This is a genomic window from Streptomyces sp. NPDC104761 (genome assembly GCF_055583445.1).
In genome coordinates this window covers 228,518-286,188 of sequence record NZ_JBVJNZ010000002.1, presented here as the reverse complement: position 1 = coordinate 286,188, position 57,671 = coordinate 228,518, and the positions used below count along the sequence as shown (strand labels likewise).

The 57,671-nt window shown below is 70.3% G+C and carries 46 protein-coding genes and 1 tRNA gene (2 of these 47 running past the window's edge); 23 read left to right on the top strand and 24 right to left on the bottom strand.

Annotated elements, in window-relative coordinates:
- Positions 1-1,023, top strand: partial view of a DUF262 domain-containing protein gene (locus tag ACZ63F_RS07810; protein ID WP_469709627.1) — the 3' portion only. The gene continues 651 nt to the left of window position 1, outside the view; 1,023 of the gene's 1,674 nt are visible here — the last part of the coding sequence; its start codon lies off the left edge, out of view; it ends in the stop codon at positions 1,021-1,023.
- Between the two features lie 152 nt (positions 1,024-1,175).
- Here the strand turns inward: ACZ63F_RS07810 and ACZ63F_RS07805 are convergent, their stop codons facing one another.
- Together ACZ63F_RS07805 and ACZ63F_RS07800 are read right to left on the bottom strand one after the other, a co-directional pair.
- Positions 1,176-2,762 carry a serine/threonine-protein kinase gene (locus ACZ63F_RS07805; RefSeq protein WP_469709626.1) on the bottom strand — a complete coding sequence of 529 codons (1,587 nt, stop codon included), beginning with the start codon at positions 2,760-2,762 and terminating at the stop codon, positions 1,176-1,178.
- Positions 2,763-2,871: 109 nt separating this feature from the next.
- Positions 2,872-3,357: an ATP-binding protein gene (locus tag ACZ63F_RS07800; protein ID WP_469709625.1), complete on the bottom strand. Its 486-nt coding sequence runs from the start codon at positions 3,355-3,357 to the stop codon at positions 2,872-2,874.
- 162 nt (positions 3,358-3,519) lie between these two features.
- On the opposite strand from ACZ63F_RS07800, the gene ACZ63F_RS07795 reads away from it, so the two are divergent.
- The gene (locus tag ACZ63F_RS07795) at positions 3,520-4,392 is read left to right on the top strand and encodes a helix-turn-helix domain-containing protein (RefSeq protein WP_469709951.1); all 873 of its coding nucleotides are present in this window, start codon (positions 3,520-3,522) and stop codon (positions 4,390-4,392) included.
- Positions 4,393-4,400: 8 nt separating this feature from the next.
- Entirely contained in the window at positions 4,401-4,601 is a 201-nt protein-coding gene (locus ACZ63F_RS07790) for a DUF397 domain-containing protein (protein ID WP_469709624.1), read from the top strand.
- Between the two features lie 305 nt (positions 4,602-4,906).
- Here ACZ63F_RS07790 and ACZ63F_RS07785 read toward each other — a convergent pair whose 3' ends face one another.
- From ACZ63F_RS07785 to ACZ63F_RS07765, 5 genes are all read right to left on the bottom strand, one after another.
- Positions 4,907-6,214 carry a hypothetical protein gene (locus ACZ63F_RS07785; protein ID WP_469709623.1) on the bottom strand — a complete coding sequence of 436 codons (1,308 nt, stop codon included), beginning with the start codon at positions 6,212-6,214 and terminating at the stop codon, positions 4,907-4,909.
- Positions 6,215-6,417: 203 nt separating this feature from the next.
- Positions 6,418-9,615: a type I restriction endonuclease subunit R gene (locus ACZ63F_RS07780; protein WP_469709622.1), complete on the bottom strand. Its 3,198-nt coding sequence runs from the start codon at positions 9,613-9,615 to the stop codon at positions 6,418-6,420.
- Between the two features lie 2 nt (positions 9,616-9,617).
- Positions 9,618-10,451, bottom strand: a complete 834-nt coding sequence (locus tag ACZ63F_RS07775) for a restriction endonuclease subunit S (RefSeq protein WP_469709621.1) — start codon at positions 10,449-10,451, stop codon at positions 9,618-9,620.
- A 431-nt stretch (positions 10,452-10,882) separates the two neighbouring features.
- The gene (locus ACZ63F_RS07770; RefSeq protein WP_469709620.1) at positions 10,883-12,892 is read right to left on the bottom strand and encodes a type I restriction-modification system subunit M; all 2,010 of its coding nucleotides are present in this window, start codon (positions 12,890-12,892) and stop codon (positions 10,883-10,885) included.
- 90 nt (positions 12,893-12,982) lie between these two features.
- On the bottom strand, positions 12,983-15,136 hold the full coding sequence (locus ACZ63F_RS07765; RefSeq protein ID WP_469709619.1) for an N-6 DNA methylase: 2,154 nt from the start codon (positions 15,134-15,136) through the stop codon (positions 12,983-12,985).
- Positions 15,137-15,345: 209 nt separating this feature from the next.
- Between ACZ63F_RS07765 and ACZ63F_RS07760 the strand changes: the two genes are divergently transcribed.
- The 7 genes from ACZ63F_RS07760 (at position 15,346) to ACZ63F_RS07730 (ending at position 26,902) form a co-directional block, all read left to right on the top strand.
- Entirely contained in the window at positions 15,346-15,984 is a 639-nt protein-coding gene (locus ACZ63F_RS07760; RefSeq protein ID WP_469709618.1) for a hypothetical protein, read from the top strand.
- Between the two features lie 63 nt (positions 15,985-16,047).
- Positions 16,048-16,641 carry a hypothetical protein gene (locus ACZ63F_RS07755; protein ID WP_469709617.1) on the top strand — a complete coding sequence of 198 codons (594 nt, stop codon included), beginning with the start codon at positions 16,048-16,050 and terminating at the stop codon, positions 16,639-16,641.
- Between the two features lie 209 nt (positions 16,642-16,850).
- Positions 16,851-17,285 (top strand): hypothetical protein, encoded by a 435-nt coding sequence (locus ACZ63F_RS07750; protein ID WP_469709616.1) that lies wholly within the window; start codon positions 16,851-16,853, stop codon positions 17,283-17,285.
- Between the two features lie 300 nt (positions 17,286-17,585).
- Positions 17,586-20,048, top strand: coding sequence for an AAA family ATPase (locus tag ACZ63F_RS07745; RefSeq protein WP_469709615.1), 2,463 nt, complete (start codon positions 17,586-17,588; stop codon positions 20,046-20,048).
- A 143-nt stretch (positions 20,049-20,191) separates the two neighbouring features.
- Complete coding sequence (locus tag ACZ63F_RS07740) at positions 20,192-20,458, top strand: hypothetical protein (RefSeq protein ID WP_469709614.1); 267 nt, start codon at positions 20,192-20,194, stop codon at positions 20,456-20,458.
- Positions 20,459-20,614: 156 nt separating this feature from the next.
- Positions 20,615-26,248: a DUF4011 domain-containing protein gene (locus ACZ63F_RS07735; protein WP_469709613.1), complete on the top strand. Its 5,634-nt coding sequence runs from the start codon at positions 20,615-20,617 to the stop codon at positions 26,246-26,248.
- 579 nt (positions 26,249-26,827) lie between these two features.
- Entirely contained in the window at positions 26,828-26,902 is a 75-nt protein-coding gene (locus ACZ63F_RS07730; protein WP_099504217.1) for a 50S ribosomal protein bL37, read from the top strand.
- 380 nt (positions 26,903-27,282) lie between these two features.
- Here the strand turns inward: ACZ63F_RS07730 and ACZ63F_RS07725 are convergent, their stop codons facing one another.
- A complete protein-coding gene (locus tag ACZ63F_RS07725) occupies positions 27,283-27,645 on the bottom strand; it encodes a DUF5335 family protein (protein WP_469709612.1) in 363 nt (120 codons plus the stop codon).
- Positions 27,646-28,583: 938 nt separating this feature from the next.
- Between ACZ63F_RS07725 and ACZ63F_RS07720 the strand changes: the two genes are divergently transcribed.
- Positions 28,584-29,483 carry a tyrosine-type recombinase/integrase gene (locus tag ACZ63F_RS07720; protein WP_469709611.1) on the top strand — a complete coding sequence of 300 codons (900 nt, stop codon included), beginning with the start codon at positions 28,584-28,586 and terminating at the stop codon, positions 29,481-29,483.
- 270 nt (positions 29,484-29,753) lie between these two features.
- On the opposite strand, the gene ACZ63F_RS07715 is transcribed toward ACZ63F_RS07720, so the two are convergent.
- Positions 29,754-30,482 carry a hypothetical protein gene (locus ACZ63F_RS07715; RefSeq protein ID WP_469709610.1) on the bottom strand — a complete coding sequence of 243 codons (729 nt, stop codon included), beginning with the start codon at positions 30,480-30,482 and terminating at the stop codon, positions 29,754-29,756.
- Between the two features lie 141 nt (positions 30,483-30,623).
- Between ACZ63F_RS07715 and ACZ63F_RS07710 the strand changes: the two genes are divergently transcribed.
- Entirely contained in the window at positions 30,624-31,022 is a 399-nt protein-coding gene (locus ACZ63F_RS07710) for a cyclic-phosphate processing receiver domain-containing protein (protein WP_469709950.1), read from the top strand.
- A gap of 223 nt (positions 31,023-31,245) precedes the next feature.
- On the opposite strand, the gene ACZ63F_RS07705 is transcribed toward ACZ63F_RS07710, so the two are convergent.
- From ACZ63F_RS07705 to ACZ63F_RS07685, 5 genes are all read right to left on the bottom strand, one after another.
- Positions 31,246-31,318, bottom strand: a tRNA-Arg gene (locus ACZ63F_RS07705).
- 185 nt (positions 31,319-31,503) lie between these two features.
- A complete protein-coding gene (locus ACZ63F_RS07700) occupies positions 31,504-32,598 on the bottom strand; it encodes a CU044_5270 family protein (protein WP_469709609.1) in 1,095 nt (364 codons plus the stop codon).
- Positions 32,595-33,251, bottom strand: coding sequence for an RNA polymerase sigma factor (locus ACZ63F_RS07695; RefSeq protein WP_469709608.1), 657 nt, complete (start codon positions 33,249-33,251; stop codon positions 32,595-32,597). The genes ACZ63F_RS07700 and ACZ63F_RS07695 overlap by 4 nt, the downstream gene beginning before the upstream one ends.
- 46 nt (positions 33,252-33,297) lie before the next feature.
- Positions 33,298-34,890 (bottom strand): IclR family transcriptional regulator domain-containing protein, encoded by a 1,593-nt coding sequence (locus tag ACZ63F_RS07690; protein WP_469709607.1) that lies wholly within the window; start codon positions 34,888-34,890, stop codon positions 33,298-33,300.
- Positions 34,891-35,047: 157 nt separating this feature from the next.
- Positions 35,048-36,274 (bottom strand): M6 family metalloprotease domain-containing protein, encoded by a 1,227-nt coding sequence (locus ACZ63F_RS07685; protein ID WP_469709606.1) that lies wholly within the window; start codon positions 36,272-36,274, stop codon positions 35,048-35,050.
- Positions 36,275-36,738: 464 nt separating this feature from the next.
- Here ACZ63F_RS07685 and ACZ63F_RS07680 point away from each other — a divergent pair, with 464 nt between their 5' ends.
- Both ACZ63F_RS07680 and ACZ63F_RS07675 read left to right on the top strand, forming a co-directional pair.
- Positions 36,739-37,389 (top strand): TetR/AcrR family transcriptional regulator, encoded by a 651-nt coding sequence (locus ACZ63F_RS07680; RefSeq protein ID WP_469709949.1) that lies wholly within the window; start codon positions 36,739-36,741, stop codon positions 37,387-37,389.
- A 230-nt stretch (positions 37,390-37,619) separates the two neighbouring features.
- Positions 37,620-39,158 (top strand): MFS transporter, encoded by a 1,539-nt coding sequence (locus ACZ63F_RS07675; protein ID WP_469709605.1) that lies wholly within the window; start codon positions 37,620-37,622, stop codon positions 39,156-39,158.
- Between the two features lie 63 nt (positions 39,159-39,221).
- Here ACZ63F_RS07675 and ACZ63F_RS07670 read toward each other — a convergent pair whose 3' ends face one another.
- Positions 39,222-39,734: a MarR family winged helix-turn-helix transcriptional regulator gene (locus tag ACZ63F_RS07670; protein ID WP_352356803.1), complete on the bottom strand. Its 513-nt coding sequence runs from the start codon at positions 39,732-39,734 to the stop codon at positions 39,222-39,224.
- Positions 39,735-39,905: 171 nt separating this feature from the next.
- On the opposite strand from ACZ63F_RS07670, the gene ACZ63F_RS07665 reads away from it, so the two are divergent.
- Positions 39,906-40,697, top strand: a complete 792-nt coding sequence (locus ACZ63F_RS07665) for a dioxygenase family protein (protein WP_457695584.1) — start codon at positions 39,906-39,908, stop codon at positions 40,695-40,697.
- Between the two features lie 40 nt (positions 40,698-40,737).
- Here ACZ63F_RS07665 and ACZ63F_RS07660 read toward each other — a convergent pair whose 3' ends face one another.
- On the bottom strand, positions 40,738-41,256 hold the full coding sequence (locus ACZ63F_RS07660; protein ID WP_469709604.1) for a GNAT family N-acetyltransferase: 519 nt from the start codon (positions 41,254-41,256) through the stop codon (positions 40,738-40,740).
- Positions 41,257-41,495: 239 nt separating this feature from the next.
- Here ACZ63F_RS07660 and ACZ63F_RS07655 point away from each other — a divergent pair, with 239 nt between their 5' ends.
- Both ACZ63F_RS07655 and ACZ63F_RS07650 read left to right on the top strand, forming a co-directional pair.
- Positions 41,496-42,512 carry a sigma-70 family RNA polymerase sigma factor gene (locus tag ACZ63F_RS07655; RefSeq protein WP_469709603.1) on the top strand — a complete coding sequence of 339 codons (1,017 nt, stop codon included), beginning with the start codon at positions 41,496-41,498 and terminating at the stop codon, positions 42,510-42,512.
- Between the two features lie 611 nt (positions 42,513-43,123).
- Complete coding sequence (locus ACZ63F_RS07650) at positions 43,124-43,723, top strand: TetR/AcrR family transcriptional regulator (protein WP_469709948.1); 600 nt, start codon at positions 43,124-43,126, stop codon at positions 43,721-43,723.
- 117 nt (positions 43,724-43,840) lie between these two features.
- Here the strand turns inward: ACZ63F_RS07650 and ACZ63F_RS07645 are convergent, their stop codons facing one another.
- A complete protein-coding gene (locus ACZ63F_RS07645; RefSeq protein WP_469709602.1) occupies positions 43,841-44,824 on the bottom strand; it encodes a helix-turn-helix transcriptional regulator in 984 nt (327 codons plus the stop codon).
- Positions 44,825-44,886: 62 nt separating this feature from the next.
- Here ACZ63F_RS07645 and ACZ63F_RS07640 point away from each other — a divergent pair, with 62 nt between their 5' ends.
- From ACZ63F_RS07640 to ACZ63F_RS07620, 5 genes are all read left to right on the top strand, one after another.
- Positions 44,887-46,461, top strand: a complete 1,575-nt coding sequence (locus ACZ63F_RS07640) for an MFS transporter (protein WP_469709601.1) — start codon at positions 44,887-44,889, stop codon at positions 46,459-46,461.
- Positions 46,462-46,727: 266 nt separating this feature from the next.
- On the top strand, positions 46,728-47,489 hold the full coding sequence (locus tag ACZ63F_RS07635; RefSeq protein ID WP_351957229.1) for a DeoR/GlpR family DNA-binding transcription regulator: 762 nt from the start codon (positions 46,728-46,730) through the stop codon (positions 47,487-47,489).
- Positions 47,490-47,527: 38 nt separating this feature from the next.
- Positions 47,528-48,475, top strand: coding sequence for a 1-phosphofructokinase (pfkB, locus tag ACZ63F_RS07630; protein ID WP_469709947.1), 948 nt, complete (start codon positions 47,528-47,530; stop codon positions 48,473-48,475).
- 259 nt (positions 48,476-48,734) lie between these two features.
- Positions 48,735-50,801: a PTS fructose transporter subunit IIABC gene (locus ACZ63F_RS07625; RefSeq protein ID WP_469709600.1), complete on the top strand. Its 2,067-nt coding sequence runs from the start codon at positions 48,735-48,737 to the stop codon at positions 50,799-50,801.
- Between the two features lie 116 nt (positions 50,802-50,917).
- A complete protein-coding gene (locus ACZ63F_RS07620) occupies positions 50,918-51,169 on the top strand; it encodes a hypothetical protein (protein ID WP_469709599.1) in 252 nt (83 codons plus the stop codon).
- A gap of 25 nt (positions 51,170-51,194) precedes the next feature.
- Here ACZ63F_RS07620 and ACZ63F_RS07615 read toward each other — a convergent pair whose 3' ends face one another.
- The 4 genes from ACZ63F_RS07615 to ACZ63F_RS07600 all read right to left on the bottom strand — a co-directional run bounded on the left by ACZ63F_RS07615 (position 51,195) and on the right by ACZ63F_RS07600 (position 55,805).
- Positions 51,195-51,941, bottom strand: coding sequence for a DUF6227 family protein (locus ACZ63F_RS07615; RefSeq protein ID WP_469709598.1), 747 nt, complete (start codon positions 51,939-51,941; stop codon positions 51,195-51,197).
- A 157-nt stretch (positions 51,942-52,098) separates the two neighbouring features.
- On the bottom strand, positions 52,099-53,328 hold the full coding sequence (locus ACZ63F_RS07610) for a L,D-transpeptidase (protein WP_469709597.1): 1,230 nt from the start codon (positions 53,326-53,328) through the stop codon (positions 52,099-52,101).
- 175 nt (positions 53,329-53,503) lie between these two features.
- Positions 53,504-54,529: a P1 family peptidase gene (locus ACZ63F_RS07605; protein ID WP_469709596.1), complete on the bottom strand. Its 1,026-nt coding sequence runs from the start codon at positions 54,527-54,529 to the stop codon at positions 53,504-53,506.
- A 40-nt stretch (positions 54,530-54,569) separates the two neighbouring features.
- Positions 54,570-55,805 (bottom strand): low temperature requirement protein A, encoded by a 1,236-nt coding sequence (locus ACZ63F_RS07600; protein WP_469709595.1) that lies wholly within the window; start codon positions 55,803-55,805, stop codon positions 54,570-54,572.
- A 143-nt stretch (positions 55,806-55,948) separates the two neighbouring features.
- Between ACZ63F_RS07600 and ACZ63F_RS07595 the strand changes: the two genes are divergently transcribed.
- Positions 55,949-56,125: a hypothetical protein gene (locus ACZ63F_RS07595; RefSeq protein ID WP_352356785.1), complete on the top strand. Its 177-nt coding sequence runs from the start codon at positions 55,949-55,951 to the stop codon at positions 56,123-56,125.
- 40 nt (positions 56,126-56,165) lie between these two features.
- Here ACZ63F_RS07595 and mscL read toward each other — a convergent pair whose 3' ends face one another.
- From mscL to ACZ63F_RS07580, 3 genes are all read right to left on the bottom strand, one after another.
- Positions 56,166-56,642: a large conductance mechanosensitive channel protein MscL gene (mscL, locus tag ACZ63F_RS07590; RefSeq protein ID WP_469709594.1), complete on the bottom strand. Its 477-nt coding sequence runs from the start codon at positions 56,640-56,642 to the stop codon at positions 56,166-56,168.
- A 138-nt stretch (positions 56,643-56,780) separates the two neighbouring features.
- Positions 56,781-57,368 (bottom strand): hypothetical protein, encoded by a 588-nt coding sequence (locus ACZ63F_RS07585; protein WP_469709593.1) that lies wholly within the window; start codon positions 57,366-57,368, stop codon positions 56,781-56,783.
- 168 nt (positions 57,369-57,536) lie between these two features.
- Positions 57,537-57,671, bottom strand: partial view of an S-methyl-5'-thioadenosine phosphorylase gene (locus ACZ63F_RS07580; protein WP_351957238.1) — the 3' portion only. The gene runs 699 nt beyond the window's last position; the window shows 135 of its 834 coding nt (coding positions 700-834); its start codon lies off the right edge, out of view; its stop codon occupies positions 57,537-57,539.

The window sequence follows — 57,671 nt, the reverse complement described above, 5'->3', positions numbered from 1 at the left end:
ATGGACCTCTCTCCCACGGATATTTTCAAGTCGCACATCATCGGTGCCCTGGACGAGAAGGCCTCGGAGGAGTGCGCTCGCAAGTGGGAAGACGCGGAGGAAGCCCTGGGGCGGGACGACTTCGCCGACCTCTTCCTTCACCTGCGCATGGTGTTCGCCATGAAGCGGGCAGAGCGGGAACTGCTCAAAGAGTTTCCTGAGCAGGTGCTCAACCACTACCTGCCCGGCAAGGCCGAGTCGTTCGTCAATGACGTCGTCGTGCCGTACGCGGACGCCTACGTGCAGATTCGCGACGCCGGCTACGCGGCGGCCTCCGGAGCGGAGCAGGTCAATGCGTGGTTCAAGCGCCTCCAGCAGATCGACAACAACGACTGGCGGCCCGCGGCCCTGTGGGCGCTGCGTAACCACGGTGACGACCCGGCCTGGCTCGACACATTCTTCGGCGCGCTGGAACGGCTGGCGGCCAGCATGTTCATACGGCGCGTCTACACCACTCCCCGCGTCACGCGATACGCGGACCTCCTGCGCGAACTCAATGCCGGCGAAGGCCTTGACGCGACCTCCTTCGCTCTGACGGACACAGAGAAGGCCGAGACTCTTGCGCGTCTGGACGGTGACATCTATCTCGTCACCAAGACTCGCAAGTACGTCCTGCTGCGTCTGGACGAGATGCTGGCCGGAAAGCCCGGGGTGTCGTACGACCACGCCCTGATCACCGTCGAGCACGTGCTACCGCAGAATCCGAAGCAGCAGTCGCAGTGGCTGCGGCACTTCACCGACGCGCAGCGCGTGGAGTGGACGCATCGACTGGGCAACCTCGTCCTGCTCAACCGGACGAAGAACGCCTACGCCCAGAACTACGACTTCACGGAGAAGAAGGCCAAGTACTTCACCGGCAGGCACGGCGTCTCCACTTTCGCCCTGACCAGCCAGGTGTTGCAGCATCAGGAGTGGGCGCCGGAACTGCTGCAGAAGCGGCAGCGACGGCTCGTGGGGCTCCTGGCCGACGAGTGGGACCTGTAAGGAGTCAGGGACAGAAGCCCGCAGGGTCATGCGTCTGCGGGCTGCCGTATGCCGGGAAACTCGGATCAAAGGTGTGGTCACTGGTGCGGCGTTGAGCCGAACTCGGCTGGAGCAGCATGGTTTCGGATGATGCTGCTTGTGGAGGACACGGGTCAGGAAGCCGATCCGTCGAGGCCGAGCCGGATCACGGCGAGTGCCTCGGCGATCTCGACGGTCATCTCGTCGTCAGGGCCGAACACCATGCACATGTCCTCGTGGAGCGGTTCGAGGACTTGCCGGGCTTCGGCGGCCCGGCCCTGGGCGAGCAGCAGCATCCCGATGTTGTGCCGCAGCTCCACGGCTTCCTCGCTCACGTCGCTGTCGACGGCCCGCACGACGTTCAGCACGCCCTGGAGCTCGGCGAGCGCGTCGGTGACCTGGCCGAGTTCGGCGCGGCACCGGGCGGCCTGGGCGCGGCAGGCGCGGGCCTGCTCGCCGGTGGGGCCGGCGATGCGGGCGTACGCGTCGGCGAGGGCGTCGAACTCGGGCAGGGCGGCCCGGTAGTCGCCGCCGAGGAGGCGGACCGCCGCTCGCTGGCGGCGCAGCGCCAGGACCGGCTTGCTCTCGGAGCCGAGGGCGAGGGCCGCGGGTTCGATGACCTCGCCGAGCACCTCGGCTGCCTGCGCGAACCGCTCCTCCTCCAGCAGTGCGTCGGAGTGGGCGTACGCCTCCTTGATGTCCTCGCGCAGCCGGTCGGGGACGGGCACCGGCTGGGCCCCCGGGAGGACGGCTGTCGGCGCCGGGCCCCCGGGTGCGGGGGCCTGGGCGCGGGCGCGGGGCGCGAAAGGGTGACGGAACACGCCCGTCGGGTCGGGTGCGCCGGCCGGCCCGGCATCGGATGTGTCGGGTTCCGCACCCGGCGGCGGGAGGAACGGCAGCAGCCGCGCGTACACCTCCTGTGTGTCGGCGGGCCGCGCCTCGGGCGCCTTGCGCAGGAGGTGCAGGACCAGCTCTTCCAGCGCCTCGGGGACGTCGGGCCGCAGCTGCCGCAGCGGGGTGGGGGCGGCGTTGACGTGCTGGTACATCAGCAGGTACTCGTTGTCCGCCTCGAACACGACGCGCCCGCTGAGCAGTTCGTGCAGCACACAACCCAGCGCGTACAGGTCGGTCTGCGGGGTGATGCGTCCGCCGCGGACCTGCTCGGGTGACATGTACTGGTGGGTGCCGATGGGGCTGCCGGTGGCGGTCAGTTTGGTGACGTCGGTGCGCAGGATCGCCGCGATGCCGAAGTCGAGGACCTTCACGGTGCCGTCGCGTGCGACGAGGATGTTGCCCGGCTTGAGGTCCCGGTGGATGACCGGCACGTCGTGTGCGTACGACAGCACGGTCGCGACCTGCGCGGCGACGGCCGCCGCCCAGCTGACCGGCAGCGGCCGGCCGGGGTTGAGGTAGGCGGACAGCGGCACGCCGTCGACGAGCTCCATCACCAGGAACAGCCGCTCGTACGACGCGTCGAGCACCGCGTCGTACACCTGCGGTACGCCGGGGTGCTGGATGCGCGCGGTGATGCGGGCCTCGCGGCGGAAGCGCTTGGCGAACTCCTCTGCCAGCTGTGGCGAGGTGACCGACGCCTGCCGGATGAGCTTGACGGCGACGGGCCGGTCCAGCACGGCGTCGTAGCCGCGCCACACGTCACCCATGCCGCCGTGGCTGAGCTCCTCCAGGAGTTCGTAACGGTCGGAGATCGCCTCCTGCGGCACCTTGCCCCCGGTGTGCGTGAAGAACGGCCACGGTCAGGGGCAAGTGTGACCGCTGCGCCGATCCGCCGTCCAGCGGTCGCAGCACGACAGGGGCACGGGCGGCGGTGGACTACGGGCAGGAGGGCACGGCGGCCGGTCGGCCTCCCGCTGGCAGGACGTACTCCGCCCAGACCGTCTTGCCGGGGCCGCCGGGGCACGGGTGCCAGCCCCAGCGGTCGGCGAGGTGCTCCACCAGGAGCAGGCCGCGGCCGGCGTCGCCGAGGTCCGTCGGCGCCGCCACGACCGGCAGGCCTTCGGTACGGGTGTCGGTGACCTCGATCCGTACGGCCGTGGTGTCGCAGGCCAACGAGAGGTGGAAGTCCCGGCCGGGGACCCGGCCGTGCCGGACGGCGTTGGCGGCGAGCTCGGCGACGATCAGCGTCAGGGTGTGGTGCGCGTCGCAGTCGTACGGGATGCCCCACGCGTCGATCCGCTGCCCGGCAAGTCGCCGGGCGAGCCGCGCGCCGCGCGGGGTGGAGCTGAACCGCATCGCTAAGTGGCCTGTGGGGCTGGTGGGCCGGGGGACGCGGTCGGGGGGAGCGGTTTCACTGGTCATGCCCTCAAGGCTCCCGGTGGTGGCGTAGCGTGACCAGTGGTGACGCTACGCCGCATGCGGGTTGTACGCGACGGGGCGGGATCTGTACGAGGCGCGCCGCGTGACCGGCTCGTGGCAGGGGCGTTGGGCCGGGGAGCCGGGCCGGGGAGGCGGTGGGTGCCGATGGAGTCGGTGGAGCAGCGCGCGGGCGAGGGTGAGGGCGAGCGGGAGGACGCCGGGCCGCGGCCGGAGGACGAGCCGGGTTCGGGCGTGGTGACTGCGTTCGGGCGGCAGTTGAAGCTGCTGCGGGTACGGGCGGGCCTGGAACGCCCGGAGTTCGGGAAGCTCACGGGTTACGCGGCCCCGTCGATCGCCTCCTTCGAGCAGGGGCGGCGGATCCCCTCGCCCAGGTTCATCGACCGCGCGGACGAGGTGCTGGACGCCGGGGGAGTCCTCAAGGCACTGAAGGAGGAGGTGGGGCGGGCACAGTATCCGGCGTTCTTCCGGGACATGGCGCGGTTGGAGGCGGAGGCGGTGGCTCTCCATGTGTACGCGGCGCAGGCAGTTCCCGGCCTGTTGCAAACCGACGAGTACGCGCGCGCCGTGTTCACCATGCGGCGCCCCCTACTTGACGAAGACACCATCGAGCAGCGAGTGGCAGCCCGCCTTGCCCGACAGGCCATCTTCTCCCGCAGGCCTATGCCCACCTTAAGTTTCGTGATCGAGGAGTCGGTACTTCGACGTCCCATCGGTGGTTGGCCGGTACTGCAGGGGCAGCTTGAGCAGATCATGCTGCACGCGCACCGCCGTAATGTGGAGGTCCAGATCATGCCCAACGAGCGTGTGGAGCACTGCGGTCTGGCCGGACCCTTCACCTTGATCGAGAACCGCGACGGGCGGAGGATGGCCTACGTGGAGGTCCAGCGGGACAGCCGCCTACACAGCGACAGGACGGCCGTCAGGGAGATCGAGGAGCAGTACGGAATCCTCCGGGCTCAGGCGCTGACTCCTCATGAATCGCTGGCCCGTGTCGAGAAACTGCTGGGGGAGAGATGAGTAACCAGATGCCCGAGCCGACTGTGCCGGAGTCAGCCTGGTCCAAGAGCAGCTATAGCAGTGGCGAGGGCGGCGAGTGTGTCGAGGTTGCCGAGGCCGCTGGAACCGTACGGATCCGGGACTCGAAGGCCCGGTCCGGACCGGTTCTGACGGTCACCCCCAAGGCGTGGGCTGGGTTCGTCGGGCTGGCGGCCGACCAGACCATCTGAGCCGTACATTCGAATCTCCCGTGGCTGCCCAGTCGCGCAGGCGGCTGGGCCCACGTTTGGGGTCATACTCGGACACCGCCCGCGTCGCCATGTCCTCGGCGGTACGCAACTCGTCCGTGGCGGAACGGAATGCGGGTCCGTCCTTGCCGGTGGTGCCGTGGATCGCGACGAGAGCACGACTGCGGCGTGCGGAGAGATGCACGGTGGGCGGGGGCGGCAGGTGCGGACACCGGAGTGATGGCGTCCGCACCGAGGTTTTGGGCGACCCCACACCACTCACCGAGTGAGTGGGAGCGCGCCTGCGCCTACACGGGCAGTGCAGGGAACACGACCACCGAGCCGTCCTTGTCGCGGGCGATCTCGATCGCCACGTCTGTCGTACGGCTGTTGACCGTGACGCCGTCGCCCAGGGTGCGAATCCGGTGTGCCGCGCGCATCAGACGATTGACTTCATCGGTCGTGAAGACGGGCATCCACCCTTGCGGGCCTGCCAGCTCCAACGCCGAAAGACGCACCAGGACACCGGCGATGCCCGACTCCAGTTCGTCGAGGCGCTGCTGGTCGCGCTTGAGCTCGCGGGTGAAGTTCTCGAACATGTTGTCGGGGTCGTCCTGCGCATGCTCGACCGCCTGCAGGACGACGACCCGTCGCTTCAGCGCAACGGCCAAGGCGGCGAGTTCGAGGTGGGCGCGGAAGGTGCCGCCTTCATTGTCGACGCCGGGGAACGACTTGGTCAGCTTGCCGACCTCGACGGGCTTGCCGTCGGGCAGCTTGTCGAGTGCGCTCTGCCACTGGGCAAGGCGGCGGTCGGCACGGCCCAGGGCCGTGTTGATGGCGTGCACTGCCGAGTCCAGTCCCAGTGAGACACCGAGCTTGCCCTGGTCGAGCAGAATGGCCGTGGCCTTGTCGATGGCATCCCGGCAGCCGTCGAGTTCGCTGTGCTCCTCTTCGAGTTTCTGTTCGTGCAGTTGCTCCAGCAGTTCCGTGATGTGTTCGATGGCCTGCTGGCGCTTGCGGTCGGCGTGCGCGCTCACCCCCACCGCCACAGCCATGAGCACGAGCGGAGCGGCCACGGTGAGCGCCGCGCTGCCGGCGGCCGCGACGCCGGCTGTCGCACCGGCTCCACCGGCTGCGCCTGCTGCGGCCACTTTGCCGACCGGCACGAACGTCGCATTGGCGGCGATGCCCGTCGAGTTCATGAGCGCGCTGTGGATGCCACCGGCCGCAGCCTTCGACGGCATCGAACGAAGCGCGCCTTGACCCAACTGGGCGGCGACCTTCGCCGGAACCACCATGCGATACAGGTTTTCGCCGGCGGCGGTCGCCTTGGCCGCCGTCAGGGAACTCCGCGTCGATTGCGTGATGAACTGCGACAGGTGCTGCGCCAGGGGACTCGCGGCATCGAGTGGGATACCTCGGCTGCGGTCGAGCTTGTCGGGCAGCGGATGCGCCTCCAGCGTGGCGATCGGCGCGTCGGCCATGACGGCCAGCACACCGCGCAGTTCTGCCAGGCGCCCGGCCGTCATCGATCCTTCTCCGGCCAGTGCGGGCACCTGGACGTCACCGGTTGCCAGTGTCCACACCGGAACGAGTGTCTTGCGGGTTTCAGCCATCGTCTCCCCCTCTTTTCCCACAACAATTTATGGCGTACATCAGGCAAGAACGGCACGAGCCTCGTGTATTCGGGTACGGGCGCTGCCTGTCGGCGAACCGACGATCACCAGGGCAACTCACCGGATCGTCCACGGCCGTCAGGCCGCAGGCGAGTCGAGGCCGAAGGGCGCCCCGGCCGGCGCGTCCGGCCGGGGCGCACGCGTCAGACGTCGTCGTCCAGGCCCTCCTCGCGGCGGATCATCCGCCAGGCGGCCTTGCGGGCACTGCGGTCGAGGCTGGACTTGAAGCCCTTGTCGGGGCCGAAGTACTGGCGGCCCATGCCCGCGATGGTGTCGATGTGGTCGGCCATCTTGTCCGCGAAGACGTTGTCGAAGACGAGGCCGAAGTTGTCCTCGTCGTTGACGACGGCAGCCGCCCGTACCTTGGGGTCGGCTTTGGCCTCCGCGAACGGCCGGATGACGTCCTGTTCGGTGAACTCGGTGCCGAAGCGTTCGTTGAACTTCTCGATCAGCTGCGAGAGCAGCGACTTTTCCGCTTCCTTGGCACCGCCCGAGCCGTCGCCGAAGCCTTGCATCGTCGTCGACCCCTCTGGGGTGAGGGAGACGTCGTACTCGCCGGTCTTCTCCACCCGCATGTGGCTGAGGTCGATCTCGCCTATGTCCACGCCGCCGTCGGCGCGGCGCGGCAGCCGGTTGAGGAGGTAGCGGCCGTAGAGGTGCAGGCGCTCCAGCTCGGCGTCCCGGTAGGGGACGATCTGCGCGAGGAAGCCGTACTTCCTGACGTAGTCGTTGAGGTCGGCGCGGAAGCCCTCCGCGGTCTCCTGGTCGTCCTCGTCGTCGCTTTCGAGCAGGGGCGTGAAGCGGGCGACGGCGGGCGAGAGCAGCCGGTACAGCTCAGCGTGCAGCTTCTCCCACTTGGACTGCGAGCCTGCGGCCTTCTCCTTGGCGGCGAAGTACGCGGCGGCGAACTCGTCCATCTCCTGCCCGGACAGGATCGCCGCCTGCATGACCCGGCTCTGCGCGGTGTAGAGCAGGTTGGGGTCGGAGGGGAGGGTGTTCGCCTCCTCGAAGTACGGGCGGAAGGAGTCCTGGATGTCCTCCGCGTCGTTGACGAAGTCCAGGACCGCGAGGTCCGCCTGCGTCTTGCGGTCGGCGGTCCGGTTCAGCCGGGATAGTGTCTGTACGGCGGAGATGCCGGTCAGTGTCTTGTTGACGTACATCGTCGTAAGCAGCGGCTGGTCGAACCCGGTCTGGTACTTCTCCGCCACGACCAGGATCCGGTACTCGCGCTGCCCTGTACCGCCGGCTCGGGCGGCCTTGTCGTCGGCACGTGTGTACGCGAACGCCTTCGGCAGCGCGCTCTCCGCCAGCCCGCCGTTCTCCTTCGGCTCGGTGGTCTCCTCGCCGTCGACGGTGAGCGAGCCGGAGAAGGCGACGAGGACGCCCAGGTCGGGGTACTTGGTGTCGTAGTCCCGGTCCTTGATGTAGCTCTTGATCGCGCGCGCCATCTGCACGGCGGACTGCCGGGAGGCGGTCACCACCATGGACTTGGCCCGCCCGCCGAGACGGCCCCGGCTGTGCGCCACGAAGTGCTCCACGATCACCTGGGCGTGCTGGGCGACCGTCGAGTCATGGGTGAGCGCGTACCGGGCGAGCAGGGAGTTCGCCTTCGACGGGTCGACCTCCCGCTCGTCAGGGTTCTGGTTCACCAGCTTCCAGTACGTGTTGTACGTGACGTAGTTGCGCAGCGGGTCGAGGATGAAGCCCTCCTCGATCGCCTGGCGCATGGAGTACGTGTGGAAGGGCCGGTAGGTCGCCTTGCCGTCGATGTCCTGGAGCGTGCCGAAGAGTTCGAGGGTCTTGGCCTTCGGCGTGGCGGTGAACGCGAAGTAGGAGAGGTTCGCGGCGCGGGAACGCTGCTCGGCTCTCTTCCTGAGCTGCTCGTCGAGGGTGGTGGCCTCGGCTCTGACCGTGGTCGCGCCTTCGTCGTCCGAGTCGGAGTCCAGGCCGAGGTCGCGCAGGGCGGACCGTACGGCGGTGGCGGCATCGCCGGACTGCGAGGAGTGCGCCTCGTCCACGATGATCGCGAAGCGGCTGCCCTGTATCTCGGTGGGGTTGCGCTGGAGGTAGTCGAGCAGCGCCGGGAAGGAGTGCAGGGTGACGGTGACGATCTTCCCGGTGTCACGGGAGAGCGCCTTGGCGAGCTGCTCGCCCTTCGCCCCGTGCTTCTCGTCGATCTTCACGACGAGGCCCGCGGTTTGCTCGAAACTGCCGACCGTTTCCCGGAGTTGGGCGTCCAGGTTGCGGCGGTCGGTGATGACGATGACCTTGTCGAAGACCGGTACGCCCGGCTTGAGTCCCTTGGCCACGGCCTCGGCATCGAGCTCCGACGGGTCGGGGGAGGTGTGCAGATCGCTGAGGCGGTGGGCGAGCCAGCCGATGGTGTTCGACTTGCCCGAGCCGGCCGAGGCCATTACCAGGTAATCGTGACCGGCGCCGTGGGTGGCGGCGTGCGCGGTCAGCTTCTTGACCACGTCCCACTGGTGGAACCTGGGGAAAATCATCGTCTTGGTGGTGCCGCCGCCGGGCGTCTTGCTCTTGTGCAGGTGCACGAACCGCTGCAGCAGGTCCAGCCAGTTGTCCGGCTGCCAGACCTGCTCCCAGAGGTAGGAGGTCGCGTACGTGCCGTAGACGGTCGGGGCCGGGTTGCCGGCGCCGCCCGGCTGACCAGGGCCGTTGGAGCCGGTGTTGAACGGGAGAAAACGGGTGTTTTTGCCCTTGAGCTGAGTGGCGACGAAGACCAGGTCCGGGTCGACGGCGAAGTTCGCGACGACCCGGCGCGTGAAGATCAGCTCGGTGGGGTCCCGGTCGATGCGGTACTGCTCCTTGGCCTGCTCAACCCCCTGCTTGGTCAGGGGGTTCTTCAACTCGGCCGTGGCGACGGGGATTCCGTTGAGGAAGAGGGTGAGGTCGAGCCGGTTGCCCCAGTCGGCCTGCTTCGTCGCGTACTCGAGTTCGCGGACGACGGTGAGACGGTTGGCCCGGTAGCCGTCCAGCACGGAGTCGTGAGCGACGAGGTTCGGCTTGAAGTACGCGACGCGGAGCAGGACGCCCCGGTCCTTGACGCCGTTCCGGAGGGCATCGAGGAGCCCGTTGGTGGCGATAGCCTGGTCGAGGCGACTGGCGAACCCGCGCTGCGCCTCGTTGGGGTCGCTGCCGTAGACCGTGAGTAGGTCGTTCCACTCATCGGGCTGGGTCGCCCCGATGAAGGTGAACAACTCGTTGGTGTCCAGGCCGAGATCAGCCCGGTAATCCTGCGGGCGCGCCTCACGCCAGCCACGCTCGACCATGGCAGCAACGATGGCGTCACCGAAGGCAGACTCCGTGTGGATGGGGCTCATGGCTACGCGGTGACTCCGTCCGTTACGTTGCGTCCGCTGGCGGTGTAGACATCGAATTGGCCGGTTACGGCGGCAGTGATCAGGGACTGGCGGCGTTCCGTGAGCAAGCTGACCTGACGCTGTGTGGCCTCTTGGATTAGCGCGTGCCTAGCCGCGTGGACGCTGAACTGTTTGGTCACTACGTTCTGCTTCTCCATGGAGACCACGTTGACGTTGATGCGTCGGAGGTCCCAAATGTTGAGCGTGCGGAATGTGGAACCAACGGCTCGTAGGTCGCACTGTTCTCGAACTCGCCGCGTTTGGAGGGCCTGCAGGAGCCACTGTCCGGATACCCCGCGTGCAGGAGCGATCCTCGCCGTTCCTTGTGTTAGGTTCGCCTCGCGCAATTCCGGTGGTACAACGGCCACAGCACCGATAGACGCCCTCATTGCCATCACGATGTCCCCAGGCTGGACGGCGGCCCGTCGATACTGGGCGTGGATCTCTGGGCTTGTCCGGCTGAGGGAATGCGGATGGAGCTTCTTGAGATCTCCAGTTTTGATGTAGGGAACGCCGTCGGGTACTTCCGGGCCCGCTTGGACGATGCCGTAGACGATGGGGCGGTACGGATCCGTCAGGTACATGAGCGGGGTGGCCACTGAATCCGACGAGGGGATCCCGAAGAGATGGTCTCGGATGGAGTCGAGATGCTCATCGAGGAGAGCCATTTGTGAGCGACGCACGGACGTCATCCGGTCGATGCGGGCGGTCTCGGCGTCGAGAAAATCGGCGATGCGGCGCTGCTCCTCCAGCGGGGGAACGAGGAGCGGCATGGGGTGGAAATTTTCCTTCGACACACGTCGATCAAACGTAGTGTCTGCGCGAGTGTAAAGACGGTACTGGTCTCGATATGGAGCGCTCCGCAGCAGGTGATGTACATATTGAGGGTGCAGATCGGGTCCGAGTCGATAGACGCGGTAGTCCGGGCTTACGGCGCCAGTTACAGTGGATACGCCGATACCGCCACCGGTTAGCCACATCGGGTTCACGACCAGGTTTCCCGGGTGTGTAACCCAATACCTCTCGATAGTCGATTCGGAAGGGGCCTGTCGCCCCATTCCGCCTTCTTCTTTGCGAGGCGTAATGATGCCAGTCGAGGCTAGCGAGAGAAGGGGCAGGGAACTCTTGGAGTTCATCTCGTCGACCAGTGATGCGTGCCTTCGAAATGGCTCTACCCGCCAAGTCCGCGGAATGTTGCGGGCCGTAGCCTCGACGGCCAAGTCGAAGGTCATTCCGTAACCTCCCCAAGCAGAGCCTGAATCTCTGCCTCCAGCGACTTCAACTCCGCGTCGATCTCCGCCAGCGGCCTCGGCGGCGTATACACGTAGAAGTGCCGCGTGAACGGGATCTCATACCCGATCTTCGTCTTCGTGTGGTCGATCCACGCGTCTGCCACATGCGGCAGCACCTCGCGCTTCAGGTACTCCTCGACGTCCTCCCCCAGAGGCACGTTCTCGTAGTCCCGCAGGTCCGTGTCCGGCTCCGGTGCCCCCTTGACCTTCTGGACCTCGCCCTCGGGATCGCGGACCCCGATCGTCTCCCGTACCGCCTTCGCGAACGGCGCTCCCGACGGCCAGGTCAGGCCAGCCGCGACCACCGCGTCCTTGAGCGCGATGAACGCCTCGGACTTCGTCGTCCAGGACGAGCCGAGCAACGTGCGCACCGCCGCGACGAACTCCTCGCTCCGCTCCAGCTTGGCCACCGGCTTGGCCTCCGCCAGCGCGGCCAACGTCTCCTCCGTGACCTCGAAGCGCAGCTTCAACGGCCGCTCCACGGTGATGCGCTGGTAGCCGAAGTCCTCGTTGGCGAAGACCTTGACCTTGCCGTGCAGCGGGTGCTCGGGGTCCTTCGCGACCTGCACCGCCTCCGCGTACAGGCGGGTGATGTCGGCGATGTGGTCGGGGCGGCCGTTCGTCCCGTCACCCAGCTCCTTGCGCTTGTCGCCGAGGGACTTGCGCATCTTCTGCCACTGGTCGCGCGCGTCCAGCAAGACGACCTTGCCCTTGTGGTCGGCGTCCTTGCGGTTGGTGAGGATCCAGAAGTACGTGGAGATGCCGGTGTTGTAGAAGAGTTGGTCCGGGAGGGCGACGATCGCCTCCAGCCAGTCGTTCTCCAGGATCCAGCGGCGGATGTTGGACTCGCCCGACTCGGCCGCGCCCGTGAACAGCGGGGAGCCGTTGAAGACGATGGCGATGCGGGAGCCGCCCCCGCCGTTCACGTCCACCGGCTTCATCTTCGAGATCATGTGCTGGAGGAAGAGCAGCGAGCCGTCGTTGATGCGCGGCAGGCCCGCGCCGAAGCGGCCCGCGTCACCGAGCGACTTGTGCTCGTACTCGACCTCCTCCTTGACCTTCTTCCACTCCACACCGAACGGCGGGTTCGCGAGGATGTAGTCGAACCTGCGGCGGGCGTGGCCGTCGTCGGAGAAGGAGTTGCCGAAGCGGATGTTCTCCGGGTCCTGGCCCTTGATCATGAGGTCGGAGCGGCAGATCGCCCAGGACTCGGGGTTGAGTTCCTGCCCGTACACCTCGACCGTCGCGTCCGGGTTGAGGGCCTTGATGCGGTCGTCGGCGGCGCTGAGCATGCCGCCGGTGCCGCAGGCCGGGTCCATGACCGTGCGGACGACACCCGGCACGGTGAGGGCGTCCGCGTCGGGTGCCACCAGCAGGTTGACCATCAGCTTGATGACCTCGCGCGGGGTGAAGTGCTCACCCGCGGTCTCGTTCGACTGCTCGGCGAAGCGGCGGATCAACTCCTCGAAGATGTAGCCCATGTTGTGGTTGGGCACGACATCGGGGTGCAGGTCGAGGTCCGTGAACTTGCCGATGACCTGGTACAGCAGGTTCGCGCCGTCGAGCTTCCTGACCTGCTGGTTGAACTCGTACTTGTCGAGGACCTCGCGGGCGTTGTCAGAGAAGGCGCCGACGTAGATCTGCAGGTTCTTCGCCGCGTTCTGCGGGTCGGCCGCGATCTTCCGCAGCGTGAGCTCGCTCTTGTTGTAGAAGGCGTGGCCCGAGGCCTTCCGCAGGAAGCGGTCGGTGTCGAGGTCCTGGCCGGCGAAGCGGGCCACCGTCTCGACGACCTTGTCCCGGGTGGGTTCCAGGACGCACTCCAGGCGCCGCAGCACGGTGAACGGCAGGATCACCTTGCCGTAGTCGGACTGCTTGTAGTCGCCGCGCAGGAGGTCGGCGACGGACCAGGCGTGGTTCGCCAGCTCCGTGTGCTTGCTGCTGTTCACGGTTCCCCGAGTTCCTTCCGAGCCGTTCCGCCGGGCGAGGGGGCGGGTGCGGCCGAGTGTGGTGGATGAGTGAAGAAGTGCGCCAGTCCGTCAGGCCGACGCGGTCTCGGGTGGGAGCAGCGCCCCCGCCGTCAGGCCGGTGGTCAGGAGGTCCGCGTACTCGCGGGCCAGGTCGGTGGCCTGGCGGGCGGCGGTGTGCAGTTCGTGGACGCGGCGGAAGGCCTCGCCGTAGCGGCGCTGCTCCTGCAGGGGCAGTAGCGGTACGCGCAGCCGTCCGGGTTGAAGGTGGACGGTGGTGCTGCCGGTGGACGCCCCGGTGATGTTGTCGTGCGCGCCGACGAAACCCGCGAGGAACCAGGGGTCCAGGCGCGCCGGGTCGGGGCGCAGGAGGTAGAGGTCGTGGCCGAGCAGTACGCCGATGTCCTGTTCGTCGGCCACTCGGGCCATGCTTCCGCTGTCCCCCGTGAACATGCGTACCAGGATGTCCCCTTCGGCGACGACGGGTGACGACTTCAGTGGCATTCCGTCGAGGAACGTGCCGGAGGCGGGTACGCCGTCCGCGATGTCGGTTCCGTGGAGGACCGGCCGTCCGGCGTTCTCGGCCCTCCATCGTGCGCCCTCGGTCTTCTCCCGGGTGTCGGTCGCCGCCCGCAGGATCTCCAGGGCGCCGCCGCGGGTGAGGTCGGAGAGGGTGGCCGTCCGCCACTGTCGTGGGGAGTCGCCGGTGGGCTGCCAGGTGCCCTGGGCGGCCTGGGCGAGGAGGCCGGCGTGCTCGGTCAGCTGCTTGCGGTGGTCGTCGGCCTGCCGGGCCACCTGGGCCGGATCGATGTCGGCGGGCAGGGCACGGACCTGGCGGGCCGGGGTGAGGTCGACGACCTCGTCGAGGAGGTCTACTACGGGGACGGCCCGGGCGATGCCGGGCTCGTCGGAGAAGGACTCCGGCTCGGCGCCGAAGGCCGCCCAGTGGGCCAGCACGGTGTCGGTCAGCTCGTCCCAGTCGAAGGTGTCGCGGCGTCGGCGCGTCCCCGTGGAGCCTGGCGTGCTGTCGGACCGGTTGCGCGGCCTGTCCTGTTGCCGCTCGCCGGCGGCGTCCACGAACAGCACGGAGGCGCGGTCCGGGCCGTCCGGCTGCGGGGTCTGCAGGATCCACAGCTGGAGCCCGATGTGCAGGGGGGCGGCCGCGCCGGACGGCAGGGCCACGACGGCGCGCAGGGCGCCGCCGCGTACCAGTTCGGCGCGCACGCGGCGGCCCGAGGCGCGGGCGGCGGTGGCGGGGGGCAGCAGCAGTACGGCGTAGCCGCCGGGGCGCAGGTGGGCCAGGGCGTGCTGGACCCAGGCGAGTTCGGGCTCGGAGCGCGGCGGGACGCCGTAGGCCCAGCGGGGGTCGTAGGCCAGCTCGTCGTGGCCCCAGTCCCGGTCGCCGTAGGGCGGGTTGCACAGCACCGCGTCGACCGGGGGCTGGGGGAAGGCGTCGTGGCGGAGGCTGTCACCGGCCTGTACGGCCACCGTCGCGTCCGGTGTGACGAGCAGCAGTCGTACGGCGCTGCGTTGGGCCTGCACCGGCAGGGCGTCCTGGCCGTACAGCTCGCGGGCGCCGTGGCGAGCGGCGGCCGCCAGCAGGGTGCCGCTGCCGCACGCGGGGTCCAGGACCCGGGCCGTGTCCGCGGGCAGCAGGCGTGCCATGAGGTCGGCCAGCCGGTCGGGGGTCTGGTAGGTGCCGGTGGAGGCGCTGTCGTCCAGTTCCCGCTCGGCGAGCACGTCGAGGGCGGCCTGGGCGCCTTCCTCCCGTACGCAGTGGATCAGCGCCCGCACGACGGCCGCGTCGGCTGCGGTGAAGGGGGCGGCCTCGGTCTGCGGAAGTGCGCCGGTGAGGTCGGCGACGGCGGCGTCCGCGCGTGCGGCGAGGTCGGCGTCCGGCAGGTCGGCCAGCGCGGTCAGCTCGTGCGGGGAGCGGCGGGAGGTGGCGAGGACCAGGGGGAACAGCGGTGCAGCCGGGCCGGTGCCCGCGGGGTGCAGTCGTAGCAGGGTGCGCAGCTCCTCCGCCAGGGCGGCGGCGGACGCCTGGCCGCGGGAGCGCAGCCAGGCACGCACGGCTTCCAGGTCGTAGAGCGGGCTGGACTCGTTGCCGCCGGCCGGTGCCGGGAAGTCGTCGTGCCGGCGGCGCCAGTTGCTGACGGTGGCGCGTGTGACTCCCGCGATGCGGGAGATCTCCGCGGCTGTCACCTGGGCTGACGGCTGGGGCATGACGGGTTCTCACCTCTCGTCGGGTACAGCGAACACGTTACACCATCGACTAAGCGCGTGAACATGTTTGACAGTGCTTTCAGTGCCGTGCTTATCTGTAGATGCTTCCGATCGGCAGTGGTCGGCGGGGGCATCCCCGGGACCAGGCGCCGCGGGCCGCCCTCTCTCCGCCGCCGCCCCGTCACGAGAACAAGGAGGCAACAACTGCCATGGGTCGTCGTTCTCCCCTCGCCCACGCACCCCGCCCCACCACCTCCACGCACGACCAGGTGTCCGTGAACGACAAGGTGAAGGCCGTAGCCGGGCCGATCGTGCTCGCCACGGACGCCTCCGTCGGCGGCCCGGACCGGGTGGCCTCCGGCTACCTCGCCACCACCGGCCACGCAGGACTGCACGCCCACGTGTACCCGAAGTACCTCGTGCGCCCTCACTCCCGCGTGGTCGTCACCGAACTGCGCGCCGTGTACTGGGGCCTCAAGGCGGTCCTCCACGAGCACCCCGGCCGGCCCGTCGAGGTCCGCGTGGACAACCTGCAGGCACTGCGGCACCTGCACAGCTGGCAGCAGGGCGGGACGGACATGCCCGAGGGCTACGACACCCACCTGCGCTCCCAGGGCCGCCGGCCCACCCTGGTCAAGCTGCAACTCCTCGCCGAGTACACCCCTGACCTGACCTTCGTCCACGAGAAGGCCCACGCCGGTCACCCTCTCAACGAGGCCGCCGACTCCCTCGCCAAGCTCGGCCTGCGCTGCGTGCGCGGAGCCGTCCCGCGCACCGAACTCCCGCGCCTGGTCCCGTTGTGGGCCTCCGGCGCCCTCGCCGACTACCGGCGCTCCCGGGCCGCCTGACACACATTCCAGCTTCACAGTCACACGCACCCGGAAGGTGCATCCACATCCCTTGGGGGGACCATGAGCCAGCAGTACCCGCAGCAGCCCCAGCCCGGTTGGGGCGGCCCGCAGCAGCAGGGTTACGGCACACAGCCGTTCCAGCCGCAGCCGCCGAAGAAGCCGAAGGCGGGGAAGATCGTCGGCTTCGGCTGCCTCGGTGTCGTCGCCCTCTTCGTTCTGATCGGCATCGCCGCCGCGGCCGGCGGCGGAAACGGCGACTCCACCGACACCGGCGCCAAGGACAAGGCCGTCGCCGCCGGCCGCACGCCGGAGTCCGGCAAGGCCGAGGCGACGCCCGCGCAGAAGCAGAAGCAGCAGACGCAGCCGGAGCCGAAGACGCAGGCGGAGCAGTTCAAGGCCTGCGTCGCCAAGTCCGGTACGGCCACGGAGAAGAAGGCCGTCCGGCACGTGACGAAGGTGACCGGCGCGGACAAGCGGAACGACATCCTGGACTCGGCCGAGGTCTACACCGACTTCACCGGCGGGCTCATGAGCGACAACCAGGGGGACGCGAAGCTCATCGCCTCGGCGTTCACGTCCTGCTACGAGTCCAAGAACGGGCTCGTCAGCGTCTACGGCCAGGATGGCGACCTCATCGCCAACGCCAACTACTGATCTCCGCGACCAAGGCCGTGACGGTGGCGCGGCGGCAGCTCGTTCCTCAGCGGCAAGTGGACTGACACCAGGGCCTGCTGACTGGCTGTTCGAGCCGGTCAGTACGCCTTCGCGTGCGGCGACGAGGCGATGCTCCGCCGCCTCCGCGCCGCCCCCGGCCACGACCCACCGCTGGTTTTCCCCTCCGATTCCTTGCCTGAAGGACAACCGTGAACCGAGCCAACGTCCTTGCCATTGCTGCCTGCGGGTTGACAGCCCTGTCCATCACCGTGGCCACGGTGGACCACGTCAGTACCCACTCCGCACTCGCCGCGGCCCGCCGCCAGACGGCTGCGGCCGACCACCGCGCCCGTCAGGCCGAGTCCCGCCGGCCCAAGGTCGTCACCCGTACGGTCACCAAGACCGTGGACAAGCCCGTCTTCGGCCGCTCGACGCTCCTCGGCGCCTATGCGTCCGGCGTGATATCGGGGGGCGTGTACGCCGACGACGGCAGCATGACCTACACCGCGAGCGACAGCACCTGCTCGCAGGAGTACGCCCAGATCTCCGAGGAGCCCACCGGCGGTACCGTCCGCCGCGACGACTTCATGAAGGCCTGCCTGACCAACGTCAACGACACCGCCAAGACCGACCCTGCGCCCTGACCGGCGGCACTCGGCGCTGACCTGGCTGACCTGCAGGTCACTTGGGCGCGTTGGGCACGGCACCCCTCGACGAGACCGCCCGCGCGCTCGCCGAACTCGGTCTGCGCTTCGCGCGTGACACCGGCCCGCGCACCGAACTCCCCAGCCAGGGGCCGCTGAAGGTCACCGGCGCCCTCACCGCCCACCGACGCTCCCAGGCCGTCTTTCCCCGCTGCCGACGGGGATCCGGTGAACCCGCCTCGCCTTCGGCCCGGCCCTCGGGCTCTTCCACGCTTTCTCACTCCCACCCCGGAGCACCTCATGACCGAGAAGGAACAGCCCCAGCAGATCACGCACGATTCCACCGAGCCGACCCAGGCCGCCCCGTCCACGCCCGTAGCCGAACTGGTGAAGGGCCGCCTCGCAGAGGCGGGGCTCAGCGAGCCGGTGAAGGTGCTCCTCAAGGATGCTCTGGGCGAGGGGGAGGCCGAAGGGCCGTCCGCCATCGGCCGGATCTACCTGGCTTCCGTCGCCGTCACCGGATTCCGCGGCATCGGCCCACGCACCTGGCTGAACCTCAGCCCTCGGCCGGGCGTGAACCTCGTGGTGGGCCGCAACGGGTCCGGCAAGTCCAGCATCGCCGAAGGCATCGAGACGGCTTTCACCGGCACGACCATGCGCTGGCACGGGCTGCACGCGTCGCGCAGCAGCAACTGGCGCAACCTCCACCTGGAGGACGGTGCCCGGCCGGAGATCGAGGTCAAGCTCGCCATCGAGGGCGACACCGGCCGCAGCACGCTCACCCGTACGTGGGGGAGCGAGGACTTCGGCGGCTCCGCGGGAGAGTTCAAGAGGCCCGGACACGGACGCGTCCCTCTCGACCAGGTGGCCTGGAAGCAGGCCATGGAGGACTACCGGCCCTTTCTGTCGTACGTCGATCTCGACCGCATGATCAGCGGCAAGCCCTCCGAGATGTACGACGCCATCGCCACGATCCTCGGCCTGCGGCACCTCAGCGCGGCGGACGGCCGGCTTCGGGCGGAGGAGAAGGTACTCGACGACGCGGCGAAGGAGGCGAAGGCCGAAGTCCCGGAACTCGTGGACGCCCTGTACGCGCTGGAGGACGACGAGCGCGCGGTGCACGCCCTCCTGGCCATCGACACCCCGGGCAGCCCGGACTTCGACACGATCGATGCCCTGGTGGCGGGACTGCCCGCCGACACCGACGAGGGTCTTCTCGCCGAGCTGCGAGTCGCGGCCGCCGTGCAGGGCCCCGACATGGAGCAGGTCTCCGCCGCGGTGGCCGGGCTGCGCAAGGCCCTCGCCGATGCCGACGACGTGCGCGGCACGAGCGCCGAGGACGCCCACCAGCGCGCAGACCTCCTCGCCAGGGCTCTGGCCCACAACGACCGGCACTCCGACGAGGAGTCCTGCCCGGTCTGCGGAACGGACCGCGTCTTGGACGGGGACTGGGCCGCGCGCGCCACCGCGCAGATCGCCGTACTGCGGCAGGAAGCCAAGGCCGCCGACGACGCACGCGGTGCACTGCGGTCAGCGGTGCGCGTCCTGCAGGACCTCGTGCACAGGCCCCAGCGGATCCCTGCCCCGTTGACCGACCCGTGGGACGCCTGGACCGCCTGCCGCACGGTCAGCGATCCGGGCGAACTCGTCACGCGCGCCCACGAGGCGGCCACGACGCTGGCCGACGCTTGTGCCGCTGTCAAGGAGAACGCCGCGAGGGAGCTGGAGAAGCGCGACGAACGCTGGCGCCGGCTCGTCACCCGCCTGGCCGGCTGGGCGGAGCGGGCCCGTGCCGCGAAGGAGAGCGATCCCCGGCTGAGAGACATCCGGCGGGCCCGTTCCTGGATCAAGGCGCTGAGCAGCGAGCTCCGGGAGCGGCGCATGGAGGGCTTCGCCGAACAGTCGCAGCACATCTGGGAGAAGCTTCGCCAGGAGAGCAACATCGACCTCAACGGTGTGAGCCTGCGCGGCAGCGAGAAGGCCACCGTACGAAAACTCGTCATGGATGTCTCCGTCGACGGCCAGGACGCCTCGGCGCTGGGCGTCATGAGCCAGGGCGAGCTGCACTCCCTCGCGCTGTCCCTGTTCCTGCCCCGCGCCGTCACGGCCGACAGCCCGTTCGGGTTCATAGTCATCGACGACCCGGTGCAGTCCATGGACCCGGCCAAGGTCAACGGGCTCGCTCAGGTCCTGCACGAACTCGGCAAGCACCGGCAGGTCGTCGTGTTCACCCACGACACCCGGCTCCAGCGGGCGTTCACGAGCCAGGAGCTGCCGGTGACGGTGTTCCAGGTCGAGCGGAGCAAGGCCTCGAGGGTGAAGGTCGAGCGAGTGACCGACCCGGTCGCGCAGGCGATCGCCGACGCGATGGTCATCGTCCGCACCCCGGATCTGCCGTCTGCGGCGCGGACCCATGTGCTGCCCAGCCTGTGCCGTATCGCCCTGGAGAACGCCTTCCTGGAAGCCGCGTGGATAAGGCACCACCTCTCGGGCGGAGCCGAGCAGGAACTGCACGCCGCCGTCGACGACGCCGAGAAGTTCACCAAGGTGGCGGCGCTCGCCCTGTTCGGCGACGTCACACGGATCCGCGACGTCGACCAGGAAGTGAAAGCCCGCTACGGAGCGCAGGCGGCATACCTCATCAAGCAGTGCCAGAGAGGAGCCCACGCGGCAGGAGCGCAGATCATCGACGCGCGCCGTTTCGTCCAGGACGTCGAGGCTCTGGCGCAGAAGGTGCGCAAGCCGGAGGGGAACGCCCGATGAACGCCTCTGCTGCATTCTCACCCTCCGGATCCGCGGCGCCCGCTTCCCCCTCCTCTGTCGAAGACCTTCTGCTGACGGCCGACCGGCTGCTCGCCGGCGACCTCGGAGGTGTTACCGCCGCCGGCCGTCACCGCGGAGCCTCATTGGCCCTGAGAACTGCCCTGGAGATCCGCGTGGATCGCGTGCTCGACACAGCGGTACCTGGACTCGTCCACGCCACCATGCGGGCCAAGATGCTCTGCTTGCGCTGCTACACCCCTGGGGAAACCGCCCGGCGAACCCGCGCCGTCTGGTCGCACCTGTGCCTGGGATGCCACTACCACCAGTACGAAATCGGCCCTACCCACGAGCAGGTCCGCGCCTGGCGCACGGAGGTCGGCGAGCTCGTCCGGACGCTGGACGTTCCCTGACTGCTCGGCCCTGGCAAGGGAAGAGTCGTCCGCTGCCATCCCTTTAGGTGCCGTTGCGAGCGCCGCTATGCTTCACCCATTTCGTCTAAAGCCTTCACGACCTCTTCATCAATGAGGGAGCTGCGCTGTATGACCCTCCAAGGCAGGCGGCCATCCATGGACCGTGCTCGGCTGGAGAGGCTGCTCGCCTCATGGCGGGACTCGCTCATCGATCTGAGCTTCCGTAACCGGCTGCTCAACTACCAGCGCCGTTCTTCGTCCGCAGGTATGGATTTGGTCGAGCCCAAGTTGTCCACCGTGCTGGAAGGGCTTTCCCGCGGTTGTGCCTTCTCGGCTGTACGCGGCGAGGGATTGGAGGATGAGGGAGCGTCGTCGGGCGGGTCGGTGCCGCCCGCGAGAATGGTCCCTGCCGGTTCCGCCACCGGCGCCAGGGCGATCGACACCCCTGCATCCCGGGCAGGAGTCGGCAGCAACCGCCCCCTTGTCACGCTCACCACGTCCAAGGCCACGCAGGCCGAACAGGACCGGCATCTGCGTCGCCTCGCCCTGGTGGCGCGGGAGAAGTACAACGACTACGGCTTGTGGGTGCTTCATCTCGGTGTGGGCTTTCTCGATTGGACGCCGGCTCAGTCTGCCGAGAAGAGCTTCAGTTCGCCGTTGGTGATGGTGCCGGTCGTGCTGGAGCGGCGACGCGGGGACTCGTACGTACTGAAGGTCAACGCGGATGAAGAGCCCTCTCTCAACCCCGCCCTCGCCGTCAAGATGGGCGAGTTGGGCGTGGACTGGCCGCGTGTCGACCAGGTGGAACCTCGGGATGTTCCCGCACTGATCGCGCAGGTCCGGCGCGCGGTGGCCGGCATGCGGGGTTGGAAAGTCACCAACCGGATGGTGCTTGACACGTTCAACTCGAGCAAGGAGGTCATGTACCGGGACCTCCTTGACAACGCCGACCGGGTGCAGTCCAGCGCCCTCGTGCGCGCCATCGGACTCGGCGCGGACTCCGGTATCCCGCCCGGAACCTTCGCATTCGAACCGGTTGACGCGGACCGCATCGACGAGATCCAGCCGCCCGAAAATGCCCCGCTCGTGCTCGACGCGGACTCCTCCCAGCGGCAGTGCGTCGCCGCCGCGATCGAAGGCCGCAGTTTCGTGATGGACGGGCCGCCCGGCACCGGCAAGAGCCAGACGATCACCAATATGATCGCGGGCCTGTTGGAGCAGGGCCGTACCGTGCTGTTCGTCAGCGAGAAGGCGGCGGCCCTGGACGTGGTCCGCAACCGTCTGAGCGATGTCGGTCTCGACGACTACGTCTTGGCGTTGCACAGCAACAACACGGGCCGGAAGCAGGTGGCGCAGGAACTCGGCCAGGCATTGCAGGCGCCCCGCCGTACCCCGTCCGGCAGTGCCCAGGCGGACCTCAACCGCGCTCGCCAACTGCGTAAGGAACTCTCCGGATACGCGGCGGCGATGAACGAGTTCCGGCCTGGTCTCGGTGTGAGCCTGCACGACGTTCTGGGACGGATCGCGCTGCTGGACGATTCCCATCCTCTGCCCCCGGCCCCGTCCTTCGACGCGGAGGCTCTCACCGCCGAGAAACTTGACCAGGCGACCGTCGCGGCACGGCGGGTCAGCAGGTCGTGGCGCCCGGCTGAGGAAGGCACGGCGTTCTCCTGGTACGGGCTGACGGACGCCGGCAACCCGCTGCAGACGCTTGACCTCGCCACCGAAACCCTCGTCGAGTTCGAGACGAGGCTGCGGCCGCACGGGTCTCTCCTTGCCGAGCTCGACTGGCAGGGGGGCCGCGACGCAGCCCGGCTGACCGCACTGCTGCACGTTGCGAGCGCGAGGCCGAACCTGCCGCGGTCGTGGCTGACCGCCGAGCACCGCGGCCTGACGACGGCAGTTGCGGACTTCCGGCGCCGGCTGGGCGAGGTCATCGGTGCCGAGCGGGCGGCGGAGCAGATGCTTGGCGCGGCATGGAGCCGGCTGCCGGCCGAGGTGGATCCCACGCCGAGCGTGGAAGAGACCACTCTCCAGACTCTGCTGCCCCCGGCCATCGACATCAGTGGGCTCACCGCCGACGCCGCCCGTGAGCTCGGCGACCGCCTCGAAGCAGATGCAGCGGCACTGGACGAGGCAGTCACGTCGCTTACGGCGGTTGCCGCGATGTACGGCCTGCCGGCTCCCGGGACCTGCGACGACGCGCTGCGTCTGGGGCGCCTCGCCGCTCTGGCAGGACACTCCGACGACGCCAAGCCCCTGGCGACATGGCTCACTCGGGAGGGAGCGGCTGCTGCGAGGAGCGCCGCGCGGGTCCTGCGTGAAGCTGTCGAGCGGCTGCGCGAGAATCGGAGTAAGGCCGAAGGGGTCTTCACGGACCGGGTGTTGCGCGAGGACTCTCTTGACGAAGTCGCGCACCGGTTCGCCACCGTGCACCGGTCCCTCACCGCGAGGCTGACCTCAGCATGTCGAGCCGACCGCCGGTTGGTCAGGTCGTTTCTCCCTGACGGTGGTAAATGCACCAAGGCGGTCCTGGCCGCACTTCCGGCGGCGGTGGCTTGGCAGCAGGCGGCTCGGACACTGCACGCCGAGGCCGGTCGCCACGCCTCGGTTCTCGGCCCGCACTGGCAGGGCGAGGACACCGACTTCGACGGCCTGGACTCCCTCATCGCACGAGCCGACGACATCCTCGGGCTCGCTCCCCGGGTGATCAACCGGGACGCTCTGGCCCGAGAGGTGGCGTCTGGAGGGCAACCGCGCGCTGCCGCGAGGAATACCGCGGAACAGGCAGCCGCCAGGTTGACCGAGTGGCGGGATTCTCTTGTGCTTCCTCCTGCACCGGGGCCGTCGTACGCGTTGGAACCGGGAAGCCTCGGAGCCGCCGCGCAGTGGAGTCGCGCGCATGTCGCGCCTCTGCGAGCGGCCGAGCGGCTGATCCGGACCATGGAGCAGACGGCCGTCGCCGGAGGAGGTGCCGTCGCAGCACCTGGTACCTGGACTCTCGCATCGGCACGCGCCGGTGTCCATGCCGTAAGGGCCGCGCGTGCTGCCGCCGCGGAGTTCGAGTCGAAGGCGGATGGCGACCGGGAACTGCTCGGGGACCTTTACAAAGGCCGTAACACCGGCGTGTCCGACCTGACCGCCTCCCTGGATTGGATCACCACTCTGCGGGAGGCGTGCGGGCTTCCAGCGACGGTGCCACTGACTGCTTCCGCCGCCGAGATTCTCTACCACGCGGAAGTCGACACGGATCTGGAAGCAGCTGCGGACGGGTGGTCACGGGCCGCGGAGGCATTGGCGAGCCTGTTCCGTTCGGAGCGCGCGAATCAGCTCCGCGACGCGTTCTCCGATGGCCAGGACGCGGCGCTGAAGGCGCTCGCGGTCTTGGACGCCGACCGGGGCGGCCCTGATGAGTGGCGTGCCTACGACGTCGGCCGCAGGGCTCTCGACACCCTGGGCCTGGGGGACCTGGTGGACAGGGCGGTGCGCCGTGGGGTCGCTCCGGCCGACTTCCCGGCAGTGGTCGAACGTGCGGCTCTCCGTGCCTGGGCGGACCTCAGGCTGGCCGGTGATCCACGGCTGGCCATCCCCCGGTCCGCGGACCGCGACGACCTGGTGGCAGGCTTCCGGGAACTGGACGCGAGACTGGCCGACCACGCCCGTCAGCGCGTCGTCCGGGCGTGTGACAGCCGCCGCCCGCGAGCCACGGCCACTACGCCAGGTGCGGCGCTGCTCAGGCGAGAGGGCGAGAAGAAGAGCCGGCACAAGCCGGTGCGGGAGCTCCTGGAGACAGCCAGGGAGACGGTGCAGCAGATCAAACCGTGCTTCATGATGAGTCCGCTAACCGTGAGCCGATTCCTGCCGCCTGACCTCGTCTTCGACGTGGTGATCTTCGACGAGGCTTCGCAGGTGTTGCCGCAGGACGCCATCAACTGTGTCTACCGTGGGCGGGCCCTGATTGTCGCCGGAGACCAGAAGCAGCTCCCGCCCACCGAGTTCTTCGCTTCCGCAGGCGATGACGAGGAGGACGAGGGTGAGGAGTCCCTCGATCAGTTCCGTTCCGTGCTGGATCTGTGCAAGGCGAGCGGGCTGCTCGAGAGTCTGTCGTTGCGCTGGCATTACCGCAGCCGTCATGAGGACCTGATCGCCTTCAGCAACCGGGAGTTCTACGACGACTCGATGACCACCTTCCCCGGAGCACATGCCGAGGGTGAGGACGTCGGAGTCGCCTACTACCGTGCCATGAAGGGGGTCTACCGTTCCGGGGCAGCCGCCCGGAACAACCCCGGGGAGGCCGAGGCGGTGGCCCGCCGCGTCATCCACCACTTCAGTACGCGCAAGGGCAGATCGCTCGGTGTGGTCGCGCTGTCCCAGTCGCAGGCCGTTGCGATCCAGGACGCCGTGGATGCGGCCCGGCAGACCCGCCCCGACCTCGACGAATGCTTCTCCGAGGACCGGCTGAACGGGTTCTTCGTCAAGAATCTGGAGAGCGTGCAGGGCGACGAGCGGGATGTCATGATCCTTTCCGTCGGCTACGGCCCTGACGCCCAGGGCAAGTTCTCGAAGAACTTCGGCCCGATGAACAAGGCCGATGGCTGGCGTCGACTGAACGTCGCCGTGACCCGAGCGCGCTACCGCGTGGAGGTCGTGGCCTCGTTCGAGCCGGGTGAGGTGGGAGACACCGGCAGCAAGAGCTTCCGGCACTTCGCCCGCTATCTGCGGTACGCCCAGAATGGCCCGTCCGTGCTCTCCCAGGAGGCGGTGGACCCGGACGCCCAGCCGGAGAGCCCGTTCGAGGAATCCGTGCTGGCGGTGCTCCGCAACTGGGGCTACGACGTCCAGCCTCAGGTCGGCGTTGCGGGGTACCGCATCGACCTGGGTGTCCGGCATCCGAATCAACCGGGCCTGTACGCGCTGGGCGTGGAGTGTGACGGAGCCATGTACCACTCCTCGAAGGCTGCCCGAGACCGTGACCGCCTGCGCGAAGGAGTGCTGCGGGGACTGGGCTGGGAACTGCATCGGATCTGGGGCACCGACTGGTACCGCGACCGGTCCGGAGCCGAATCCCGACTCCGTAGCGCGGTCGAACGCGCGGTTGCTCTTGCCAGGACGGCCCCCAGTACCCCGCGTGTGATCGCAGGCGGCACGCCGGAAGCTGAAGCACCTTCGCTGAAGGCACCGTCGCCGCGAGCCGAACCGCAGAGCGGGCCCGAGCGGCGGCCTTCTGCGGCTCGGGGTACCGGAACCCGGACCGCCGCTTCCGCTCATTCCGTGCGCCAAAGCGGAACCGCGCCGACTCCACGACGCGAGGACGCCGACTTTGCCCCCCGATATCCGGTGACAGCATTGGCCGAGACATCTCGCCGCCGTGTCGAGAACGAACTTTCCCAGATCCGCGAGTACCTGCAGCAGCCGGAGCCCCTGGACACCGCCACCGATTACCGGGTGCGTGCCGACAACCGGCGCCATTGGGAGAAGCGGTGCGCACAGCTCAAGGAGCGCGCCACCTTCCTGGAGAACTTCCTCAGGGCAGTGCCCTCCACCTCTCGCGCGACTGGCGGGCGGATGGTCGCCCCTGGTCGTCTGGTCGGCCTGACTTTCGGTGAGTCCACAGACATCGAGGAGTACGAGATCACTTCTCAGAGCCCGACGACGGAGGAGGGCCAGGTGCTCAGCCCGTCCTCGCCTCTCGCCGCTGCCCTGCTGTGGTGCATGGCCGGCTCCCCGGTCGAGTACGAAGACGGCTCGGGGAAGCGGCGGACCGCCCACATCCGACATGTTCGTGACTGAAGGGAACGCCGGGTGTTCTCGGGTATGTACTTCATCGGCAGGCACGGCGCTTGCACGTTCACTGTCACCCGACAGGTGTTGGAGCACCAGGAGGAGCCGCTACTGCGGCAGTAGGGGCTCGTGGGGCTGCTGGCCGACGAGTGGGATCTGTAAGGAGCCCGGGACAGTACCCCACAGGGCTCATGGGGGCGTCGTACGAAGCCGCGCCGTATCGCAAGACCGCCGCCCCAGGACCTCAGCTTGGGGCATGGGTCATCTACGGCCGATTGCGGCGACGACCTGTGGCGGAGTGGCCAGGGCACCTGACCGGCCGGCGACCTGGTCCCGGCCGTTCCCCGTGGTCCCCCGCACGGACTGGCACAGTTCTGGCACGACCTGCACAACGTCTGACCTGCGGCTGGCGACGCTGTGATCGAGCGGCTGGGCGGCTTCGACGCGCATTCGACAGAAGCCGGTGATTGCTCCGGGACGGGGCCTGGACTATGTGCGGTGCGCCCGCGGCGTCGCTGATGCGGACACTCCGGGCCGGATCTAGACTGACCAGCGCACAGAAAGATACGAATTAGGGAGATATGTAACGTGGCTAAACGAGGGAACAAACGACGCGGCCGTAAGAAGAAGAAGGCCAATCACGGCAAGCGCCCCAACGCCTGAGCCGGACGGCCGAGGGGTCCATGTCTGCGCCGTCCGAATTGGGTAAAGACTGGGATTCCGCAGCGGTGCGGGAGCACGGCAAAGAGCCGGACCCGGACGAGACCGAGGCCGGCTCTTGAAGACTGGGCGCCCTTCAGAGTCGGGCGGTTCGAACCTGCGTGCACGGCTCCGGAGGGTCGTGTCCCGCGATGTGGTGGAGGGGATCAGGCGTTCCGCGTTCCGGTTCGAGGCCCGTGGTGATCTCCGTCGAAGCGGCAGTCCGCAAAGCGTCCCGCTGGACTGGGGCGAACGCCCGAGTCGGCGTGACCACCGTCTCCGGCCTGCGGATTCCGGCGCCTTGATCCCCTACACCACCGCCGGCGGCGGGCGCGCCTCAGGGGTCAGGACTCCGTGCCGGACTCCTGGGGGAAGAACGTGATCAGCGTGGCGGTGCCGTCCTTGTCGACTGTCCGGACCGCCGGCTCGGGAATGCCCTGCGTGGCGACGTCGATCTCCCTGGGGTGCCACACCAGGTGCCGCAGGACGACGGGGTAGCGCGGCGACCGTCCGCCGACGGAGACGGCCACTACGTCGTCCTTCGGGTCGTACACGATGGTGGCGAAGGGCAGCCGGTTGGCTTCGTACTGGTGCCCGACCTCGGGGTCCAGTACCTCGATGGTGACGAACTCCCCCTGGTGTTCCTCGGACACCTGGTTGAGGGCGGACTCCCAGGTGCTGCGGTCGAGCGTTTCGGTGCCGGCCATCGTCGTTCCTCCTCCGGTGGCAATCTGCTCTCCCCACGACGGTAGCCGCAGCCCTGAGCGACTGCCTCGGCCTGACAGGTCGAGCCGTGCGGCCCTGGTGGACCTGCCTGCACGAGTCCGGGCCGAAGGCCCACGGGGCGGGCTCCGGTACGGGCGGAGCGGGGGCGGGGGCGGGCACGGCCTGCCGGACCCACGTGAGCCGCCACGCGCCCCCGCGGACCAACGGCACGCGCCGGTCGGGCGGGAGGACGACATCCACATCCTCGCAGTCGGAGGAGGCAGGTCGACCAGGTGAGAGTCCGTGGGCGGTGATGCGTGTGCCTGGGCCGGGGGAGAGATCCTTTGGACGCGTGGCAGCATCAGGTGCCGTGAGTGTGTCCCCGGGGGTGCGGAGCGTGCGCGCGGCGGTGTTCGCCGTGCTGTGCGTGCTGCTCGCTGCCGGAGGGCATGTCATGGCCACGGGCGTGGCGCCGTCGGTGTGGGTGCAGGCCGCCGGGTTCGTGCCGGTCTTCGCGGTCGGCTGTCTGCTGGGTGGCCGTGAGCGGTCGCCGGCCGCCATCGGCACGGGGACCCCGGACCCAGGGCGGGTTGCACCTTGTCTTCCACGCCGCCGAGCCCCATCACACCCCGATGGTCATGCACGGCATGCGGATGGTCCAGGCGCCCCATGCACTGACACCGCACGCCACCACCGCACATGCCGGGGCGGCCCTGCTGCTGACCTGGTGGCTGCGGCGCGGTGAGGGGGCACTGTGGTCGCTGCCGCGGTGGGCGGTCGCGTGCGTGCCGGGGCTTGCCGCCTGGTGGCAGGTGGCCGGCGGGGCGTGTGGAGCGCACCGAGGCTCAAGACGCCCGTCACGCAAACGGCCCCGGACGAGGAGTCCGAGGCCGGAAAACGCCTCCCTGGGGAAGAAACCCCAGGTCAGCGGCGTAATGCCTTGTGCCCCGGGGATCACGGCAGCTGGTACTACTACGTCGAACCGCCGCCGGGGCCCGGCGGAGAGCGGCGTCGACCGCGCAAGGGCGGATTCCTCACCAAGAAGAAGGCCGAGGAGGCGGCCCAGGAGATCTGGGACAAGGCCCAGGACGGCATCGACGTGCTCTCGGACGAGACAGTCGAGCAGTACCTGCTTCGCTGGTTCAGCAAGCGGGTCGACCTCAAGCGGTCCACCTGGAAGACCTACAACGACCACATCCACCGGGTCTTCGTCCCGAACCTCGGCCACATCAGGATGCGGGACCTGCGCACCCGGCATGTCCAGGAGATGTTCGAGCGGATCTGGCGCGCCAACGAGCAACACGCCGCCAACGCGGACGCCGCCGAGGTAGCCAGGCTGGAGTGCGAGGCCGCGCACCGAGCCTGGAAGCTGGCCGCCAGCCCGCGTCCGCCCGAGCTGCGCCAGCGCTGGAACGCGGCCAGGGAGGGGCTTCGGGAGGCCCGCAGGAAGCCGCGGTACACCACCGGCCCCGGCGTGCAGCTCAAGATGAAGAACGAGCTCAGCGCGGCGCTCGACTACGCGAAGACCACCGAGAAGCTCATCAGCGAGAACTGGGCCCACTACCTCGTCCTGCCGAAGTACACCCCGCCCAGACCGCTCGTGTGGACCGACGAGCGCGTGGCCCGCTGGAAGGAGACCGGAGAGAAGCCTGGTCCCGTCATGGTCTGGACGGCTGGGCAGACCGGCGCCTTCCTCGACGGTGTCGCCGAACACCGGCTCTACCCGATGTTCCACCTCATGTTTCCGCGGCACCCGGTGTGCGAGCACTGTCTTCGAAGCGAAGCCGCAGCCCAGCGGCACGGAGAGGCCCGGCCCGGAGTCCATGCCGGATGGCGCTGATCTTATGGGCGTATCCGGGAGACCGACTTCCCGCCCGCTCACGCAAACAGCCCAGGACAAGGAGTTTCAAGGCCGAACACAACGCTTCCTCGGGGGAAACCCCAGTTCAGCGGCATAATGCAGGGTGCCCCCGGCAGGATTCGAACCTGCGACACCCGCTTTAGGAGTTCGAGCACGGGCCCTCTGGAGGCGCCTCACCACAGTAGGGCGCGGTCATGTCTGACTGCCCTGGACCGCTGGTGTTCCTCGACGTGGATGTCAGCCCGGATGTCACCCAAGTCCGTTGAGGGCGCCCGCGAGGGCCTGGGCTTGGCTTGGGGTGATGCCGAGGGCGAGCGGTATCTGGCGGGGGCTGTACGGCGACGAACACACTGCGATCGGGCTGTCTGTCATGACGGCCCAGCGCGGTTCGCTATCGGCCTCCTGCTCGCCGACCAGTACGGTGGCCAACTCGTCGGCCGAGTCGGTACGTATGCCGCAACGGATCAGTGCTTGCCCCACCATGTGGCGCGCTTCGCTCGGCATCTCGGCGTCGCCGAGCATCGGAAGCAGGAGCAGAAGGCGCTGTGAGCTGTCGGTCAAACCCTCGCTGCTGTCCTGTGCGGCCTCAGCGAGTGTGGCGAGCTCCGTCCAGGACAGTCCGGGGCCGGCCCCGTCAGCGCCGCATTGGCCGAGGAAACCGAGTCGGCCCCACTGGGGGTGGCGTACGAAGAAGTCGACGTTGTTCGCGTCGTCGAAGTTGGCGTACACGGCGTAAGCGGTATGGCCTCCCTCGAAGGGGACCCGCAGCACAGGCCAGGGCTCCTCAGGGTTGCTGAGGCGCTCCACCATCTCCTCGTAGACCGACGCGTCCACCCCGTAGCGCTCTGGATCCTCGCTTGGATCTCCCACGGTCAACATGAGATGCGCGAGCCAGAAGGCGGGCTCGCGCGCGAGATCCTCGCCTGCTACCAGCTCGCAGTCCTCCAGATATTCGGGGATGTGCACCGTGAGAGCCATGCGCGGAGCGTACTCGCCGTCATCGCTTCCCCATCTGCCAGGGCCCGGGGGCGTCCGGCCTGACGTCGGGCCGGACCGGAGCACCGTTGTTCCCCGTGGCTCCCCGTTGGACCTGGCACGCTTGTGGCACGAGCCGTGGCCATGATCACGCAAGTTGCTGAGGAGGGGGCACAGCGGCGGCCGTGCGGTGATGATGGTCGAATGAAAGAAGAGTCGTCCGTACCGTCGCCGGTCATCCTTGGCATAGACGATCTCCGGCCACTGCCTTGGACCACGCGGATCGCGCACAGCAGCGGCGAAGGTGTCAAGCTCCTGCAAGAGCACCGCGACAGCTTCATCGATGAACTCTGGCTCGACCATGACCTCGGCGGCGACGACAGCATCTTGCCCGTGGTGACCCTCCTGGAAGAAGCAGCTTTCAACGGGCGGCCTTTCCGGATAGGCACGGTCTACGTGCACAGCGCCAACCCCATTGGCGCCGAGACCGTCGTCCGGTCGCTCACACGCTGGAACTACCAGGTCCGGCGGGCGACGGTCTAGGAATGCGCTTTAAAGTCTGGCCTCATCCTTATCAGGTCGATCACAAGGGTCCGCCAACGTCGCCCAACCGCCCCTGTGCCTCGGCCGATCGTTCGCTTAAGACCGGCCTCGACCGCTGGCGTTCGCGCTTGTTGGTGCCATCTGGCACGTGTGTGGCACGGCCGTGATCATGGCGAAGGGCCAGTTCGAGAGGATCAAGCCTCTGAACTGGCCCTTCATCATGTGCCCCCGGCAGGATTCGAACCTGCGACACCCGCTTTAGGAGAGCGGTGCTCTATCCCCTGAGCTACGAAGGCGGGTCTTGCGGCAACCTCGGTGGTGCTCTGGGTGTGGGCTCACCGGTGTTGTGGCAAGAGTGGGACCGCCGATGTGGGCGGCCCCTCACAGAGTAGCGGATCAGTGGGGACGGGTGGGGCCCGGCTGAGACCTCAGGGGGGTTTGGCGGGCGCCGGCCCCGCTCGGGGCCGGGGAGGGCCGGTGGTCAGGACTTCGCCGTGGGCGTCTGCTTGATGCCGTCCACGACCGTGCGCTCCAGGATCGCACTGGTGAAGAGGACGGTGCCGGGGGTGATCAGGCCGTCGGTGCCGCTGTTCCTGCGTACCTGCACCGAGCGCTCGCCCAGGAAGACATGGCTCTTCCTGTCGAAGATCCACTCCTCGCGTTCGCCGCTGGTCTCGTCGAGCCGGGCCACCGCCACCCCGTGCCGGCCCACCGCGTCCGTCGCGTCGTCGACCACGACGACCCCCGGGATCTTCGAGGCGGCCTTGAACAGCGCCGGGTACAGCTCCGCCGGCGGGTAGCTCTCGCCCAGCAGGTCGCCGATGGTCGTGAAGGCCTCCTGGTCGGGGGAGTTCCCCTGGCCCTTCGTCTCCGTGTAGATCTTGGCCAGCAGCTTGTCGGGGTCGGTGGTGAGTGTGGTGAGGTAGTCGTACGACGGGCCGTTCAGGTTCGGCTTCGGGGTGTTGCCCTGCTCGTCCGGGAGGGACAGGGTCTCGCCCTCGGGGCTCTTGTTGACGGCCGGGTCGATCAGCCAGCCCTTGGTGCCGTCCGGGGACTTCCAGACCTGCCGCGTGTGCAGCGGGTGGCTGGCCAGGGAGGACGTGCCGTCGACGGTGCGGACGTAGCTGTCGGCCGACTTGGACTCGATGTAGATGTACTGGCCGGGCCTGACGGCGGGGCGGGAGGCCGAGGTCTCGGCGGCGGCCAGGGAGATCTGGTCGAGCAGCCGGGTGACGCCCTTGGTGGTCGCCGCGCCGACGGTGGTGGTGAGGGCCGGACCGGCGTCCTGCACCCCGTTGCCGTCGTGGCCGGTGAGGGTCACTCCGGCGACGACCGCCGCGGCGAGCCCGGCCGCCGTCAGCGGCAGGGCGATCGCCGGACGGGGAAACCGGCGGCGCCGCTCCGGTGCGGGGGGCGTGGTCCGCTCGGTCTGCCGCATGTCGTGGATCTGGGCCATCAGTCGCTCCTTGTGGAACTGGTGGCGGCCCGGCGGCAGGTCCCGCGCGGTGGCGGACAGCAGCTCGGCGCCGCCGCCGTCGTCCTCGGCCGGGTGGTTCCGGGAGGTGTGCACGGTCATCGTCGTCCTTCCTGTGCGGGCCGGATCACGTGGGTGTGATCACCTCTTGTCTGTCGGGAGCGGCGGTCGCCTTCCCGGATTCCCCGAGTTTTTTCCGGCGGTGGTCCGGCGGGCGGGGCACCGGTGAGGTCGCGCAGCTTCCGGCGGGCGCGGGAGAGCCGGGAGGCCACGGTGCCGACGGGGATGCCGAGCGCCTCCGCCGCCGCCTCGTAGTCCAGGCCCTCGCCCAGGCAGAGCGTGACGACCTCGCGCTCGGGTCTGCGGAGCCTGCTCAGGGCGGTGAGTGCGGCGGCGAGGCGGTGACCGTCGTCGACGCGGTCGGCCACCTCGTCCGCGTGGTCGGGCACCGACAGCTGGGCCGCTGCCGCGGCGTTCGCGGCGGCCCGGTAGCGGCGGTTGCTGCGGTACTGGTTGCGGGCGGTGTTGGTGGCGATGCCCAGCAGCCACGGCCGCAGCGAACCGCCCTCGGGGTCCACCCGGTCGCGCAGCCGCCACGCCTCCAGGAAGGTCGCGGCCATCACGTCCTCGGCCACCGACCAGTCGGCGGTCAGCCGGAAGGCATGGTTGTAGACGGCGCGCGAGTAGCTGTCGAACAGTTCCGCGAACGCGCCCGGCTCCCCGGCCCGTACCCGGGTACGCATATGTGTGCTCACGTCACTGAGCTGTCCGGCACTCCGCACGGACTTCCCGTGATCCGGGTCACAGGGGCGGGACCTGCGTGAAACGGGACGCGATGTGGAGGTCGTCCTGGATGCGGGCCGCCGTGGTGTGCAGGGCGGGCAGCACCTCGCTCACGCATTCCGCCAGCGTTCGGCGGGCCGCGTGGGTGGCCACGTTCACGGCGGCGACCGGGCGGCCCGCCCGGTCCCGTACCGGCACGGCGATCGACCGCAGGCCCGACTCCAGCTCCTCGTCCGCCAGGGCGTACCCGCCCGGCCCGGCGAGGCCCAGCAGGGCCCGGCCGAGCGCCGTACGGCTCGCCGGCAGGCGGGTGCCCACGGTGATGTCCACCGTCAGGACCCGGCTCGCGGCCGCGACCGCCACGTACTGGATCTCGGCCGGCGCGGCGCCCGGGGCGCCCGGGACCGGAACCGCCAGCGCCGTCGGCTCGTCGAGCCGGTCCGCGAGGGCACGCAGCCAGGGGGCCGCGAGGCGGGACAGAGTGGTGCGGGACAGCGGGGGGTAGCCCAGGGACAGCACCCGGGGGGTGAGGGTGAACGCGCGGCCGTCCGCGGACACCAGGCCCAGGTGCTCGAACGTGATCAGGGCGCGCCGGGCCGTCGCCCGGGCCAGGCCCGTCGCCTTCGCCACGTCGGTCAGGGTCAGCGCCGAGCGGCCCTCGCCGAACGCGGTGAGGACCGTCAGGCCCCGGGCCAGTGACTCCACGAAGTCCCGGCCGAGTTCGTGCTTCGATGCGGTGGTCCAGACGGCGAGGCCGGCGGGCGGCGGCCCCGGCTCCGCGGGCCGCGCCCCGGCCGCGCGCAGCTCCGCCTCCATCGCCGTCACCGCCGTACGCAGCCGGGGGAGCAGGGTCTCGCGCAGGTCCGCCGCCGTGTGGCGGCTGGTGTGGCTGACCACGCTCGCCACGCACGCGACCCGTCCGGTGCCCGGATCGCGCACCGGGACGGACACCGCGACCAGGCCCGGCTCGACCAGCTGGTCGTCCAGGGCCCAGCCGCTGTGCCGGGCCTCCTCGGTCCGCGCCTCGAAGTCGTCGGCGGCGGCCGGGTTCCGGGGCGGTACGGCGGGGAAGCCCGCGTCGGTCGGATCCGCGGCGCGCCTCGTCCGCCAGGCCGCCCACTCCCGTTCCGTCCACTCGGCTGCGAACAACGCGCCGGGGGCGGTGCGTTCGGCCGGCAGCAGGTCGCCGATGCGGAAGCTGACGGACATCGCGCGGCGCCGGGTCGCCTGGTGGATGAACCGGATGCCGTCCCGGTCGGCGACCGCGAGGGACACCGACTCGTCCAGTTCGTCGGCGACCGCGTCGGCGTGTCCGTCCAGCAGCGCGGGCAGGCGCAGGGCGGCCAGGTAGGCGTTGCCCAGTTCCATCACGCGGGGGGTGAGCACCGCGTCCCGGCCGTCCTGGCGGACGTATCCCATGCGGGCGAGGGTCGCGGTGATGCGGTCCACCGTGGAGCGGGCGAGGCCGGTACGCCGTTCCAGCGCGCTCGCGCTCAGCGTCCCGCCGGCCTCGGTCAGCGCCCCCAGCACCGCCACGCCCCGGATCAACGGCGCCACCGCCTCGGCAGGCGGCTCGTGCGCCACGGGGACGGAGGGCAAGGGGGCGGTCATCTACTACTCTCCGGCTCCGGTACGACGGTTCGCGCGGTCTCGCCGCTTCGCACGCCGGTCCAGTGCACGCTGGTCAGCGCACGCCGGTCAGCGCACGCCTACCGTAAACCGTGGCCCCCTTGACCGGCGCAGGGTCCGGCAACCCACCCCGGACGGGCTACCCCCGCTCCACCCGCACCTGGTAGTTCCCCTCCCCGTCCACCCCCGTCACCTGGACCTCGATCTTGTGCGCGGGGTCCTTGAAGCTCTCGCCCGGCCCGAACGGGGCGTCGGAGAGTTCCGCCTGGACGTTGGGGCTGCGGGTGCAGCCGCCGGTGTCGCGGTGGGCGTCGTACACCTTGATCGGTCCGCGGCCCGTGTCGACGTTCGCGTCGACCTTGTAGATGAGGACGCCGGGGCGGCACACCTCCTCGTCGTTGCCGCCCTTGGTGCGCACCTCCAGGGCGTAACCGGAGCGGGCGTCGACGGGGACGAAGACCAGTTTCCGGCCGCCGGGGCGGGAGAGGGGGGCCAGCGTGTACTCGGTGCCGCCGTGCGCCGCCGCGCAGCTGACCTGGTCGGGGTCGAGCCAGCCCAGCTTCCACTTGTGCCAGGCGAGGAGGTCGTTGTCGGAGCCCCAGTCCTCGCTCATGATGTCCCAGTGCCCGACCGCGCCCCCGCCCTCCTGGGTGTAGAGGTCGGGCAGGCCGAAGACGTGGCCGTTCTCGTGGGGGAGGACCCGGTAGCCGGTGCGGGCGTAGGAACCGGAGCCGTCGTCCTGGCGGGAGTAGACGAAGGAGGCGTTGGCGACCGGCGTGCCGTCGGCGACCGGGGCGTCGCCGTTCCCGGCGAACGTCACGGACAGCACGGTGTCCAGGGCCGACGGACCGGCGTTCGGGGTGACCAGGACGTTCAGGAGGTCGTACGACCGGAAGTCCACCTCCGGGTCGGCGGCGGCCACGATGTCCTGGACCAGCTCCCGGTAGCCGGGGTCGAAGGGCGCGCCGCGCTCTATGCCGTAGTCGCTGAACGCCTTCGGCATCCGCAGCCAGTGGTCGATCGGGGCGGCGGGCTGGTAGTCGAGCTTGCCGTAGGAGGCGGTGCGGAACCAGTCCTGGGTCTGCGGGAAGAACTCGTGGTAGCGGTCGAGCGCGCTGCCCTGGCCGGGCGCGTCGGGGAAGTCGACCATCAGGGTGAGGGCGTGCACGGTGCCGGTGGAGCGGGAGTAGCCGGCGGGGGTGGGGACGCCCTCGGTCATCTGGATCTCGTGGCCGCCACTGATCATGCAGGGGCCGTAGACGGAGTTGCGGGCCAGCGCGATCGGGCCGGGGCCGGCCGGGGCGGGGGCCGCCGTGAGGTGCCCGGTGCCCGCCGAGGTGCCGACCGCGAGGATGAGCGCGGCCACGGCGGCGAGGCAGACCGCACGGCGGGGGCGTATGCGGCGGCCCGGTGGTGTCCCGCGACCGCGGGCCGGGGCCGAGCGACGGGACGACGGCCCACGCCGGCGCGGCGAGGTACGGCGGTGCATGAGGTCCGTGAGGCTCAGGAGGCCCGCGAGGGCCACGGGTATACGGCGGCGGGCGGGTATACGGCGGCTGGGCTGCGGCTGCATGCACGGACCTTTCGCGCCACGGCAGCCGCCGGTCTCGGGCTGCACCCTCTGGATCACCCTGTGTCGGCCCGGCGGCGGGCGCGCGCTGGAGGGGCCGATCGTGGGATCCGGCGGGAGCGGAAGGGTGTGACGCAGGTCACTTGAAATAGGGAGAGGGCGGGGAAATAACCGGGGACCGTTTCCCCGTTTGGAACTGTGTCCGCGCGAAACGGGGAGCGCCTCCCCGGATCGTGGAAGTCTCAGACCAGGAGTACGCCGTGCAGACCGCGACCGCCCACCCCGCCGTGCGCAAGGCACCCCGGCCCCGCGCCGACGCCCTGCGCAACCGGGAGCGGATCGTCACCGCCGCCCGCGAGATGTTCACCGAGTACGGCCCCGACGTGCCGCTCGACGACATCGCCCGCCGGGCCGGCGTCGGCAACGCCACGGTGTACCGCAACTTCCCCGACCGCGACGCGCTCGTCCGTGAGGTCGTCTGCTCCGTGATGGACCGGACGTCGGAGGCGGCCGAGCTGGCGCTCGCGGAGACCGGGGACGCCTTCGGGGCGCTGGAGCGCTTCGTGCACATCTCCGCCGACGAGCGGGTCAGCGCGCTGTGCCCGATGGTCTCCAGCACCTTCGACCGGAACCACCCCGACCTGGAAGCGGCGCGTCGCCGGTGCGAGCAGCTCATCGGGCAGCTCATGGACCGCGCCAAGGAGGCCGGACAGCTCCGTCCGGACGTGGGAGTCGGCGATGTGATGATCGCCGTGGCCCAGCTCAGCCGGCCCCCGTTCGGCACCGACTGCCTGGTCGGCGACCGCTTCGTCCACCGTCATCTGCAGCTGTTCCTGGACGGCTTGCGGGCACCGGCCCGCTCCGCCCTGCCGGGCACGGCCGTGACCATGGAGGACCTGCGCCAGGCCTGAACGACCGAGAGCGACAGCACAGTCCCACGGGGACCGATCAGTTGGGGACCGCACAACGGTCTCACCTCACGCGGTCCCTGCTCCGCACCGACCAACACACCGTCTGCGCTTCACCGATCCCTCTTTCCACCGACGTCCGGTCGACTTTCCGTCGTCCTTCAGTCGTCCTTCCGTCGTCCTTCCATCGACTTTCCGTCACGAAGTAATGAAGTCACGAAGTGGGTACCCCCATGTCTGAAACAGCCGCAAAGGCTCCTGGCGCACCGGCACCGGCCGGTGACGCCAACCGCTGGAAAGCGCTCGTCTTCATCGCGCTCGCCCAGCTGATGGTCGTCCTCGACGCCACCATCGTGAACATCGCGCTGCCCTCCGCCCAGGCCGACCTGGGCATCTCCGACGGCAACCGGCAGTGGGTCGTCACGGCCTACGCCCTCGCCTTCGGTGGTCTCCTCCTCTTCGGCGGCCGGATCGCCGACCTGTGGGGCCGCAAGCGGGCCTTCGTCATAGGCCTGACCGGCTTCGCGGCCGCCTCCGCGCTCGGCGGCGCCGCCACCAGCGGCGCGATGATGTTCGGCGCCCGTGCCCTGCAGGGCGTCTTCGGCGCCATGCTCGCCCCGGCCGCGCTCTCCCTGCTCGCCGTGATGTTCACGGACGCCAAGGAGCGCGCCAAGGCCTTCGGCATCTACGGTGCGATCGCCGGTGGCGGCGGCGCCGTCGGCTTCATCCTCGGCGGTGTGCTCACCGAGTACCTGGACTGGCGCTGGACGTTCTTCGTGAACATCCCCTTCGCCATCGTCGCCGCGCTCGGCGCGTACTTCGTCATCCGTGAGCCGGAGGGCGGCCGCAACCGCAACCCGCTCGACATCCCCGGCGTGCTCCTGTCCACCCTGGGCCTGGTCTCGCTGGTGTACGGCTTCACCCGCGCCGAGTCCGACGGCTGGGGCGACGCCACCACCGTGGGCCTGTTCGCCGCCTCCGCGGTGCTGCTGATCGCGTTCGTCGTCACCGAGACGCGGGTCAAGGCCCCGCTGCTGCCGCTGCGCGTGGTCCTCGACCGCAACCGTGGCGGTATCTACCTCTCGCTCGGCGTCGCGATCATCGCGATGTTCGGCACGTTCCTCTTCCTGACGTACTACCTCCAGGTCATCAAGGGCTTCTCGCCGATCAAGACCGGCTTCGCCTTCCTGCCGATGATCGCGGGCATGATGGTCGGCTCCACCCAGATCGGCACCCGCCTGATGACCCGGGTCCCGGCCCGGGCGCTGATGGGACCCGGCTTCCTGGTGGCCGCGGCCGGCATGCTGGTCATGACCCAGATCGAGATCGGCTCGTCGTACGCCTCGACGATCCTGCCCGCGATGGTGCTGCTCGGTCTCGGCATGGGTACGGCGTTCATGCCGGCCATGTCCCTGGCCACGCTCGGCGTCGAGCCCCGGGACGCCGGTGTCGCCTCCGCGATGGTCAACACCTCGCAGCAGGTCGGCGGCGCCATCGGCACGGCCCTGCTGAACACGATCGCCGCGTCCGCGACGACCTCGTACATCAAGGACCACATCGCGACCGCCACCTCCAAGTCCCAGCAGCAGCTGGTCCAGATGGAGGGCGCGGTGCACGGCTACGCCAACGCGATCTGGGTCGCCGTCGGCATGCTGGTGCTCGCCTCGGTGATCGTGGTGAGCCTGGTCAACGCCGGCAAGCCGGAAGCCACGCCGGTGGTCTCCGGGGACGGCGCGGAGGACGAGGTGGCGGTTCCGGTGATCGCCCACTGAGCCGCTGAGCGGCCCACCGACGGACCGTAGGGGTACCCGCACGCGGGCCTGTCCCTGAGCTCCTCAGCGGAGCCAGGGCAGGTCCGCGCCCGCTTCGTCGGGCTGCAGGCCCTCGGCGACGATCTCCATGATCTCGCCGAGGGCCTGCTGCTGTTCCGGCGTCAGCCGCTCGAACAGCGCCTGCCGTACGGCGGCCACGTGGCCCGGCGCGGTGCGCCGCAGCACCTCGGTGCCCTCGTCGGTCAGGACGGCGAACTGGCCCCGCTTGTCGGAGGGGCAGTCCTCCCGCCGTACCCAGCCGTTCTTCTCCAGGCGGGCGATGGCGTGCGAGAGCCGGGACCGGGTGATCTTGGCGTTCATCGCCAGCTCGGTCATCCGCAGCCGCCGTCCGGGTGCCTCGGCGAGCCCGACGAGCAGGCCGTAGTAGATGTGCGGCATCCCCGCGTCACGCTGGAGCTGACGGTCCAGATGGTCCTCCAGCAGGGTCGTGGCGTGCAGGTACGAGCGCCAGACGCGCTGTTCGTGGTCGGTGAGCCAGCGGCTCTGCGTGGTGGCGGATCCGGATGCCGTATTCATGCGTCCCACTGTACGAGGCCGCTCCTTGAAACTTAAACAAGTCCCGCGTAGGCTGAGCACAGAAAGCTTGAGACTTAAAACAGTAAGCTTGAGATTTAAAACAGCCGTAGCGTGAAGAGTCGAAGGATGGGGGCCGGGAAGGCAGCCCGGCACCCGGAGGGAGCCGCCGCCATGTCCGCCGCCGCACCGGAGCGCATGCCCGCCCTCTATCTGAGCCACGGCGCGCCGCCGCTCGCCGACGATCCCGTCTGGCCCGGCGAACTCGCCGCCTGGAGCGCCGGCCTCCCCCGCCCCAAGGCGATCCTGATGGTCTCCGCCCACTGGGAGGAGGCCCCCCTCGCCCTCGGCGCCGTGCGGACCGTCCCGCTCGTCTACGACTTCTGGGGCTTCCCGGAGCACTACTACCAGGTGCGGTACGCGGCCCCCGGCGCGCCGGAGCTCGCCGAGTCCGTGCGCAAGCTGCTGCGCGCCCCCGGCACCCCCGTCCAGGACATCCCGGACCGCGGTCTCGACCACGGCGCCTACGTGCCCCTGGTGGAGATGTTCCCGGCCGCGGACATCCCGGTCCTGCAGATCTCCATGCCCACCCTCGACCCGGTCCGCCTGATGGAGATCGGCCGCCGGCTCGCCCCGCTGCGCGACGAGGGCGTGCTGATCGTCGGCTCCGGCTTCTTCACCCACAACCTGGCCGCGCTGCGCCACCTCGGCAGCGGCGTGCCGACCTGGTCCTCCGAGTTCGACGACTGGGGGCGCCGGGCCCTGGAGAACCGCGACTGGGACGCCCTGCTCGACTTCCTCGACAAGGCTCCGGCCGGCCGCTACGCCCACCCGCGCACCGAGCACTTCGCCCCGCTCTTCGTCACCATGGGCGCGGCGGAGGCGGGCGGCGAGCTGGACGCGCAGAAGTCGGTGATCGACGGGTTCTGGATGGGAATGGCGAAGCGGTCCGTGCAGTTCGGGTGAGGGGAAGGGGTGCGCGGGGCCGGCGGGGCCGGCGGGACGGCTACAGCGGGCGCTCGTACCAGGCCACGTCCCAGTAGCGGCCGAACTTGCGGCCCACCTCACGGTACGTGCCGACGTACCGGAAGCCGAAGCGCTCGTGCAGCCGGGTGGAGGCCTCGTTCGGCTGCGCGATGCCCGCGTAGGCGCGGTGCACGTCCTCGCCCGCGAGGGCCTCGAAGAGGGCCGTGTAGAGGAGTGTGCCGATACCACGCCGCCCGGCGTCCGGGGCGACGTACACGGTGGTCTCCACGGACGTCACGTAGGCCGGTTTCGCTCGGTAGGGGCTGGATGTGGCGTACCCGAGAATCTCCTGTGAGTCCGCCGACGTGGCAACCATCAGGCGGTACGGGCCGTCTTCCGGGTGGGAGAGCAGCCACGGACGACGCTCTTCCGGTGTGAAGGCCACCGTGTCGAATGTGATGGACGTCTCACGAACGTAGTGATTGTAGATCTCCGTGAGGGCTACGAGGTCCCCCTCGGCTCCCGGTCTGACCTGCACCTCTGTACGTTCCGACGGCACCGCTCCTCCTCGCGTGGTCGCACAGGGTACTGCATGATCAGAAAATTCGGGGGGCAGCATGGGAATTCTGTCCGGATTCCAGTCGTTGTTTCCATCAGATGCCGGGCACTCGACGACAGTCCGAGGAGTTCCAGTAGTGGAGTTCCGGAGCGCTGCAGTCCGAGCGCCCAGCATTCGCTGAAGGACCGAGAAGGACCGACAGGACCACCCCGCCCGCCCACCATCGCAAGGGAGCACGCATGGCAACCCGTGCCGTCGCCCGTCGTCAGTCCGCCGCCAACGGCGAGACGGCCGACTCGGCAAGCAGTGTTCGCGCCCATGGCGTTCGCGGCCATGGCGGCGAGATCGCCGACCGCGATCTGGTCGGCATGTACCTCGACGAGATCGCGCGCACACCGCTTCTCGACGCCGCCAAGGAAGTCGAGCTGTCCCAGACCATAGAGGCGGGTGTGTTCGCGCGGCAGGTCCTCGACGGCGAGGAGGAGTCCGCGTCCGACGCCACCCGCGAGGAACTGGAGGCGCTCGTCGCCGCCGGCGAGCGGGCGAAGGACGTCTTCATCCGCTCCAACCTCCGCCTGGTCGTGGCCGTCGCCCGGCGCTACCCGCGCAGCGGTCTGCCCCTGCTCGACCTGATCCAGGAGGGCAACGCGGGCCTGGTGCGCGCCGTCGAGAAGTTCGACTACCGCAAGGGCTTCAAGTTCTCGACGTACGCCACCTGGTGGATCCGCCAGGCGATCACCCGCTCCATCGCCGACCAGTCCCGGACCATCCGGCTCCCCGTCCACCTGGTGGAGGAGCTGGGCCGGATCCGCCGCGTCCAGCGCGAGTTCAACCGGGAGAACGGCCGCGACCCGGAGCCCGCCGAGATCGCCACCGAGCTCGGTTCCACGCCGGAGCGCGTCGTCGACGTGCTCGACTGGGCCCGTGACCCGGTGTCGCTGAACATGTCGGTGGACGACGAGGGCGAGACCCAGTTCGGCGACCTCCTGGAGGACACGTCGGCGGTCAGCCCCGAGCAGTCCGTCCTGACCCTGCTGCGCAGCGAGGAACTGGACGACCTGATCGGTCGCCTGGACCAGCGCACGGCCTCGATCATCAAGATGCGTTACGGCATCGAGGACGGCCGCGAGCGCACGCTGACCGAGGTCGGCAAGGAGCACGGCCTGACCCGCGAGCGCATCCGCCAGATCGAGAAGCACGCACTGCTCGAGCTGAAGAAGCTGGCCCGCTCCACCGGGTTCGAGCCGGCGGCGTAAAGGGGCTGTACGGGGGCGGGGGTTCACCACGAGTGGGGCTCGCGTGACCGGTGCACGCGGGACCTCGCTCACGCCGGGGCGCGTGCGCCGGGTGGCGAAAGACGGCGCAAACATGGCGCGGTACCGCCGCTTCACGGCTCCGCGTGTAGGGAACAACCATCCAGGGCCGGGGAGTCGGGGTCCAGAGCGCACCACCTCCCGTGGGGCCTATGGCTCCTGACGGCGCGACAGCCGCAGGCGGGGCCACGACACCCTGACGCCCGGCCTGCCCACAAGCCACGTCCCGACGCACCATCCCCCCGGCGCCGGGACTCTCCCAGAGCCGGGCTCCGGCGCCCATCCCCCCCGGGTGCCGGAGCCCGGCTCCACCTCTGCCGCTCCGCCTCTGCACGGCGCGGGCGGCGGGCCGCGTTTGCCGGGATCCGGCGCCGCCGGGCATGCTGAAACGGTGGTTCACCCCGTACCTGAACCACGGGGTGAACCACCGGATGGCAGATTCTGCCACAGAGGCATAGCCTGCCGAGGTGAGCACCCCCAGCACCACCGGCAACACCCCCATGCAGGACACCGCCCACCTCTCCCTCACGGAACGGCGCAAGGCGGAGACCCGCATGGAGATCGCCCGGGCGGCCGCGGGCCTCTTCGTACGGCGGGGCCTGCGGGCCACGCGCGCCGAGGACATCGCACAGGCCGCCGGCATCGCGCCCCGCACGTTCTACCGCTACTTCGCCACGAAGGAGGAGGCGGTCGCCCCGCTCTACGCGGCGGGCGCCCGCCGCTGGGCGGAGGCGGTACGGTCGGCCCCCGCCTCCCTCTCCGTCCCCGAGGCCCTCGAACACGCCGTCCGGCACACCCTGACCCCCGGCGCCGGGGTCTCCGCGGCCTCCTGGGAATGGGTCCGCACCCTGATCCACCTGGCCGACGCGAGCCCGGCCCTGCGCAAGGTGTGGGCGGAGGTGTGCCAGTCCTCGGACCAGCTCCTGACGTCGATCCTGGCGGAGCGCACGGGCGCGGGCGCCTCCGGCGCGGCCGCCGCCCCGCCGGCCCGCCTCCGCTTCGCCGCGGCGGTGGCCGGTGCGGCGGTCAGGGTGGCCGTCGAATCCTGGGCCTCGGGCACGGCCGCCCCCACGGGGCCGGAGGGCCCGGCAGCCCTGGCCCTGCAGAACCTGGCGGCGCTACGGGGGTTCGCGTGGGAAGGGCCGGCCGCGTAGCGGTTGCGATCCGGCCGCGGCCGCGTGGGGGCTGGTCGCGCAGTTCCCCACGCCCCTTACGGGGCTACACAGCTGCGGGCAGTCGTGCCGCAGGGCGGCGCGCCCCCCGGCCCTCACTCACCCGCACTCCTCACCCACCCCGGCCCGGCTCATCCGGCCCCCCAGCTCCCGTACGCACGTCACCAGTTCCGCAGGCTCCCGGACCACGAACTCGCACCCCACCATCGCCAGCCGCACCGCCAGCCACTCCACCGGATCCCCGGTGTCCCCCCGCACCACACACCAGCCCGCGCGTCCTTCCTCCTCCACCGGCGTCCCCAGCCACGCCGGCAGCCGCGCCCCCACCTCCGCCACCGACCCGGCGAACGCGACGGCGAACCCGTACGTCTCCTGCCGCCGCTGGATGGACCGCCGCAGGAATTCCGCCGCACTCCCCGTCGGCATCTCCCGCGGAGCGAACCGCGCGCCGGTGGCGAACGGCTCGCTCACCCGGTCGACCCGGAACGTCCGCCAGTCGTCGCGGTCGAGGTCGTACGCCACGAGGTACCAGCGCCGTCCCGTCGACACCAGCCGGTACGGCTCCGCCTGGCGCCGTGTCATGCTCCCGTCCGCCGCCCGGTAGGCGAACCGCAACCGCTCGCGTCCGGCGACCGCCGACGCCATCACGGTCAGCGTCTCGGGTGCGATGCTCGCCCCGTCCCCGCTGGTCAGCGGTGTGGTCGCGGCCTGGAGCGTGGTCACCCGATGCCGCAGCCGGGCCGGCAGCACCTGCTCCAGCTTCGCCAGCGCCCGCACCGACGCCTCGTCCACCCCCGCCACGGCATGCCCCGCGCCGGCCCGCAGCCCGACCGCGATGGCGACGGCCTCCTCGTCGTCCAGCAGCAGCGGCGGCATCGCCTTCCCCGCGACCAGCCGGTACCCGCCGTCGGCCCCCTTGCTGGCCTCCACGGGATACCCCAGCTCCCGCAGCCGGTCGATGTCGCGCCGCACGGTACGCCGCGACACCCCGAGCCGGTCGGCGAGCTCGCCGCCGGGCCATTCGCGGGGCGTCTGGAGAAGAGACAGGAGCTGCAGCAGCCGTGCCGGAGTGTCTGTCGTCATACGGACGAGGATGCCGTACCACTAGGACAGGATCTGGCCTAGTGCGTCCCTACGGTACGACCATGACTTCCACGGCCACAGGCGCCCCGCAGGGGCGCGGGACTGTATCGACCAGCGGCTCGGCCGCGGTGCGCGACCAGCCACGACGAACCGGCACGGACACCACCACACCCACCCCGACGGCACTCGACACGTCGGCCTCCCCCGGTGCACCGCACCGCTGGCTAGCCCTGGCCATCGTCATGACCGCCGCCTTCATGGACCTCGTCGACGTCACGATCGTCAACATCGCCGTCCCCTCCATCCAGCGGGACGCCGGTGCCTCGTTCGGCCAGATCCAGTGGATCACGGCCGGCTACGCCCTCGCCTTCGCCGCCGGCCTGATCACGGGTGGCCGTCTCGGTGACATCCACGGCCGCAAACGGCTGTTCCTGATCGGCGTCGCGGGATTCACCGTCGCCTCGGCCCTCTGCGGCTTCGCCGCGAACCCGGAGATGCTGGTCGCCTCCCGCATCCTGCAGGGCGGCATGGCCGCGATGATGGTCCCGCAGGTCCTGTCGATCGTGCACGCGACCTTCCCGGCCCACGAACGCGGCAAGGTCTTCGGCCTGTTCGGGGCGATCGTCGGACTCGGCGCGGTCTCCGGACCGCTGCTCGGTGCGCTCCTCACCGAGTGGAACCTCCTCGGCCTCGCATGGCGCCCGATCTTCCTCATCAACCTCCCGGTCGGCATCGCCGCCCTTCTCCTCGGCCGCCGTTACATCGGCGAATCAAGGGCCCCGCACGCCCTCAGGCTCGATCTCGTCGGCGTCGCCCTGGTCACCCTCGGCCTGCTGATGCTGCTCTATCCGCTGACCCGCGGCCGCGCGCTGGGCTGGCCGCTGTGGGGATACGCGTCGATGGCCGGCGCGCTCGCCGTCTTCGCCGTACTGGTCGCCTACGAACGCCGCAAGGCGGTCCGCGACGGTTCCCCGCTCATCGAGCCCTCCCTCTTCGCGGTCAAGAGCTTCGCCGCCGGTATCGCCGTGCAGACCGTCTTCGGCGTGGCGCTCGGCATCTTCTTCCTGGTCTGGACGCTGTACCTGCAGGTCGGCCTCGGCTGGAGCCCGCTGCACGCCGGCCTGACCGGGGTGCCGTTCTCGATCTCCGTCTCGGTCGCGGCCGGCCTGTCCGTGCAGAAACTGGTCCCCCGCTTCGGCCGCAAGGTGCTGCAGGCCGGTGCCCTGCTGATGGGCGTCGGCGTCCTGCTCTACGTCTGGGAGTCGCACCGCTACGGCCTCGCCATCGCCTCCTGGCAGATGGCCCTGCCGCTGGTCGTGATGGGCGCGGGCATGGGCCTGATCGTCGCCCCGCTGACGGACGCGGTGCTCTCGGAGGTGCCGCGCGAGCACGCCGGTTCCGCCTCCGGCCTGATCAACACCGTGCAGCAGATGGGCAACGCGCTCGGCCTCGGCCTGGTCTCGGTGGTCTTCTACGGCGTCATCGGCGACCGTCCGACCCGGGCCGGGATCGGCCCGGCCTACGTGCACGCCTTCCAGCACGCCCTGTTCTGGGTGGCCGCGGTCATGGCCGTGATCCTCCTCCTGATGTCCGCCCTGCCCAAGCGCCCGGCGCAGCAGGCCGAACCGGTCCACTGACCAGCACCGCCCGAAGGGCCCGGCGCCGGAAGGCGCCGGGCCCTTCCGCGCGGGTGCGCGGATGTGCGGACGCGGGTCGGACGGGGTGCATGGGCGCCTCCGAGCCGCCCTGAACAGGGCCGAAAGCCCGATCATGTCCGTTTGTGGCCCGAACCTGTTTACTTTCCGGAAATCGCGGCGTAGCCTCCTCGCGAAACCACAAGTTCGGGCATGAGTCGGACGCGGTCGGGCATGACCGGACGTACGTTTGAGTGGAGGCGCAGCGCATGTACGCACCGGAGCGGCAGCAGGAGATCCTCCGGCTCGCCCGTGACGGCGGCCGGGTGGACGTCGTGTCGCTCGCCGAGGAGTTCCAGGTCACGCAGGAGACGATCCGCCGCGACCTGAAGGCCCTCGACCGCGCCGGCCTCGTCCGCCGGGTGCACGGCGGTGCCATCCCGGCCGGGCGGCTCGACTTCGAGCCGGACCTCGCCGAACGCGAGTCCACCTCGGCCGACGAGAAGGACCGCATCGCCAAGGCCGCCGTCCCGGAGCTGCCGACCGAGGGCACCCTGATCCTCGACGCCGGTTCCACGGTCGCCCGGCTGGCCGCGGCCATCCCGCTGGAGGCGACCCTGACCGTCGTCACCCACAGCCTCCCGATCGCGGCCCGCCTCGCCGACCACCCGGGCATCCAGCTCCACCTCGTCGGCGGACGCGTACGGCACCGTACCCGCGCCGCCGTGGACGCCTGGGCGCTGCGCGCGTACGGGGAGATCCGGGCGGACGTCCTCTTCGTCGCCGCCAACGGATTCTCCGCCGACCAGGGCCTGACCACCCCCGACCTCGCCGAGGCCGCGGTCAAGCGGGCGGCCGTCGCCGCGGCCCGCCGGGTGGTCCTGCTCGCGGACTCCGCCAAGCACGGCCAGGAGCACTTCGCCCGCTTCGGCGACATGGGCGACGTGGACCTGCTGATCACCGACAGCGGACTCAGCCCCGAGGACGCCGCCGCCATCGAGCGCGGCGGCACGGAAGTAGTACGAGCATGAGCACCACGAGCACCACGAGCACCACGATCGGTACGGGCATGATCCTCACCGTCACCCCCAACCCCTCCCTCGACCGGACCTACGAGGTCCCCGCCCTGGAGCGCGGCGAGGTCATCCGCGCCTCCGGCGAGCGCATGGACCCCGGCGGCAAGGGCGTCAACGTCTCCCGCGCGGTCGCCGCCGCAGGCCGCCGCACGGTCGCCGTCCTGCCGCTCGGCGGAGCGCCGGGCGCGCTCGTCGCCGACCTGCTCGACGCCCAGGGCATCGAGGTCGCGCCGGTCCCGGTCGCCGGGGCCACCCGCTCCAACATCGCCCTCGCGGAGTCCGACGGGGTGCTCACCAAGATCAACGCGCCGGGCCCGGAACTCTCGGCCCACGAGCAGGAACTGCTCCTGGAGACCGTGCGCGAGCAGTCCCGCGACGCCGACTGGATCGCCTGCTGCGGCAGCCTCCCGCGCGGCCTCGCGCCCTCCTGGTACGCCGACGTCGTCACCCGGGCGCACGCCGGGGGCGCGCGCATCGCGCTGGACACCTCGGGGCGCGCGCTGCTCGAAGCGCTGCGCGCGCGGCCCGACGTGGTGAAGCCGAACGCCGAGGAGCTCGCGGAGGCCGTCGGGCGCCCCCTGGCGACGGTGGGCGACGCGCTGAAGGCGGCCGAGGAACTGCGCGGCATGGGTGCCCGCGCCGTGCTCGCCAGCCTGGGCGCCGACGGCCAGCTGCTCGTGGAGGACGAGGGCGCCTGGTTCGCGAGCGCCCGCGTGGACACCGTCCGCAGCAACGTCGGCGCCGGCGACTCCTCCCTCGCCGGTTTCCTCGTCGCCGGCGGCAGCGGCCCGAAGGCCCTCGCCTCCGCCGTCGCGCACGGCGCCGCCGCCGTCCAGCTGCCCGGCAGCGTGATGCCCACCCCGGCCGACCTGGACCCCACGGCGGTGACCCTCACCGACCGCGTCCCCGTCGACCGCGAACTGACGGAGCCGGTGTCATGACCACTCGCACGACCACTCGTACGACCGCTCACCCGGCTGTGCTCCGTCCCGGCACCGCCCGCCGACCACCGGCCCAGGAGCGGCGAGGGGTCTCGTTACTCGCCGCGCCGACGGGCCGTCGGGGCACCCTGAGCCGCCCCGCCGTGCCCGGGAGGCGGGGTTTCCCCGGCCCCGCCTCCCACCTCGCCCCCCACGGCACCCCCGTCCCCATCCCCGCCCACCCCACACTCCGGGCGATACGCGTGCATAGGAGCCCGCGATGAGCGACATGATCACCGCGGACCTGGTCGATCTCGACCTGTCCGCCGACACGAAGGAAGCGGCGGCGCGCGCCCTCGCCGAGCGCATGGTGGCCCTGGGCCGGGTGACCGACCTGGAGGGCTTCCTCGCCGACGTGGCCGCCCGCGAGGCCCAGATGCCGACCGGTCTCGACGGCGGCATCGGCATCCCGCACTGCCGCAGCGCCCACGTCACCGAGCCGACGCTCGCCTTCGGGCGCAGCGCCACGGGCATCGACTTCGGCGCCCCCGACGGCCCGGCCGACCTGATCTTCCTGATCGCGGCCCCCGCCGGCGCCGACGACGCCCACCTCACGATCCTCTCCTCGCTGGCCCGCCAGCTGATGAACGGCGAGTTCACGGACGCGCTGCGGTCGGTGGGCGACGCCGGGACGGCGGCGGCGCTGATCCGCGGCGACGAGAGGCCCGCACCCACCGAGGGCGCGGCGGCGGCCGCGAGCGCCTCCCAGAACACCGCTGCGGCGCCGGTGGCGGCCTCCGCCGGCACCGCAGCGGCCACCCGGGACGCGGGGCCGGAGGCCGGCGAGCGCCCGTTCCGCATCGTCGCGGTCACCTCCTGCCCCACCGGCATCGCCCACACCTACATGGCGGCCGAGTCCCTGGAGAACGCGGGCCGCGAGGCGGGCGTCGAACTCGTCGTCGAGACGCAGGGCTCGGCCGGCTTCACCCGGCTCGACCCCGAGGTCATCGCGGCGGCGGACGGCGTGATCTTCGCCCACGACGTTCCGGTCCGCGACAAGGACCGCTTCGCCGGCAAGCCCACCGTGGACGTCGGCGTGAAGGCGGGCATCAACCGCCCCGCCGAGCTGATCGGCGAGGTCCGCGCCAAGGCGGCCCGCGGCGAGGCGACGTCCGGCTCCGCACCGGCCACGCCGGTGGAGCGCGCGGGCGAGGCCGGCGAGGGCTACGGCACCAAGCTGCGCAAGTGGCTGATGTCCGGCGTGAGCTACATGGTGCCGTTCGTCGCGGCCGGCGGTCTGCTGATCGCCCTCGGCTTCGCGATCGGCGGCTACGAGATCAAGTCCGCGCCGTCGGTGCTGAACCACTTCGTGTGGACGCAGTCCGACAGCTGGGCCGCCCTGATGTTCCAGATCGGCGCCGTCGCCTTCGGCTTCCTGGTGCCGGTCCTGGCCGGCTACATCGCCTACGGCATGGCGGACCGGCCCGGCCTGGTCCCCGGCTTCGTGGGCGGCATGATCGCCTCCACGATCAACGCCGGCTTCCTCGGCGGCCTGGTCGCCGGTCTGCTGGCCGGTGGCGTGGTGATGGCGATCCAGAAGATCGACATCCCGAAGGTGCTGCGCGGCATCATGCCGGTGGTGGTGATCCCGCTGATCTCCACGGCGATCGTCGGGTTCCTGATGTTCGTGGTGGTCGGCAAGCCCATCGCCTCCGCGCAGAAGGGCATGACCGACTGGCTGAACGGACTCTCCGGCTCCAACGCCGTCCTGCTCGGCGCCCTGCTCGGCCTGATGATGTGCTTCGACCTCGGCGGGCCCGTCAACAAGGTCGCGTACACCTTCGCCACCGCCGGTATCGCGGTCTCCAACCCCAGTGACTCCGCGATGAAGATCATGGCCGCGGTCATGGCGGCCGGCATGGTCCCGCCGCTGGCGATGGCCCTGGCCACGACCGTGCGCGGCAAGCTCTTCACCGAGACCGAGCGCGAGAACGGCAAGGCCGCCTGGGTGCTGGGCGCCTCCTTCATCTCCGAGGGCGCGATCCCGTTCGCGGCCGCCGACCCACTGCGCGTCATCCCGTCCTCGATGGTGGGCGGCGCCATCACCGGTGCCCTGTCGATGGTCTTCGGCGCCACCCTGCGCGCCCCGCACGGCGGCATCTTCGTGGTTCCGCTGATCGGCAACCCGTTCCTCTACCTGGTCGCCATCGCCGCCGGTGTCTGCGTCACCACGGCCCTGGTCGTCCTCCTGAAGGGCCTGCGCAAGCCGGCCCAGCAGGCCTCGGCGGGCGGTTCCGCCGGGACGGCCGCCGCCGCGAAGGAGGAACGGCAGCCGGTCGCGGCCTGATCCCCGCACCGCCCGGCCGCCTTGTCTCTTTGATTCGCTGTGAGTTGTTCACGGCACCTGCGAGATACGTCACGGTCCGGGACCAAAGTCCCGGACCGTGGTGTGTACTGGGGCGCATGCCCGCGCACGTATCGACCCTCCAGCTGATCGGCATGGCCGCGCTCACCCTGGCGACCGTCGCCTGGGCGGCCGTCGTGACGCGCCTGCTGCGCCGCAACCGGCGCGACGCCCTCGCCTGGCACGCAGCACACGCCCTGCCCGCCTTCCCGCACCGGCACGAGCCCGCTCCGCCCCGCGAAGCCGTCGAACTGACCCCCGCGGAGCAGGACGCCTTCGCGGGCCTGGTGCGACGCCTGGGCGGCCGCTGAGCCTCCCGGCACGGGGGAGAGCGGGTTACCTCTGCCGCGCCGCCCGCCGCTCCATCGCCTCCCTCGCCGCCTCCTCCGACGGGTACACCTCGCACATGTGCCGGCCGTCCGGCGTGGCCGTGTGCTCGACCTCCCACAGCGCCAGCTCCCGGCCGTCCCGCAGCAGGAAGGCGTGCTCGTAGAGCGAGAAGACCAGGCCCGGCCGGCCTGCTCGCCCCGGCCGTCCGAACGCCTGGGTGATCTGGTGCGCGAACGCCGTCGACAGCGCCTCCGCCGTCTCCCCGTCCGGCTTGTCGGGGTTCTCCGCGCGGCGCAGCAGCCGGCGCGCGTGGTCCGCCGAGTCGTCCGGCACGTACACGTGCCGGGGCTCCGGGACCGGCGCCAGCGTCACCAGCACCGGCAGCTCGAAGTCCGGGGCGTCCGGCGGCAGCGGCAACCGCGCGGTCGCGGCCCGCAGCTCCTCCTCGTCGATGTACACCTCGTGCTGCGGGTCGCCGCCCGGCACCGTGTTGTGCACCAGCTCCCACAGCGTGACCGCGGAGCCGTCGGCCAGCAGCCAGGTGTGCCGGTACGTCTCCCGGTGCAGTCCCGCGCTGTGGTGCGCGGAGTGCAGCGAACTGTCGTGCGCGAGCGCGCAGTCCAGCTGCCTGATGGCCTCGTCCGGCAGTTCGAAGGAGTTCAGGGCACGGCCGAGGAGCCGCGCGAGGTGCTCCTCCGGAGACTCGGGCGACTCGGCTGGTTCGTACGCTGCCGTCTCGTACGGAACGCTCAAGGTTTCTCCCGGCGTTGCTGCATGTCACCTTGTGGGTGCATACCGTAGCCCCTCGGTCGGACATCATGTCCGGGAACCGAGAAAACGTACGCCGGGAAAACGCGCGGGCCGCGCGAAAAGTTCCCGCGCGGCCCGACGATCAGTCAAAAGGTGCCGGTCAGACGGCACTTCCGGCGGTCCACTCGCTCCAGGACAGGTTCCACCCGTTGAGCCCGTTGTCCGGCTGCACGGTCTTGTCGGGGGAGTTCTTCACGATCACGACGTCCCCGATCAGCGAGTTGTCGTAGAACCACTTGGCCGTCGTGTCGCCCTGCGCGCCCTGGACGTCCGCCATGCCCACGCAGCCGTGGCTGGTGCCCTCGCGCCCGAACGGCGGGTTGCTCTGGCTGTACCAGTAGTTGCCGTGGATGAACGTCCCCGACGTCGTCAGCCGCATCGCGTGCGGCACGTCCGGGATGTCGTACTCCCCGCCCAGGCCGACCGTCTGGCTGTTCATCCGGGTCTGGGTGAACTTCTCGGAGATCACCATCTGCCCGTTGTACGTCGTGTGCTCCGGGCTGCCCGTGGACACCGGCACCGACTTGAGGAGCTTGCCGTCCCGCATCACGGTCATGGTCTGCGTGTTCGCGTCCACCGTGGAGACCTGCGAACGGCCGACGGTGAAGGTCACCGTCTTCTTCTGCACCCCGTAGACGCCGTTCGCGCCCTCGACGCCGTCCAGGTCGATCTTCATCGTGACCTTGGAACCGGCCTTCCAGTAGTCCTGCGGCCGGAAGTCCAGGCGCTGCGCACCGAACCAGTGCCCCGCCACCTGCTGGCCGCTGCTGGAGCTCACCGTGATGTGCGACTGCACGGCCTTCTTGTCGGTGATGACCTTGTCGAAGGTGAACGACACCGGCATCCCCACGCCGACCGTCGTCCCGTTGTCCGGCGTGTACGTGCCGATGTAGCTGTTCGCCGAGTCGACGGTGGTGAAGATGGAGTTGGCCGCCGCCGTGAGCCCCTTGGCGTCCTTGGCGGTCGCCGATATCTCGTACTTCGTGCCGCGCTCCAGCTGCTCCTTCGGCTTCCACGTGCCGCCGTCCGCGGAGAGGGTGCCGTCCACGGCCTGCCCCGACCCCGCCACGGTCATCTTGACGTCGGTCAGCTTCCCGTCGCTGACCTGCACGCCGGTCGTGTTGATCGACGCGCCGGTCGAACCGTCCTTCGCCGAGATCACGATCTTCGCGGCCGACGTCTTCGCGGCGGCGTCCTGCCCGCTCTTGGCGCCGTCGCTCTTGGCGTCGGCGTTGGCGTTGCCGCCGCAGGCGGTGAGGGTGAGGGCGCCGACCAACAGGGCGGCACAGGCCCCCAGTGCGCGCCGCGCTGCGATGTCCGGCGTTGTCACGGGCTGCTCCAGGTTCGTGTGAGTTCTTGTGATGTGCGTGATCCGCTCCAGTGCGTGGAGAAAGAGGCCGAAGGCCCCCCTCGGGGTTCCCTCCGGCGCCCGCGAACGCCATCACGTGACAGAACCAGGACAATCGACAGGTACGCGCAAGGTTCCGGGCGCGCCCCGGCCGTGGTCAGCGCGCCCCGTACAACTCCCCGTACGACGGCCACACCCCGCCCGGCCCGTCCACCGACTCGGCGGCCTTCACCGCCCGCACGATCGCGCGGGTCACCAGGTCCGCGCCGGCCGCGAGGATCTCGTTGAGCGCCAGCGGGTGCTCGTCCAGCGGCCGCACCCCCGTCGCCAGCGCGAACACCGTGTCCCCGTCATTGAGCAGGTGCACCGGCCGCACGGCGCGCGCGATCCCGTCGTGCGCCGTCCCGGCCAGCTTCTGCGCCTGCGCCTTGGAGAGTCCGGCATCGGTCGCGACCACCGCGAGCGTGGTGTTGAGCAGCGGGGGCGCGTTCCTGGCGGCGGCCTCCGCGAGCCGGCTGCGCGCGGCCTCGTGCACACCGGCCTCGGGATACTCCACCCGCCCCTGGAACAACTCCCCGTACAACGCACCGGTCTCCGGCTGCACCACCGCTCCGGCCGGGTTGGCGACCACCAGCGCGCCCACCGTGATCCCGGAGTCCAGCACGACGCTCGCGCTGCCGATCCCGCCCTTCAGCCCCCCGGCCACGGCGCCCGTACCGGCCCCCACACACCCCTCCCGCACCGGGGCCCCCGGCATGCTCGTCCCGGCCGCCTCCGCCGCCGCACGCCCCAGCGCCGCATCAGGCCGCGCCCCGAAGTTCCCGCCGCGCCCCAGGTCGAAGACGCAGGCGGCGGGCACCACCGGCACGACGTGCGCCGGATCCGGCCCCACCCGCACCCCGCGCCCCCGCTCCTCCAGCCAGGCCATCACCCCGGACGCCGCGTCGAGCCCGTACGCGCTGCCGCCCGTGAGCACGATCGCCTCGGCGCGCTGCACCACGTTGCGCGGATCGAGCGCGTCCGTCTCCTTGGTGCCCGGACCGCCGCCGCGTACGTCGACGGCGGCGACCGCGCCGCCCTCGGGAGCGAGGACCACCGTGGTGCCGGTGAGCCAGCCGTCACCGGCGCGGGTCGCATGTCCCACCCGCAGTCCGGCCACGTCCGTCAATGCGTCAACTGTCATGACGGCAAGTCTGGCCCAGCTCCACGCCCTTGCGGCCCGGTCAGGAGGCCTCCGCGGTGGCGTTCATCGGGCGCTCGGCGGCCGCGCGCGCCGTCAGCGCCGTCCCGGTCGCCACCGCCAGCGCCGACACGAAGCCCGCCGCCGGCACCGCCCAGTCGCCCAGGAACGTGCAGCACACCACCAGCAGCGCCGTCACCGGCAGCACCAGTTGCTGGGCGAGCCCCACCTTGAAGTGCCGCGAGTGCAGTGCCCACACGGTCAGCAGGTACAGCGCCGTCGGCACGGTCACCGCCGCCGCCGCGGCCGTCGTCGAGATGTGCGCCTTGCCGACCGCCTCCTCGACGGTCACCTCGATGCCCGCGCCGATCGAGGCCGCCGACGCGAAGATCAGGTAGTGGCCGTAACCCCACAGGAAGGACTCGCGGTTGGACCGCAGGTGGCCGTGGATGGGAACCACGAAATAGATCCACCAGGCCGAGAAGACGATCAGCAGACCGCCCGCCGCGATCGGCAGCAACTCGCTCAACGCGTCGTGCTCGCCCACGGCCGACTTCACGGCCACCGTCGCCGCCGCGATCGTCTCGCCGAGCACGATGATCGTGAACAGCCCGAACCGCTCGGCGATGTGGTGCGGGTGCCAGGTGGTGCTGTGGTCCTTCTCGGCGTACACGGGCACGCACAGCTCGGCGATCCCCATCACCAGGAACACCCAGGGGCGCGCGTGCGCCGGCAGCACCACGAGAGCGACCCAGCCGACCTGGCACAGCAGCACCCCGCCCGCGTACCGGAGCGCCATGGCCCGCTCCGCTCCCCGGGCCTCCCGCGCGGCTCGCAGCCACTGCGAGGCCAGCGCCAGCCGCATGATCACGTAACCGATCAGGACCAGTGCGAAGTCGTGTTCCGTGAAGCCCCGCGAGACACCGGCCGCCAGCACCAGCACGCCCGCGATCTGGACCAGGGTGACGACCCGGTAGAGGGCGTCGTCGTTGTCGTAGGCCGAAGCGAACCAGGTGAAGTTCATCCAGGCCCACCAGATGGCGAAGAACACCATCGCGTAGGTCAGGACGCCCTCGCCCGCGTGCCCCGTGGCGACCGCGTGCACCAGTCCCGCGCCCGCCTGCGCGATGGCCACCACGAAGCACAGGTCGAAGAAGAGTTCGAGTGGCGAGGAGACCCGGTGGGACTCCTCGCGCCCGCGTGCCGTGAGGCGGCGCAGCGGCCGCAGGGGCTGGGGTGTGTGCTGAGGGGCGGGAGCCGGAGGAGAACTCGACGTCATGCGTCCAGCAGAGCAGAAAAGGGCACCGGCTTGCGAACGGAGCCGCAAGCGGGCCGCCGGCGACACGGCGGGCGGCAGGACCGCGGCCGGGGCCGCCGGGCTGCCCGGGCGGACCTGAGCCGTGCGCGCCGTAGTCTTGAGGCATGACATCCGCCCCCGAGCCCGCGCCGCGCGACCCGAAGCCCGCGCTGATCTTCGACGACCCGCTGGACCGCCAGTCCTCGGACGACACGGACCGCGGATGGGGCGACCGCCCGGAGGGCGACTCCGCGGCCGACCTCAAGCGGTTCCTCGACGAGAAGCCGCCCCACCACCTCTGAGCCGCCCGCGCGACCGCCCGCAGCGTCCGCGACGGCGCCGCTATCGCTGGATGTGACCGTTTCCGCGCTGCGCGACCAGGGCGTCGCGGATCTCCTTCAGCACCTCCAGCTCGGTCACCTCGACCACCTCGTGCGTGCCCTCCCGCGCCCGGCGGCGGGCCTCCATCCGGGACAGGTACTTCGCCATCGGCAGGACCATCAGGAAGTACACGACAGCCGCGGTGATCACGAAGCTCAGCGTGGCTCCCAGGACGGAGCCCCACATGATCTGGATACCGCTCTTCACCGTGCCGTCCGGGTTCAGCGCGCACGGGTGCTTCAGGCACGAGCTGTAGCTGTCGAGGTTCTTCGTGCCGATCGCCCCGACCAGCGGGTTGATGATCCCCTTCACCACCGAGTTGACGATGTTCGTGAACGCGGCGCCGATGACCACCGCGACTGCCAGATCGACGACGTTCCCGCGCATCAGGAAGGCCTTGAAGCCCTGCCAGATACTCGGTTCCTTTTTCGCGCTCACCTCGGGGACTCTCCTCGCATGCACAGGCTGTGGAACAAAACGCTCCGCAACCTACGGCACCGTGCGGCCATTCGGGCCAATCCCGCAGCTCGAACGAGCGACTTGACACAAAGCGTCCCGAAAATCGCCCCAGGTTGTTCAGCACAACGTCACCGCCAGCCGGGCCGTGGCGCTCGCGCCGACCAGCTGTGCCGCGGTGGCGCGCGGGACCGACAGCACGACCAGCGCTCCGCTCTCCGCGGCCGCGTCGACCGGCTCCGGCAGCCTCGTCACGCGCACCCCGCGCGCGATCACCCGGGCCTGTCCGCCCGCCGCCGGATCCCCGGCGGCGATGACGTCCACCCGGTCGCCGGGGCGCAGCAGCCGGACGGTGGCCGCGTCGGCGATCCGCACCGGTGCCGTCACCATGTCCACGGGCGGGGCGTGCCGTCGTACCGGCTGGGTGGGCGGGGTGACGGCCGGGTGGCCCCGGGGCGGCGCGGTCCGCATGGGGTCGAGGGCGGTGCGCGGGCCGGCCGCGACGAGGGCCGCCGCCGTGACCGCGAGACCGGCCGCGAGAGCCCGCCCGCGGTGGCGCAGCAGCCGGTCCAGCAGGTACCGCCCGCCGCGCACCCGCACCGGTTCGAAGTACGGGACCTCGCAGGTGGCGGGGGCGTCCGTGCCCAGGGGGCGCGGGACACGGAGGGGTGGAGGCGCGGGACAGGGGGACGGGGGAACGACGGACACGGGGATCACCACCGGCGACGAGGAATCGGCTTGCGAGACCACGATGAGGTCTCGCGCCGAAACCCGCCGGAGCCGGTGGGCTACCGACCGGTTGTGGACAACTCGGCCACCCGAACGAGGAGTTCCGCCCGTATCCGCCCTGGGGAGAGCCCGTGCGTCGGGGACGCCCTACGGCAGCTCGAACCCCGGGTCCATGCCGCCGAGCGCGTTCGTGCACAGGCAGTCCCGTGCCGTGTTCTCCGGCAGGGCCGCCACCGCGTCGAACAGCACGCCCCGCAGTCGGTCCACGTTGGCGGCGAACAC

Coding starts and splice junctions, on each gene's coding strand:
- ACZ63F_RS07715 (WP_469709610.1), bottom strand. CDS start 30,482: ATGGCTCTCACGGTGCACATCCCCGAATATCTGGAGGACTGCGAGCTG.
- ACZ63F_RS07605 (WP_469709596.1), bottom strand. CDS start 54,529: ATGACAGTTGACGCATTGACGGACGTGGCCGGACTGCGGGTGGGACAT.
- ACZ63F_RS07640 (WP_469709601.1), top strand. CDS start 44,887: ATGACTTCCACGGCCACAGGCGCCCCGCAGGGGCGCGGGACTGTATCG.
- ACZ63F_RS07780 (WP_469709622.1), bottom strand. CDS start 9,615: ATGAGCCCCATCCACACGGAGTCTGCCTTCGGTGACGCCATCGTTGCT.
- ACZ63F_RS07655 (WP_469709603.1), top strand. CDS start 41,496: ATGGCAACCCGTGCCGTCGCCCGTCGTCAGTCCGCCGCCAACGGCGAG.
- ACZ63F_RS07595 (WP_352356785.1), top strand. CDS start 55,949: ATGACATCCGCCCCCGAGCCCGCGCCGCGCGACCCGAAGCCCGCGCTG.
- ACZ63F_RS07635 (WP_351957229.1), top strand. CDS start 46,728: ATGTACGCACCGGAGCGGCAGCAGGAGATCCTCCGGCTCGCCCGTGAC.
- ACZ63F_RS07745 (WP_469709615.1), top strand. CDS start 17,586: ATGACCGAGAAGGAACAGCCCCAGCAGATCACGCACGATTCCACCGAG.
- ACZ63F_RS07645 (WP_469709602.1), bottom strand. CDS start 44,824: ATGACGACAGACACTCCGGCACGGCTGCTGCAGCTCCTGTCTCTTCTC.
- ACZ63F_RS07670 (WP_352356803.1), bottom strand. CDS start 39,734: ATGAATACGGCATCCGGATCCGCCACCACGCAGAGCCGCTGGCTCACC.
- ACZ63F_RS07675 (WP_469709605.1), top strand. CDS start 37,620: ATGTCTGAAACAGCCGCAAAGGCTCCTGGCGCACCGGCACCGGCCGGT.
- ACZ63F_RS07760 (WP_469709618.1), top strand. CDS start 15,346: ATGGGTCGTCGTTCTCCCCTCGCCCACGCACCCCGCCCCACCACCTCC.
- ACZ63F_RS07600 (WP_469709595.1), bottom strand. CDS start 55,805: ATGACGTCGAGTTCTCCTCCGGCTCCCGCCCCTCAGCACACACCCCAG.
- ACZ63F_RS07795 (WP_469709951.1), top strand. CDS start 3,520: ATGGAGTCGGTGGAGCAGCGCGCGGGCGAGGGTGAGGGCGAGCGGGAG.
- ACZ63F_RS07785 (WP_469709623.1), bottom strand. CDS start 6,214: ATGGCTGAAACCCGCAAGACACTCGTTCCGGTGTGGACACTGGCAACC.
- ACZ63F_RS07625 (WP_469709600.1), top strand. CDS start 48,735: ATGAGCGACATGATCACCGCGGACCTGGTCGATCTCGACCTGTCCGCC.
- ACZ63F_RS07700 (WP_469709609.1), bottom strand. CDS start 32,598: ATGACCGTGCACACCTCCCGGAACCACCCGGCCGAGGACGACGGCGGC.
- ACZ63F_RS07755 (WP_469709617.1), top strand. CDS start 16,048: ATGAGCCAGCAGTACCCGCAGCAGCCCCAGCCCGGTTGGGGCGGCCCG.
- ACZ63F_RS07690 (WP_469709607.1), bottom strand. CDS start 34,890: ATGACCGCCCCCTTGCCCTCCGTCCCCGTGGCGCACGAGCCGCCTGCC.
- ACZ63F_RS07725 (WP_469709612.1), bottom strand. CDS start 27,645: ATGGCCGGCACCGAAACGCTCGACCGCAGCACCTGGGAGTCCGCCCTC.
- ACZ63F_RS07650 (WP_469709948.1), top strand. CDS start 43,124: ATGGAGATCGCCCGGGCGGCCGCGGGCCTCTTCGTACGGCGGGGCCTG.
- ACZ63F_RS07735 (WP_469709613.1), top strand. CDS start 20,615: ATGGACCGTGCTCGGCTGGAGAGGCTGCTCGCCTCATGGCGGGACTCG.
- ACZ63F_RS07710 (WP_469709950.1), top strand. CDS start 30,624: ATGATCACGCAAGTTGCTGAGGAGGGGGCACAGCGGCGGCCGTGCGGT.
- ACZ63F_RS07790 (WP_469709624.1), top strand. CDS start 4,401: ATGCCCGAGCCGACTGTGCCGGAGTCAGCCTGGTCCAAGAGCAGCTAT.
- pfkB (WP_469709947.1), top strand. CDS start 47,528: ATGATCCTCACCGTCACCCCCAACCCCTCCCTCGACCGGACCTACGAG.
- ACZ63F_RS07765 (WP_469709619.1), bottom strand. CDS start 15,136: ATGCCCCAGCCGTCAGCCCAGGTGACAGCCGCGGAGATCTCCCGCATC.
- ACZ63F_RS07665 (WP_457695584.1), top strand. CDS start 39,906: ATGTCCGCCGCCGCACCGGAGCGCATGCCCGCCCTCTATCTGAGCCAC.
- ACZ63F_RS07620 (WP_469709599.1), top strand. CDS start 50,918: ATGCCCGCGCACGTATCGACCCTCCAGCTGATCGGCATGGCCGCGCTC.
- ACZ63F_RS07800 (WP_469709625.1), bottom strand. CDS start 3,357: ATGACCAGTGAAACCGCTCCCCCCGACCGCGTCCCCCGGCCCACCAGC.